44 protein-coding genes and 3 tRNA genes are annotated in these 52,291 nt (G+C 61.6%); 33 read left to right on the plus strand and 14 right to left on the minus strand.

Annotation, left to right across the window (positions count from 1 at the left end):
• Positions 1 to 16 precede the first annotated feature (16 nt).
• The 8 genes from ccoN to ccoS all read left to right on the plus strand — a co-directional run bounded on the left by ccoN (position 17) and on the right by ccoS (position 8,091).
• Positions 17 to 1,615 carry a cytochrome-c oxidase, cbb3-type subunit I gene (gene ccoN / locus BW967_RS14680; protein WP_076485844.1) on the plus strand — a complete coding sequence of 533 codons (1,599 nt, stop codon included), beginning with the start codon at positions 17 to 19 and terminating at the stop codon, positions 1,613 to 1,615.
• Between the two features lie 12 nt (positions 1,616 to 1,627).
• The gene (gene ccoO / locus BW967_RS14685) at positions 1,628 to 2,356 is read left to right on the plus strand and encodes a cytochrome-c oxidase, cbb3-type subunit II (protein ID WP_076485845.1); all 729 of its coding nucleotides are present in this window, start codon (positions 1,628 to 1,630) and stop codon (positions 2,354 to 2,356) included.
• 11 nt (positions 2,357 to 2,367) lie between these two features.
• A complete protein-coding gene (locus BW967_RS14690; RefSeq protein ID WP_076485846.1) occupies positions 2,368 to 2,577 on the plus strand; it encodes a cbb3-type cytochrome oxidase subunit 3 in 210 nt (69 codons plus the stop codon).
• Between the two features lie 12 nt (positions 2,578 to 2,589).
• A complete protein-coding gene (ccoP, locus tag BW967_RS14695; RefSeq protein ID WP_076485847.1) occupies positions 2,590 to 3,480 on the plus strand; it encodes a cytochrome-c oxidase, cbb3-type subunit III in 891 nt (296 codons plus the stop codon).
• A 296-nt stretch (positions 3,481 to 3,776) separates the two neighbouring features.
• Complete coding sequence (gene ccoG / locus BW967_RS14700; protein ID WP_076485848.1) at positions 3,777 to 5,231, plus strand: cytochrome c oxidase accessory protein CcoG; 1,455 nt, start codon at positions 3,777 to 3,779, stop codon at positions 5,229 to 5,231.
• A gap of 1 nt (position 5,232) precedes the next feature.
• The gene (locus BW967_RS14705) at positions 5,233 to 5,688 is read left to right on the plus strand and encodes a FixH family protein (RefSeq protein WP_076485849.1); all 456 of its coding nucleotides are present in this window, start codon (positions 5,233 to 5,235) and stop codon (positions 5,686 to 5,688) included.
• A 6-nt stretch (positions 5,689 to 5,694) separates the two neighbouring features.
• Entirely contained in the window at positions 5,695 to 7,920 is a 2,226-nt protein-coding gene (locus tag BW967_RS14710) for a cation-translocating P-type ATPase (protein WP_076485850.1), read from the plus strand.
• Between the two features lie 12 nt (positions 7,921 to 7,932).
• Positions 7,933 to 8,091: a cbb3-type cytochrome oxidase assembly protein CcoS gene (ccoS, locus tag BW967_RS14715; protein WP_076485851.1), complete on the plus strand. Its 159-nt coding sequence runs from the start codon at positions 7,933 to 7,935 to the stop codon at positions 8,089 to 8,091.
• Between the two features lie 73 nt (positions 8,092 to 8,164).
• Here ccoS and BW967_RS14720 read toward each other — a convergent pair whose 3' ends face one another.
• Complete coding sequence (locus BW967_RS14720; RefSeq protein WP_083952277.1) at positions 8,165 to 9,757, minus strand: D-alanyl-D-alanine carboxypeptidase family protein; 1,593 nt, start codon at positions 9,755 to 9,757, stop codon at positions 8,165 to 8,167.
• A 294-nt stretch (positions 9,758 to 10,051) separates the two neighbouring features.
• Complete coding sequence (locus tag BW967_RS14725) at positions 10,052 to 10,765, minus strand: HAD family hydrolase (RefSeq protein WP_076485853.1); 714 nt, start codon at positions 10,763 to 10,765, stop codon at positions 10,052 to 10,054.
• 133 nt (positions 10,766 to 10,898) lie between these two features.
• Between BW967_RS14725 and clpS the strand changes: the two genes are divergently transcribed.
• Genes clpS through BW967_RS14740 form a run of 3 tightly spaced genes read left to right on the plus strand, consistent with a single transcriptional unit; the run spans position 10,899 to position 13,202 of the window.
• Positions 10,899 to 11,246 carry an ATP-dependent Clp protease adapter ClpS gene (clpS, locus tag BW967_RS14730; protein ID WP_097081664.1) on the plus strand — a complete coding sequence of 116 codons (348 nt, stop codon included), beginning with the start codon at positions 10,899 to 10,901 and terminating at the stop codon, positions 11,244 to 11,246.
• Positions 11,247 to 11,270: 24 nt separating this feature from the next.
• A complete protein-coding gene (locus tag BW967_RS14735; RefSeq protein ID WP_076485854.1) occupies positions 11,271 to 12,347 on the plus strand; it encodes a class I SAM-dependent methyltransferase in 1,077 nt (358 codons plus the stop codon).
• Positions 12,348 to 12,386: 39 nt separating this feature from the next.
• Entirely contained in the window at positions 12,387 to 13,202 is an 816-nt protein-coding gene (locus BW967_RS14740) for an SDR family NAD(P)-dependent oxidoreductase (RefSeq protein WP_076485855.1), read from the plus strand.
• Here BW967_RS14740 and BW967_RS14745 read toward each other — a convergent pair whose 3' ends face one another.
• Positions 13,203 to 13,604 carry a hypothetical protein gene (locus tag BW967_RS14745; RefSeq protein ID WP_076485856.1) on the minus strand — a complete coding sequence of 134 codons (402 nt, stop codon included), beginning with the start codon at positions 13,602 to 13,604 and terminating at the stop codon, positions 13,203 to 13,205. It abuts the gene before it with no gap.
• 187 nt (positions 13,605 to 13,791) lie between these two features.
• Here BW967_RS14745 and BW967_RS14750 point away from each other — a divergent pair, with 187 nt between their 5' ends.
• Positions 13,792 to 15,780 carry a DEAD/DEAH box helicase gene (locus BW967_RS14750; protein WP_076485857.1) on the plus strand — a complete coding sequence of 663 codons (1,989 nt, stop codon included), beginning with the start codon at positions 13,792 to 13,794 and terminating at the stop codon, positions 15,778 to 15,780.
• Positions 15,781 to 15,837: 57 nt separating this feature from the next.
• Here the strand turns inward: BW967_RS14750 and hemE are convergent, their stop codons facing one another.
• Entirely contained in the window at positions 15,838 to 16,869 is a 1,032-nt protein-coding gene (gene hemE / locus BW967_RS14755) for a uroporphyrinogen decarboxylase (RefSeq protein ID WP_076485858.1), read from the minus strand.
• 118 nt (positions 16,870 to 16,987) lie between these two features.
• On the opposite strand from hemE, the gene hemC reads away from it, so the two are divergent.
• The 3 genes from hemC to BW967_RS14770 all read left to right on the plus strand — a co-directional run bounded on the left by hemC (position 16,988) and on the right by BW967_RS14770 (position 20,641).
• The gene (gene hemC, locus BW967_RS14760) at positions 16,988 to 17,935 is read left to right on the plus strand and encodes a hydroxymethylbilane synthase (RefSeq protein WP_076485859.1); all 948 of its coding nucleotides are present in this window, start codon (positions 16,988 to 16,990) and stop codon (positions 17,933 to 17,935) included.
• Positions 17,936 to 18,015: 80 nt separating this feature from the next.
• Positions 18,016 to 19,392: an FAD-binding oxidoreductase gene (locus BW967_RS14765; RefSeq protein WP_076485860.1), complete on the plus strand. Its 1,377-nt coding sequence runs from the start codon at positions 18,016 to 18,018 to the stop codon at positions 19,390 to 19,392.
• A gap of 43 nt (positions 19,393 to 19,435) precedes the next feature.
• Entirely contained in the window at positions 19,436 to 20,641 is a 1,206-nt protein-coding gene (locus BW967_RS14770) for an MFS transporter (protein ID WP_139327844.1), read from the plus strand.
• A 2-nt stretch (positions 20,642 to 20,643) separates the two neighbouring features.
• On the opposite strand, the gene BW967_RS14775 is transcribed toward BW967_RS14770, so the two are convergent.
• Entirely contained in the window at positions 20,644 to 21,291 is a 648-nt protein-coding gene (locus BW967_RS14775; protein WP_076485862.1) for an arylesterase, read from the minus strand.
• Positions 21,292 to 21,340: 49 nt separating this feature from the next.
• Here BW967_RS14775 and BW967_RS14780 point away from each other — a divergent pair, with 49 nt between their 5' ends.
• Both BW967_RS14780 and BW967_RS14785 read left to right on the plus strand, forming a co-directional pair.
• Positions 21,341 to 22,009 (plus strand): ABC transporter ATP-binding protein, encoded by a 669-nt coding sequence (locus BW967_RS14780; protein WP_076485899.1) that lies wholly within the window; start codon positions 21,341 to 21,343, stop codon positions 22,007 to 22,009.
• On the plus strand, positions 22,006 to 24,513 hold the full coding sequence (locus BW967_RS14785; RefSeq protein ID WP_076485863.1) for an ABC transporter permease: 2,508 nt from the start codon (positions 22,006 to 22,008) through the stop codon (positions 24,511 to 24,513). The genes BW967_RS14780 and BW967_RS14785 overlap by 4 nt, the downstream gene beginning before the upstream one ends.
• 33 nt (positions 24,514 to 24,546) lie before the next feature.
• Here the strand turns inward: BW967_RS14785 and BW967_RS14790 are convergent, their stop codons facing one another.
• The gene (locus BW967_RS14790; protein ID WP_083952279.1) at positions 24,547 to 25,023 is read right to left on the minus strand and encodes a lytic transglycosylase domain-containing protein; all 477 of its coding nucleotides are present in this window, start codon (positions 25,021 to 25,023) and stop codon (positions 24,547 to 24,549) included.
• Positions 25,024 to 25,142: 119 nt separating this feature from the next.
• A complete protein-coding gene (locus tag BW967_RS14795) occupies positions 25,143 to 27,575 on the minus strand; it encodes a heavy metal translocating P-type ATPase (RefSeq protein ID WP_076485864.1) in 2,433 nt (810 codons plus the stop codon).
• A 130-nt stretch (positions 27,576 to 27,705) separates the two neighbouring features.
• Between BW967_RS14795 and BW967_RS14800 the strand changes: the two genes are divergently transcribed.
• Positions 27,706 to 27,915 (plus strand): YgaP family membrane protein, encoded by a 210-nt coding sequence (locus tag BW967_RS14800; protein ID WP_076485865.1) that lies wholly within the window; start codon positions 27,706 to 27,708, stop codon positions 27,913 to 27,915.
• A gap of 77 nt (positions 27,916 to 27,992) precedes the next feature.
• Here BW967_RS14800 and BW967_RS14805 read toward each other — a convergent pair whose 3' ends face one another.
• Positions 27,993 to 28,499 (minus strand): DUF1269 domain-containing protein, encoded by a 507-nt coding sequence (locus BW967_RS14805; RefSeq protein ID WP_076485866.1) that lies wholly within the window; start codon positions 28,497 to 28,499, stop codon positions 27,993 to 27,995.
• 237 nt (positions 28,500 to 28,736) lie between these two features.
• Here BW967_RS14805 and BW967_RS14810 point away from each other — a divergent pair, with 237 nt between their 5' ends.
• Entirely contained in the window at positions 28,737 to 30,227 is a 1,491-nt protein-coding gene (locus BW967_RS14810) for a hypothetical protein (RefSeq protein WP_076485867.1), read from the plus strand.
• A 7-nt stretch (positions 30,228 to 30,234) separates the two neighbouring features.
• On the opposite strand, the gene BW967_RS14815 is transcribed toward BW967_RS14810, so the two are convergent.
• A complete protein-coding gene (locus BW967_RS14815) occupies positions 30,235 to 31,281 on the minus strand; it encodes a LacI family DNA-binding transcriptional regulator (RefSeq protein WP_076485868.1) in 1,047 nt (348 codons plus the stop codon).
• Between the two features lie 233 nt (positions 31,282 to 31,514).
• Between BW967_RS14815 and BW967_RS14820 the strand changes: the two genes are divergently transcribed.
• From BW967_RS14820 to BW967_RS14860, 9 genes are all read left to right on the plus strand, one after another.
• On the plus strand, positions 31,515 to 32,495 hold the full coding sequence (locus BW967_RS14820) for a substrate-binding domain-containing protein (protein ID WP_076485869.1): 981 nt from the start codon (positions 31,515 to 31,517) through the stop codon (positions 32,493 to 32,495).
• A gap of 78 nt (positions 32,496 to 32,573) precedes the next feature.
• Positions 32,574 to 34,070 (plus strand): sugar ABC transporter ATP-binding protein, encoded by a 1,497-nt coding sequence (locus tag BW967_RS14825; RefSeq protein ID WP_076485870.1) that lies wholly within the window; start codon positions 32,574 to 32,576, stop codon positions 34,068 to 34,070.
• Entirely contained in the window at positions 34,063 to 35,058 is a 996-nt protein-coding gene (locus BW967_RS14830; protein WP_076485871.1) for an ABC transporter permease, read from the plus strand. Before BW967_RS14825 ends, BW967_RS14830 begins: the two co-directional genes overlap by 8 nt.
• A complete protein-coding gene (locus tag BW967_RS14835) occupies positions 35,055 to 36,047 on the plus strand; it encodes an ABC transporter permease (RefSeq protein WP_076485872.1) in 993 nt (330 codons plus the stop codon). Before BW967_RS14830 ends, BW967_RS14835 begins: the two co-directional genes overlap by 4 nt.
• A 4-nt stretch (positions 36,048 to 36,051) precedes the next feature.
• On the plus strand, positions 36,052 to 36,900 hold the full coding sequence (locus tag BW967_RS14840) for a sugar phosphate isomerase/epimerase family protein (protein ID WP_076485873.1): 849 nt from the start codon (positions 36,052 to 36,054) through the stop codon (positions 36,898 to 36,900).
• Positions 36,900 to 37,535: a nucleoside/nucleotide kinase family protein gene (locus tag BW967_RS14845; protein WP_076485874.1), complete on the plus strand. Its 636-nt coding sequence runs from the start codon at positions 36,900 to 36,902 to the stop codon at positions 37,533 to 37,535. The genes BW967_RS14840 and BW967_RS14845 overlap by 1 nt, the downstream gene beginning before the upstream one ends.
• Before the next feature lie 99 nt (positions 37,536 to 37,634).
• The gene (locus BW967_RS14850; RefSeq protein ID WP_076485875.1) at positions 37,635 to 39,248 is read left to right on the plus strand and encodes an FGGY-family carbohydrate kinase; all 1,614 of its coding nucleotides are present in this window, start codon (positions 37,635 to 37,637) and stop codon (positions 39,246 to 39,248) included.
• Between the two features lie 57 nt (positions 39,249 to 39,305).
• Positions 39,306 to 39,764, plus strand: a complete 459-nt coding sequence (locus tag BW967_RS14855; protein WP_076485876.1) for a GNAT family N-acetyltransferase — start codon at positions 39,306 to 39,308, stop codon at positions 39,762 to 39,764.
• A 66-nt stretch (positions 39,765 to 39,830) separates the two neighbouring features.
• A tRNA-Arg gene (locus BW967_RS14860) sits at positions 39,831 to 39,907 on the plus strand.
• A gap of 289 nt (positions 39,908 to 40,196) precedes the next feature.
• Here the strand turns inward: BW967_RS14860 and crtA are convergent.
• Positions 40,197 to 40,928, minus strand: a complete 732-nt coding sequence (gene crtA / locus BW967_RS14865) for a spheroidene monooxygenase (RefSeq protein WP_076485877.1) — start codon at positions 40,926 to 40,928, stop codon at positions 40,197 to 40,199.
• A 259-nt stretch (positions 40,929 to 41,187) separates the two neighbouring features.
• On the opposite strand from crtA, the gene BW967_RS14870 reads away from it, so the two are divergent.
• The gene (locus BW967_RS14870; RefSeq protein WP_076485878.1) at positions 41,188 to 43,173 is read left to right on the plus strand and encodes a vWA domain-containing protein; all 1,986 of its coding nucleotides are present in this window, start codon (positions 41,188 to 41,190) and stop codon (positions 43,171 to 43,173) included.
• 140 nt (positions 43,174 to 43,313) lie between these two features.
• On the opposite strand, the gene BW967_RS14875 is transcribed toward BW967_RS14870, so the two are convergent.
• From BW967_RS14875 to BW967_RS14895, 4 genes are all read right to left on the minus strand, one after another.
• Positions 43,314 to 43,388, minus strand: a tRNA-Val gene (locus BW967_RS14875).
• A gap of 19 nt (positions 43,389 to 43,407) precedes the next feature.
• Positions 43,408 to 43,851, minus strand: coding sequence for an HU family DNA-binding protein (locus BW967_RS14880; protein WP_076485879.1), 444 nt, complete (start codon positions 43,849 to 43,851; stop codon positions 43,408 to 43,410).
• A gap of 138 nt (positions 43,852 to 43,989) precedes the next feature.
• Complete coding sequence (gene lon, locus BW967_RS14885) at positions 43,990 to 46,404, minus strand: endopeptidase La (RefSeq protein WP_076485880.1); 2,415 nt, start codon at positions 46,402 to 46,404, stop codon at positions 43,990 to 43,992.
• Between the two features lie 557 nt (positions 46,405 to 46,961).
• Complete coding sequence (locus tag BW967_RS14895) at positions 46,962 to 48,302, minus strand: ATP-binding protein (RefSeq protein ID WP_076485882.1); 1,341 nt, start codon at positions 48,300 to 48,302, stop codon at positions 46,962 to 46,964.
• A gap of 41 nt (positions 48,303 to 48,343) precedes the next feature.
• Between BW967_RS14895 and BW967_RS14900 the strand changes: the two genes are divergently transcribed.
• The 4 genes from BW967_RS14900 to BW967_RS14915 all read left to right on the plus strand — a co-directional run bounded on the left by BW967_RS14900 (position 48,344) and on the right by BW967_RS14915 (position 52,051).
• Positions 48,344 to 49,231, plus strand: coding sequence for an MBL fold metallo-hydrolase (locus BW967_RS14900; protein WP_108188638.1), 888 nt, complete (start codon positions 48,344 to 48,346; stop codon positions 49,229 to 49,231).
• Positions 49,232 to 49,290: 59 nt separating this feature from the next.
• A tRNA-Asn gene (locus tag BW967_RS14905) sits at positions 49,291 to 49,365 on the plus strand.
• Between the two features lie 89 nt (positions 49,366 to 49,454).
• Complete coding sequence (locus tag BW967_RS14910; protein ID WP_076485884.1) at positions 49,455 to 50,852, plus strand: tyrosine-type recombinase/integrase; 1,398 nt, start codon at positions 49,455 to 49,457, stop codon at positions 50,850 to 50,852.
• A gap of 323 nt (positions 50,853 to 51,175) precedes the next feature.
• Positions 51,176 to 52,051, plus strand: a complete 876-nt coding sequence (locus BW967_RS14915) for a ParB/RepB/Spo0J family partition protein (protein WP_108188645.1) — start codon at positions 51,176 to 51,178, stop codon at positions 52,049 to 52,051.
• The last annotated feature ends 240 nt before the right edge of the window (positions 52,052 to 52,291 follow it).

Genomic DNA, 52,291 nt, shown 5'->3' on the forward strand with positions numbered 1-52,291 from the left:
GAAGGGACGCAAAAATATGTGGGATTACATCAAGCTGATCGCGCTTGGTCTCGCGGCGGCGCTTGCTGCATACGCAGCGAGTCAGGCGCGGGACCTGCCGTATATGGTGAACATGATCGAGGCCATGCTGGCCGCGGTCATCGCGTTCATCTGGATACTGCGCACAATGGGGGACCCCAAACCCTCGAAAAACGAATATTGCGACGGCGTTATTCGCGCCGGCGTTATTGCAACCACCTTCTGGGGCGTGGTCGGCTTCCTTGTGGCCGTGATCATCGCTTTCCAGCTCGCCTTCCCGCAGCTCAACCTTGAGTTCGGCAATGGTATGCTCAACTTCGGGCGCCTGCGTCCGCTGCATACGTCGGCGGTTATTTTCGCTTTTGGTGGTAACGCGCTGATCGCTTCTGCCTTCTATGTTGTGCAACGCACCTCGGCGGCGCGCCTGTTTGGCGGCAATTCGCTCGGTTGGTTCGTGTTCTGGGGCTGGCAGCTGATCATCGTGATGGCCGCTTCGTCCTATTTGCTCGGCGGCTCGCAAGGCCGTGAATATGCCGAGATGAACTGGCATATCGACCTGTGGATCACCGTTGTTTGGGTGGCTTACCTGCTCGCCTTCCTCGGCACGATCTTCAAACGCAAAGAACCCCACATCTATGTGGCGAACTGGTTCTACCTGTCGTTCATCGTGACGATTGCGATGCTCCACCTCGTCAACAACCTCGCGATTCCGGTGTCGATCTTCGGTTCGAAATCGGTTCAGGTGATGTCGGGCGTGCAAGATGCCATGACGCAATGGTGGTATGGCCACAACGCCGTGGGCTTCTTCCTGACCGCCGGCTTCTTGGGCATGATGTACTACTTCGTGCCGAAACAAGCTGAACGTCCCGTCTATTCGTACAAACTCTCGATCGTCCACTTCTGGGCCCTGATCTTCCTGTACATCTGGGCTGGCCCGCACCACCTGCACTACACCGCGCTGCCCGACTGGGCCTCGACGCTCGGCATGGTGATGTCGGTAATCCTGTGGATGCCGTCCTGGGGTGGCATGATCAACGGTCTGATGACGCTTTCGGGCGCTTGGGACAAACTCCGCACCGATCCGGTTATTCGTATGATGGTTGTGTCCATCGGCTTCTACGGCATGTCGACCTTTGAAGGTCCGATGATGTCTATCAAAGCTGTGAACTCGCTCAGCCACTACACCGACTGGACCATTGGCCACGTGCACTCGGGTGCGCTCGGCTGGAACGGCATGATCACCTTCGGCATGCTCTACTTCCTGACGCCGCGCCTGTGGGGCCGTTCGGGTCTCTACTCGCTCAAACTGGTCAGCTGGCACTTCTGGCTCGCCACCATCGGGATCGTGCTCTACGCGTCCTCGATGTGGGTGACCGGCATCATGGAAGGCCTGATGTGGCGTGAAGTCGATGCGCAAGGCTTCCTTGTGAACGCTTTTGCCGACACCGTGGCTGCGAAAATGCCGATGTATGTCGTGCGTGGTTGCGGCGGGGTGCTCTATCTCACCGGCGGCATCATCATGGCCTACAACCTCTGGGCCACCGTGGCCAAACAACCGAAAACGGCCGAAGCTTCGGTCGCGGTCCCGGCGGAATAAGGAGAGACGCAGATGGCAATTCTGGACAAACACCACGTTCTTGAAAAGAACGCGACGCTGCTGCTTATCTTCTCTTTCCTCGTCGTGACCATCGGCGGGATCGTCGAGATCGCGCCGCTGTTCTACCTCGAAAACACGATCGAGAAAGTGGAAGGGGTTCGCCCCTACACGCCCCTCGAACTCACCGGGCGCGATATCTACATCCGCGAGGGCTGCTATGTTTGCCACTCGCAGATGATCCGCCCGATGCGTGACGAGGTGGAACGTTACGGCCACTATTCGCTTGCGGCCGAGTCGATGTACGACCACCCGTTCCAGTGGGGCTCCAAGCGGACGGGGCCTGACCTCGCCCGCGTTGGCGGCCGTTACTCGGATGCGTGGCATGTCGAACACCTGACGAACCCGCAATCGGTGGTGCCGGAGTCGGTGATGCCGAGCTACAGCTACCTGTCGCACGTGCCGCTCGACAGCACTTACATCGAGGAACGTCTGGAAACCGACGCCCTCGTTGGGGTGCCTTACACCTCGGAAATGATCGCAACGGCGAAAGCAGACTTCGTGTCTCAGGCGAACCCTGACGAAGACTACGACTCGCTGCTCGAGCATTACGGCGAAAAAGTGAACGTTCGGAACTTTGATGGCCAACCCGGCCTGACGGAGATGGACGCGCTGATCGCCTATCTGCAGGTGCTGGGGACGATGGTCGATTTCTCGACCTTCCAGCCCGTGGCTAGTCGCTGAGGAGAGCTGGGATGGACTATCATATCTTGCGTGAATTTGCCGATAGTTGGGCGGCGGCTGCGATGCTGCTGGTCTTCCTCGGTGCCGTGGTCTGGGCGTTCCGTCCGGGTTCGGCGAAGACTCACGCCGATACGGCGAACATCCCTTTCCGGCATGAAGACAAACCCGCCGATCCCGGCGCGGGCGACAGCCTGCGCTCGGACGACGGCGCCACGCGCTAAGGAGGCGTGGAAATGAGCAAAAAACCGACGAAAAAAGAGATCCAGACCACGGGCCATTCGTGGGATGGGATCGAAGAACTGAACACGCCGCTGCCGCGCTGGTGGCTGTGGACCTTCTATGCCTGCATCGTTTGGGGTGTGGCCTATTCGATCGCCATGCCGGCTTGGCCGATCTTTGCTTCGGGGGCGACCCCGGGTCTGCTCGGGTCCTCGACCCGCGCCGATGTGGACAAAGAAATCGCCAAATTCGCCGAAATGAACAAAGCGATTGAAGAGAAGCTGGTGGCAACGGAACTGACCGAGATCTCGAGCGATCCCGAGTTGGTCACCTATGTCAACAACGCTGGCGGCGCTGTGTTCCGGACTTGGTGCGCGCAGTGCCACGGTTCGGGCGCGGGCGGCAACAAAGGCTTCCCGAGCCTGATCGACAGCGACTGGCTCCATGGCGGTACGATCGACCAGATCTATCTGGACGTGCAGCATGGTATCCGCGATCCGCTTGATCCCGATACCAACGCGGCGGCGCAGATGCCGGCACACCTCGACGACGAGCTGCTGGAACCGGCGCAGATCGACGAAGTCGTTCAATATGTCCGCCAAATCTCGGGCCAAGATGCCGATGCCGAATTGGCGACGGCTGGCGCTGAGGTCTTTGCCGAATGGTGCGTCTCGTGCCACGGCGAAGATGCCAAGGGCATGCAAGAAATGGGTGCGCCCAACCTGACCGACGCGATCTGGCTCTATGGCGGTGACGTTGACACGCTCACCACCACGATCCGGCACGGCCGCGCTGGCGTGATGCCCTCGTGGAGCTACGGCACCACCGAAGGCACCTCGCGTCTGAGCGAAGTGCAGATCCGCGCTGTCTCCGCCTATGTGCACAGCCTCGGCGGCGGCGAATAAGCTTCAGTCAGATAGTCGGGGCGGTCTTCGGGCCGCCCCGATGAGCACCGACGCCCCGTCCTGTTCGCGCGTTTCCTGGGGCGTCGGTGTTTTTTGCGTTGTAAGTTGCGGTATTTTGTCCTTGCGACACTAAGTCCCATGGGGCAAGACGCACTCACCCATGACAGTCTCGGTCATATCGTGTATCGCAAATCTGTCTTTATATGCAGATATGATGATCTGCGCATCGAGGCATCCCCGTTCGGACCACGGGAAGGCGGCCCGGACGCAAGCGCATTGCCAACGGAGATGAACCCGTGAGCTCCACCGAACCCACTGACGACGCGCCGCTTTATGAGGCGCGCGAACCTATTTTTCCGAAACGTATTTCCGGCAAGTTCCGTTCACTGAAATGGATCCTGATGTCGGTCATGTTGGGGATTTATTACATCACCCCATGGATCCGCTGGAACCGCGGTCCGGCCCTGCCAGACCAAGCCGTGCTGCTCGATCTGGCGAATCGTCGCTTCTTCTTCTTCGGTCTCGAGATTTGGCCGCACGAGTTTTACTTCGTGGCGGGCTTGTTGATCATGGCCGGTCTGGGTCTTTTCCTGTTCACCTCGGCTTTGGGGCGTGTGTGGTGCGGCTATGCCTGCCCGCAAACGGTCTGGACGGACCTGTTCATTCTGGTTGAACGCTGGGTCGAAGGGGATCGGAACAACCGCATCCGCCTGCATCGCCAGCCGTGGAACGCAGAGAAAATCCGCAAGAGCCTGACGAAATGGACGTTGTGGCTGCTCATCGGTCTCGCGACCGGCGGGGCTTGGGTGTTCTATTTCACCGATGCGCCAACGCTTTTGGCGAACCTTTTCACCGGTGATGCCTCGCCAATCGCCTATACGACAATTGCCGTTGCCACCGCGACGACCTTTGCCTTTGGCGGGTTCGCGCGCGAACAGATGTGCATCTATGCCTGCCCGTGGCCGCGGATTCAGGCGGCGATGATGGACGAAGACACGATCACCATTGCCTACCGCGAATGGCGCGGCGAACCGCGCGGCAAGTTGCACAAGGGGCAGGTGGCCGAAGGGCAGGGCGATTGCATTGATTGTATGGCCTGCTTCAACGTCTGCCCGATGGGGATCGACATCCGCAACGGCCAGCAGCTTGAATGCATCACCTGCGGGCTGTGCATCGACGCTTGCAACGAGATCATGGACAAGATCGGCAAGCCGCGCGGCCTTGTGGGCTATATGGCGCTCAAAGACGAAGCGAGCGAGCGTGCGGGCAACAAGGTGGTCAACATCTGGAAACACGTGCTGCGTCCGCGCACGCTGGTGTACTTTACCCTGTGGTCTGGCTTCGGGATCGCGCTTGTCGTGGCGCTGTTCTTGCGCTCGCCGCTTGACTTCAACGTTACGCCGAACCGTGACCCGCTTTACGTGATGCAAGGCGATGGGACGATCCGCAACATCTACACGATGCGGATCCGCAACAAGCATGGTGAAGACGTGACCTACCGTATCAGCGCAACCACACCCGATGGTGAAGCTGATCCCACGCTGACCCTCTCGCTCGAGGGCCAAGAGGGTGATACGGTGACCGTACCGGCTGACCAGCTCTATAACCAGCGGCTCTATCTTGAAGCGGCGCCGCGGTCTGATCTGGCCACCACCAGCCGCACCGATATCGACATTTGGGTCGAACAGGTGGGCGGCGAAGTGCCGGTGAAGGACTCGGTTGGCACCGTGTTCAACGGGAAGGAGCAATGAGATGACGAAACCCCTCACCGGGCGCAAGGTGTTCGCAATGTTCGTGGCCTTCTTTGGCCTGATCATCGCAGTGAACGTGACGATGGCCTATAACGCCATCAAAACCTTCCCCGGTGTCGAGGAGGCCCATCCCTATAACGCATCGCAGACCTTTGATGCGGATCGGGAAGCGCAGGAGCGGCTCGGTTGGAGCGTGCGCCCTGCCTATGATGGGACGTCACTCATCATCGATATTCGCGACCGGGACGGAAATCCCGCCTCGGTCGCGGATTTGACTGTTTTGGTTGGCCGCAAGACCATGGCCGCCGAAGACCAAACCCCAGACATGACGCCATTGGGCGGGCTTTTCACTGCCCCGGTGGCCCTCGCCCCCGGCGATTGGCTGCTTCATATCAATGCGAAGTCGACTGACGGCACCGTCTTCCGCCAAAGGCTCGATTTCTTTGTCGACGGCTGATGCGTCATGACGGTTGCCCCCCTCGCGCCGGAACGCGCGCAAGAGTTTGACGAAGAGCATGTTTCTGCCTCGGCCTGCCCGGCCTGCCTTGCCGCCCCTTCGGCGGAACAGATGGCAAAATCGGGCGATATCAAGGGCGCGCGGATCATGCTGTCGCTGCCCACCGCGCATTGCGCTGTTTGTATCACCGATGTCGAACGCGAGATGGAAGCAACGCCGGGTGTGCGTTCGGCCCGCGTCAACCTCACGCTCAAGCGGGTTTCTGTTGATGCTGAGGCGGGGGTGGAAGCGGGCGATCTGATCGCGCGTCTGGACCGTATTGGCTATGAGGCGCATGAGCTTGACCCGGGTATGCTAAGCGCCACCGAGACCGACAAACGCGGGCGTGATTTGCTGATGCGGATCGGCGTGGCCGGCTTCGCGATGATGAACATCATGCTCTTGTCGATCGCGGTCTGGTCAGGGGCCGAAAGCGCGACGCGCGATATGTTCCACTGGATTTCGGCGGCGATTGCTCTGCCGACGGTGGTTTTTGCGGGCAAGCCGTTCTTCGTTTCGGCCTTTGGGGCGCTGCGCCATGCGCGGCTCAATATGGATGTGCCGATTTCGCTGGCGCTGGTGCTGGCCTCTGGCATTTCGATTTTTGAGACGATGCAGCACGGCCATCACGCCTATTTCGATGCGGCTGTGATGCTCGCCTTCTTCCTGTTGGTCGGGCGCTACCTTGATTACCGCACCCGTGCGGTGGCGCGCTCGGCGGCCGAAGAACTTGCCGCGCTTGAGGTGCCGCGCGCCACGCTGTTGCGCGAGGGGCTTGAAAGCATTGTTGCCGTGTCTGACCTGCAACCGGGCGATTTGATCCGCGTGCGCCCGGGGGGCCGCATCCCAGCCGATGGTGCGGTGACCGAAGGGACATCAGAGACCGATCGCTCGCTGCTGACTGGCGAGACGCTGCCGGTTTACGTCGGCCCGGGCACGATGCTCAGCGCGGGCGAGGTGAACCTCACCGGACCGCTCACTTTGCGGGTGACGGCGGCGGGCAAAGATAGCTCCCTCCACCGCATGGCCGATCTGGTGGCGATGGCCGAAAGCGCCAAGACCCGCTACACAACGCTCGCTGAGCGTGCTGCACGGGCCTATTCGCCGCTGGTGCATTTGCTCTCTTTCTCGGCCTTTGGCTTTTGGCTTTGGTGGACCGGGGGCGATCTGCGCTTTGCAATCAATATCGCCGCTTCGGTGCTGATCATCACCTGCCCCTGTGCGCTTGGGCTGGCCGTGCCTGCGGTTGTAACGGCGGCCAGCGGCAAGCTTTTCCGCAAGGGGCTATTGATCAAAGACGGCACCGCGCTCGAACGCTTGGCCGAGGTCGATACGGTTGTGTTTGATAAAACCGGCACGCTGACGCTCGGCACTCCCGTGCCCGAAAACCTTTATGACTTTGATGCCGAAACGCTTTCGATGGCCGCAGCCCTCGCTGCGGCTTCGGCGCATCCGCTCGCGAAATCCATCCACGCGGCCACGCTGGAACGGGGGCTACTGCCTACCCAATTGGATGATTTGCGCGAAGTGCCCGGCTTCGGGGTCGAGGGGCGGCTTGGCAAACGCAAACTGCGGCTCGGTCGGTCCGATTGGGTTGGGGCGGCAGCGGCAGACACAACCGCGACGCATCTGCGCATTGGCGATGCGCCGCCGCTCACCTTCCGCTTCTCGGACCATCTACGCCCCGGCGCGGCAGAGGCTGTGGCGCTTTTGCACGCTCAGGGTAAGCAGGTGCTACTGGTCTCGGGTGATGTGGAAAGCGCTGTAGCCACGCTCGCCGCGAAGCTTGAGATCAAAGATTGGCGCTCTGGCGCATTGCCTTCCGAAAAGGCGGCACTGGTCGCTGATCTGATGGGCCACGGCCATCGCGTGTTGATGGTGGGCGATGGGCTCAATGACACGGCAGCCCTTGCGGCGGCGCATGTCTCGATCTCGCCCGCAACCGCGCTTGATGCTGCCCGCACGGCTTCTGACATCGTGCTATTGGGCCAAGACCTTGCGCCCGTGGGCGATGCTTTGCGGATTGCCAAACAGGCCCGGGCGCGGATCAAACAGAACTTCGCGATCTCGGGGATCTACAACACCATTGCCGTGCCGCTTGCGCTGATTGGCCTTGCGACCCCACTTTGGGCGGCCTTGGCGATGTCGTCATCCTCGATTACGGTATCGCTCAACTCGCTGCGTTTGCGCTGAAGAGGTGCCCTGATGTCGGTCCTTACCTATCTCATCCCGATCTCGCTCTTTCTGGGCGGCTTTGGTCTTGTGGCTTTTGTTTGGTCGCTGAAAGACCGCCAATATGAAGACCCGAAAGGCGATGCCGAACGGATCTTGTCGGGCCAATATGACGATCACCCGAAGCAATAAGCGAACCGATTGTGCAAAGAAAAAGCCCGGGTGCCGCAAGGCCCCGGGCTTTTCTATCTTCTGTGGGGCGCGCTTACGGCCCGATGACTGTGCAGTCCACGGCACGGGCGCTTAGTCGCGCGCAGGCAAGGTCTGCATCAGCGCGGGTCAGCCCAACAAACAGTGCCTCATGCCCTGCGGGGCGGCTGGCCACTTTGCGCAGGCCTTCCCCAAGCGAAGTGCTTTCCATCAGCGCCGTTTTCAACAGCACCTGTTCGGCGGCATATTGCGAATTGTATTTGCCAAGGCTTACGCCCCATTGCCGCCCACCGGAGCTTGAGGCCCGCGCCACCACTTCGCGCCGCGCTTGCGGCATCGGGGCAGGGGGGGTGAGGGCGGCCAAAATCACCGTGTCATTGCGGCTTGCTTGGCTGCGCGACATCGCCAGCGTTTCCGGCTGAGCCGTTGCCGTCTGGATGAAGATCGGCGCGGTGGCATCGGTATCGCCTTGCGCAAGCACAGAGTCATCCGTTTCGAGCATCGCCAACGTTTCGGGCTGCGGCGCGGTCACTTCAACCAGACCTGCCGGTTCGTCCTCAGCCAAGGCCAATTGCACGGGAGCGGTGTGCGCGGGCTTCGGCGCGGGGCGCAGGGTATTGGGCTGGGCTTGCGCCACTTGAATGGTTGCGGCCACGGTTTCTTGCGGTTCGGCAGCTTGCACCGGCTCTGGTGCAGGTGCAGGCGTCGGTGCTGCGGCAGCCAGCGCGACAGCGGCAGCGATAGCGTCGGTGTCAATCGCGGCGGCGATTTCAGGTGACGCAGGTGCCGGGCGTTCCATTGGCCGTGGGCTGCGCTTCAGCGCAGGCGGGGCAGATGTGGGCGCAGCATCAGCCAGCAGCATCGGGGCGGGTTCAGGCGTGACCGTGCGCGCACGGTTCGGCGCACGAGCAAAGCCGAGATCCAGCAGTTCCGCCATTTTCGCGTTGCGGCTTGCGGTCGAGGTGCCGCCAAACACGGTCGCAATAATGCGTTTGTTGCCACGCTTGGCCGAGCCAACAAGGTTGAAGCCCGCAGCAACCGTATAGCCCGTCTTGATCCCATCCGCGCCTTCATAGGCATCCAGGAAGCGGCGGTTGGTGTTGTAAACGCGGGCAATCCCGGCATCTGCGCTACGGCGCGAGAACAGGTTGTAATACTGCGGGAAATCGAACAGAAGATGGCGGCCCAAAGTCGTCATGTCATGGGCGGTCGACAAATGCCCTTCGCGGGTCAGGCCGTTCGCGTTTTTGAACGTAGTCTTGGTCATGCCAAGCGCGCGGGCGGTGCGGGTCATGCGCGCGGCAAATTTTGCCTCATCACCGCCGATAAAATCACCAATTGCGGCGGCCGCATCGTTGGCAGATTTTACGGCCGCAGCGCGGATCAGATAGCGCAGTGCGATCTTCTGCCCGGCCTTGAGGCCAACGCGGGAGGGCGGTTGCCCCGCAGCATTGGCGGAAACCGTCACCATCGTATCAAGGCTCAGCCGCCCCGCTTCGATTTCTTGAAACGCGATGTAGAGCGTCATCATTTTGGTGAGCGAGGCCGGGTGCAGCCGCGTCTCGGCGTTTTTGGCGTAAAGCACCTCGCCCGAACGCGCGTCGATCACATATGCCGCAAACGGTGCCGCCCAAAGCGCCACCGGCATAAGAACAAGAAGTATTGCCACAAGCCCTGAACGGACCCAGCACGAAAGCCTGGTCACGGTACTGCCCTTACACTGCCTCTGAACGCCCCTATTTTTGGGCTTTCGCACAGCCTAGCACGGTCATATCGCGGTGAAAACCAAGAAGATTCAAAGGGTTTGAATGCGACCTTGATGCAACGAGGGCGGCACCTCTGCGCAATATACCGTAGGTTTATGGCGTCTGGGTGCTAGATGTTGTGTTTTTGATATGTGGCGAAATTGTGGCGATGTCGTTTTTGGGATCGGCGCGGGGCCTTACTCACTTTTGCGTGCGCGGCCTATACTTGTGACAAGCGCTTCAAGGCCGCTCAAATCGGGCAATTCCGCAAATCTTGGGTGCCCTAAGGGCGGGTCGGCATGTTCAAGTGCCCAAGTGAGCCCATGCGGGACGTAAACGCCCCAGCCGCCGGCCTCAATCATCGGTAAAACGTCCGATTTCAGGGAGTTGCCGACCATTAGCCCCTCTGTTGCGCCGGTGCCATGGCGCGCAAATACGGTTTGATAAGTCTCGGCGCGCTTGTCCGAGACAATCTCAATCGCGTCAAACAATTCCCCCAGCCCGGATTGCGCGAGTTTACGCTCTTGGTCGAGCAAATCGCCCTTGGTGACCAGAACCAACCGATACTGGCCAGAAAGCGCCTCCACCGTCGCGCGGGCATGGGGCAGTAATTCGATCGGATGGGCGAGCATTTCGCGCCCTGCCGCCATGATCTCTGCGATCACCGAAGCGGGAACCTGCGCCTCGCTCACCTCAATCGCGGTTTCGATCATCGACAGCGTGAAGCCCTTCACGCCAAAGCCGTAATGGCCCACGTTGCGCCGCTCCGCCGCTAATAGCCGTTCTTCCAAATGATCGGCGGGCGCATGATCGGCCAGCAGGTCATGAAAACGCGCCTGCGTGAGCCGAAAGAACCGCTCATTGTGCCAAAGCGTATCGTCGGCATCAAAGCCAATGGTGGTCAGCGTCATGGGCGCCTCCTTTGCCGCGCGACCCTGCCGCGCAACCTCCTGTTTGGCAACTGTTCCGCTTGGGCTTTTTTTCTGTCACCATCTTCCTATATTGACGCGCATGCTCAGCGATTCCCTATCCTTGGAGGACCACGTGCTTCAGCCTTTCCTTGCCAGCGCCGATGATGATGGCGATCGCGGGGGCGATGGCGATGCGGGTCTTGCCACCAAGACGCGGACGCGCACCAAGCGCCCGCCGATGTATAAGGTGATGCTGCTCAATGATGATTACACGCCGATGGAATTCGTCGTGCACATCCTGGAGCGGTTCTTTGGCATGACCCATGCACAAGCGTTTGAGATCATGTTGACAGTGCATAAGAAGGGGCTGGCGGTTGTCGGCGTTTATTCCTTCGAAGTGGCCGAGACGAAGGTGGGGCAGGTGATGGATTTCGCCCGGCGCCACCAGCATCCGCTGCAATGCACGATGGAAAAGGAGTGAGGGCAGGCGCCCTCTGAACCCGCCATGAGCCATACCCGTTTGTCACTGGCGCTTGATGCGCCCGAAGCTTTGCCCGTGGAAGGTCGTATCGCGGTGTTTCGCCCAACGGCGGAAAGCGATCTGTCGCTTTTGCCGAAAGAGCGGCTGCACCTGATCCAAGGCTTCCGCCCAGATTATGACGCGCTCACCGCGCGCGGCTACACCGTTTCGCCCGCGCCCGAGGGCAGCTATGCCGGGGCCGTGGTGTTTTTGCCCCGCGCGAAGGCCGAAGCGCGCGCGCTTTTGGCGGCGGCGTGTGAAGGTGTGGCCCCCGGTGGGGTGATCTGGGTCGATGGCATGAAAACCGATGGCATCGACTCGGTGATCAAAGATGTGCGCGCGCATCTCGAAATCTCGGACCCGATCGCCAAAGCGCATGGCAAGATTTTCTCCTTCTCCGCCACATCGGGCGCGCTGGCGGCTTGGGCGGCAAAGCCGATGCATCCTGCCGAAGGGTTTACCACGCTGCCCGGCGTCTTTTCTGCCGATGGGGTAGATCGGGGTTCGGCACTGTTGGCGGCGTGTTTGCCCGAGCATCTGCCGGCGAAAATGATCGACCTCGGCGCGGGTTGGGGCTGGCTGTCGGCACAGGTGCTGGCGCGCGAAGGCGTAGAAAGCCTTGATCTGGTCGAGGCAGAGCATTCCGCGCTCGAATGTTCGAAAATGAATATTTCGGACCCGCGTGCCCGCTTCATTTGGGGGGATGTTACCCATCTGAAGTTGGAAAATCGCCCTACGGGTGCGGTGATGAACCCGCCGTTTCACACCTCGCGCACGGCAGATCCGGCGCTTGGCGCGGCCTTTATTCGGTCTGCCGCGGGGCTTTTGTCGCTTTCGGGCACGCTTTGGATGGTGGCAAACCGCCACCTGCCCTATGAGGCGGTGCTGCGCGAAACCTTCCATGAGGTGCATGAGATCACGCCGCCCACGGGCCGTGATGGGGCCTTCCGCATCTTCCGGGCAGAGCGGCCCATTGCCCATGCCACAAAGTCGGGTGCCGCTGTGCAAAAGCCCGTGAGCGCGCCGCCCAAAGGCCGCCGCGTTGCTCGCACCCGTCGTTAAGATCGGTTAACCTCTCCCAAAACCGCTGAAGGAGCCGCTATGACGCTCGCGATTTCCGGCAAGACTGCCATTGTCACCGGGGCTGCCAACGGCATTGGCCTTGCGATTGCACGCCATTTTCTGGATCGCGGCGCGCAGGTGATTTGCGCCGATATCGACGAAGCGCGGCTGCAAGCAGAATGGGGCGCCGCCGCGCGCGAAGAAACCGGTCCGGTGCGGCTTTTCACGGGCGATTTGTGCGAAAAGCTGACGGCTGCGAACCTGCTTTCTGCCGCGATTGACGCCTTTGACCGGATTGACGTGCTGGTCAATGCCGCGCGCAGTTTTGCCCCGACGCTCGACCCGCTCGATTGTTCCGATAGCGGGCTGGAAGAGATGCTCGCGCAGAATATGAAATCCAGCCTGCGGTTGTCGCAGATGACGGCGAAGCGGATGATCGCGCTTGCTGAGAAAGAAGAACGCACCGAAGGCGAGATCGGCTCGATCATCAACGTCTCGACCTTGGCGGGGTGCCGGAACCAGCCGCAATTGCTCAACTATTCGATTGCTTGTGCCGCGCAAGATCAAGCAACGCGCGCGCTTGCCGTGGCGCTTGCCCCGCATCGCATTCGCGTCAATGGCGTGGCCTTCGCCTCACTCATGAGCGCATCGCTGCAAGCCGCGTTGAAGGAAAATAGCTCGTGGCGTGAGGCCATTACCGAGGGCACGCCGCTTGGCCGGATCGCGCCCGCTTCGGAATTGGTCGACACTGTGCAATATCTGGCGTCCCCCGGCGGTGGCTTTGTGACCGGGCAGATCATCACCGTGGATGGGGGGCGCAGCCTGCTCGACCCGGTTTGCGTGCCGGCTTACTGATCACGTTTCGGGGTAGGCTTCGCGGCAGGCGGCAACAGCGGCATTGGCGGCAGGGGTCAATTCCTTCACGCGTTTGCGCAGCCCGTCCCGTTTGCGGGTCTCGGCAGCCGGATCAATCGCCACTTTGCGGGTGCGGGTCACGGTGTAATCTTCAAGGCACATCTGAGGTTTTTCGATCACCGTGCCATCGGGGCGGGTGATCGTGGTGGCGCCGCAGACCTCCCACCGGGTCATTGGCACGTCGTAGTCTTCATAGGCGTAACCGCGCGCCAGATTGCCCTCTACCTCTGCCAAGAGATTCTGCACGCTGCGCAATTCGCGCGTTTCGCGGTTGATGCACCGTTCTTGCGGCGTGCCGCAGGCGGCAATGAGCAAAAGGGCGAGCAGCGAGAGTTTGCGCATGAGGGCCTCCGAGCTTTGTGGCATTCTTTCGTGCGCGCAAGCGCTTGGCAAGGGTGGGCCAGACGCACGCTTCCCGTTGCGCGACAGTTTGTGCGGATATTTTCACCCATTCTGCACAACAGGCTTTCTTTTTAAGGCAAAGGGGCGTAGAAGCCGCGCTTTCCGCTCTAGTGAAAGCCTTCCCCCCATGACCGAGTTCCCCCATCTTCCCGCCGCGCTGTCACAGGCGTTGGCTGCGAAGGGCTATGAAGCCCTCACGCCGGTGCAGGAGGCGGTGACGAAGCCCGAGATCGCCGGGCGCGATCTGTTGGTCTCGGCGCAGACGGGCTCGGGCAAAACCGTGGCTTTTGGTCTGGCGATGGCGGGCGAATTGATGGGCGAGGCGGGGATTTCGCCTTATCCAGATCTGCCGCGTGCGCTGGTGGTGGCCCCGACGCGCGAATTGGCGATGCAGGTGAGCCGGGAGTTGAGCTGGCTTTACGCGGGAGCCGGTGCCGTGATCGCGGGGGCCGTTGGCGGCATGGATGCCCGGTCGGAACGCCGTGCGCTTGAACGCGGCGCGCATATCGTTGTCGGCACCCCGGGCCGGATTTGCGACCACATCCGCCGTGGCGCGCTGGATCTGGCGGCGCTTTCGGTTGTTGTGCTCGACGAAGCCGATGAAATGCTCGACATGGGCTTTCGTGAAGACCTTGAATTCATTCTCGAAGCTGCGCCGGAAAGCCGCCGCACGCTGATGTTCTCGGCCACCGTGCCGCGCGAGATTGAGCGGATGGCAGGCACCTTCCAGCGCGAGGCGGAGCGAATCTCCACCATCGCTGCGCGCGAAAGCCATGCCGATATTGATTATCGCGCCTTCTTGGTCGACCGCTCGGATCGGGAAAACGCCATCGTCAACCTGCTGCGCTTCCATGAAGCGGAGCGTGCGATTGTGTTTTGCTCGACCCGCGCCGCCGTGGCGCACCTGACGGGGCGGCTTTTGAACCGGGGATTCTCGGTCGTCGCCTTGTCTGGGGAACTGACGCAAGACGAACGCTCCCGCGCGCTGCAAATGATGCGCGATGGCCGGGCGCGGGTCTGTATTGCGACCGATGTGGCCGCGCGCGGGATCGACCTGCCGGGCTTGGAATTGGTGATTCACGCTGATCTGCCGATGAACCGCGAAGGGCTTTTGCACCGGTCTGGCCGCACCGGGCGTGCTGGTCGCAAAGGGCTTTCGGCCATCGTCGTGCCCGCGAATATTCGCGCCAAGGCAGAACGGCTGATCCGCGAAGCGGGCGTGGCCGTGAACTGGGACACCGCGCCGACGCCGGAGGCCATCTTGGCGCGCGATGAAGAGCGCATGCTGCAAGAGCCGGGTCTGGTGGCGCCGGTCACCGCCGAAGAATTTGACGCGGTCGAGCGCCTTGTCTCGGCCTTCCCGCCCAAGCAATTGGCGGCGGCGGTGCTGCGCCATTTCCGGGCTGCGCGCACCGCGCCCGAAGACATCGTGCCGATGACGGTGGGCGAAGGCCCGAAACCGCGTGCACGCGAAGAATTTGGTGCGGCGCGGTTCTATCGTCTGTCGATGGGCCACGATCAATGGGTCGATCCGAAATGGCTTTTGCCGATGCTGTGCCGCGCGGGTGATCTGACGCGCCGCGACATTGGCATGATCCGGGTGATGGAAGATCATACCTTCGTGCAAATCCATGAATCGGCGGCGGCCAAGTTCGAAGCCGGGCTCGCGCCGTCGATGGTCATGGAAGACAAATGCACCGTCGAGCCGCTGGCCGAAGCACCTGCCGGGCTGGATCGGCCCGGTCCGAAGCCTGCCCGCTGGGCCGGTAAGGGCGGGGATCGTGGCGACCGCGGCGACCGCAAACCCTATGGCGGCAAAAGCTTTGGCGACAAGCCGCGTAGCCCGAAACCGCATCGCAAAGGCCCGCCGCGCGAAGACCGCAGCGAAGGTGGCGAGCGCCAGGAGCGCGCAGAACGCCCGGCCCGCAAATTCGGCGAAGGCGCGCCCGCGAAAGGCCGCAAGGCCGCCCCTTGGGCGCGCGAAGGTGGCCATGGCGGTGCCGCCGCAAAAGAGGGCAAGCCGAAGGCAAAATACGGCGCGAAACCCGCAGGAAAGCCGGGTGGCAAACCTGCAGGCGCAGGCAAGCCGGGGCCCAAGAAACCGCGCAAAGCGTAAGGAAATAAAAAAGGGGGCCGCTTGGCCCCCTTTCGCTTTGGTCTCCCCGACCGCAGCTTAACCGTTGCGGATGGTTTCCATCAGCAGCGTGACGTTTTCCGGATCGGCTTCGGGCGTGATGCCGTGGCCGAGGTTGAAGATATGCGGGCCGTTTTTGAACGCGGCGACAACATCTTTCGTGGCCTGCACCAGCGCATCGCCGCCGGTGATCATGTAGGACGGATCAAGGTTGCCCTGCACACAGCCGTCTTTTTGCACATTGGCGGCTGCCCATTCGGGCGAGACGGAGTTGTCAATCGCCACACAATCGGCCCCGGTTTTCTTGGCAAAGCCGATGTAGCCGTCACCCGCTTCACGCGGGAAGGCGATGACCGGAAGGCCCGGGAAGCGAGCTTTGAGTTCCGAGGTAATGCGTTTCGCCGGTTCCACCGCGAAATCGTCAAAATCCTGGCCCTTCAGGCTGCCCGCCCAGCTGTCAAACAGCTTGACGACTTCACAGCCCGCTTCGACCTGTTTCGACAGATATTCGATCGTCGCATCGGTCACTTTATCAAGCAGCGCGACAAAGGCGGCCCGGTCGGTGTCTTTGAGTTTGTGCGCGGCGGCTTGGTCTTTGGAGCCACGGCCGGCAATCATATAGGTCGCCACGGTCCAGGGCATGCCGGCGAAACCGATGAAGGTGGTTTCTTTGGGCAGTTCACGCGACAGGATTTTGCAGGTCTCGTAGACCGGGGCGAGCTTGTCGTGGATGTCGTCTTTGCCTTTGAGCGCATTCACACCAGCCATATCGGTGGTGGTGGACATGCGCGGGCCTTCGCCCGTTTCAAACCAAAGGTCCGCACCCAAGGCTTGCGGCAACAGCAAGATGTCGGCAAACAGGATCGCCGCATCAAAGCCAAAGCGGCGGATCGGCTGCAGCGTCACTTCGGCGGCCAGATCGGGCGTGTAGCACAGGCTGAGGAAGTCGCCTGCCTGCGCGCGGGTCGCACGGTATTCGGGCAGGTAGCGGCCCGCCTGCCGCATCAGCCACACCGGCGGCGTGGGAAGTACTTCGCCCTTCAGGGCGCGCAGGATCGTCTTGTCGGTCATGGGGGCCTCCTTCACTTACTCCCTTTCATCGCCCCCTGCGGCTGAATGTCAAGTCTTGTTGACAGTTGTAAAGCTTGCGCGGGCAATCTGACGCGGATATGCCAAGTGTATGGAACAGATGCCCTCGCCCAACGCCCCGCTGAAGATCGGCACCCGCGGCAGCCCTCTGGCGCTCGCGCAAGCCTACGAGACCCGTTCGCGGCTCATGGCCGCGCATGATTTGCCTGAAGAGGCGTTTGAGATCGTGGTCATTAAGACCTCGGGCGACAATGCCTCTTTGATTGCAGCGGACAAACCGCTGAAAGAGGTGGGAGGCAAAGGCCTTTTCACCAAAGAAATCGAAGAGGCGATGGTCGATGGTGGCATCGATATTGCCGTCCATTCGATGAAAGATATGCCGACGGTGCAGCCCGAAGGCCTGATCCTCAACTGCTATTTGCCGCGTGAAGATACCCGCGACGCTTTCGTTTCGCTCAAATACGACTCGCTTGACGCGCTGCCCGAAGGCGCTGTTGTCGGAACCTCGTCGCTGCGCCGCCGTGCGCAGCTTGCCTATCGTCGCCCGGACCTGAAAATGGTGGAGTTCCGGGGCAATGTGCAAACCCGGATGAAAAAGCTCGAAGACGGCGTGGCCGATGCCACCTTCTTGGCGCGGGCCGGTTTGAACCGCCTTGGCATGTCCGATGTGGCGAAATCTTCGATTGAGCCGGAAGACATGCTGCCCGCCGTGGCGCAGGGCTGCATCGGGATCGAACGCCGCATCGCCGATGAGCGTTGCGCTGAGCTGCTGCTGCCGCTGATGGATGGCCCGTCGGGGTTGCGCCTTGCCTGTGAGCGCGCCTTCCTGCGCACACTGGATGGGTCGTGCGAGACGCCGATTGCGGGTCTGTCGATCCTTGAAGGCGATCAAATCTGGCTGCGTGGCGAGATTTTGCGTCCCGATGGCTCGGAAGCGATTGCCGATGCCATTCGTGGTCCGGCGACCGATGGCGAAGCGCTTGGCGAAGAGCTTGCGCGCCGGATGCTGGCCTCGGCCCCGGCTGATTTCTTTAGCTGGCGCTGCTAAGCCCACGACGATAAACCCTTTCGGGCCGGAGGTTTGCCGCAGGGCAGCCTCCGGCCCGCTGCATTTCAAGGACACCCGCCATGGATCTGATCGCCCGCCTTGCTGAGATTGTCGGCCCCACCCATGTGCTGACCGGGGCCGAGGCGGCGGGCTTTGGCCGCGAATGGACGTGCCATTATACTTGGACCCCCATGGCCGTGGTGCGCCCCGGCACAACGGCAGAGGTTTCGGCGCTTTTGCAATTGGCGCATGAAACCGGCACCAAGGTTGTCCCCGTGGGCGGAAATACCGGGCTAAATGGCGGCACCTTTGCCGAAGGCGCGCTGATGATCTCGCTTTCACGCCTGAACCGGGTGCGCGAGATCAACCCCGCCGCGCGGGTGGTGGTGGCCGAGGCGGGCGTGGTGCTGGAAACCCTGCATGATCTGGCCGCGCAGCACGATCTGGCGTTCCCGCTGACCTTTGGGGCCAAAGGCTCGGCGATGGTGGGGGGCTTTTTGTCCACCAATGCGGGCGGGTCGAATGTGGTGCGCTATGGCTCGGCGCGTGCGCTCTGTTTGGGGCTAGAGGTCGTGCTGGCCGATGGCCGGATTTGGAACGGGCTCACTGGGCTGCACAAAGACAACACGGGTTACGACCTGCGCGATTTGATGATTGGCGCGGAAGGCACGCTTGGCATCATCACCGCCGCGGTGCTCAAACTCACGCCTGCGCCCACGGCCTATGCGACGGCGCTGATCGGCCTGCCCAGTTTGGACGATGCGCTCACGATTTTGAATGCCGTGCAAAAGGGCAGCGGCGGCGCGGTTGAGGCGTTTGAATATATGCCCGACACCTATATGGAGCGGCTTGCAAAGGCCAAACCTGCGCTGGCCTGCCCGTTCCCGCCGCAACCCGTCAATGTGCTGATCGAAACCGCGACCACCGTGCCCGGGGCTGATCCGGTGGCGCAACTTGAGGCCACGCTTTTTGAGGCGATGGAGCAGGGCCGCGTGACCGAGGCCGTGGTGGCCCATTCCACCGCGCAGCGCCGCAAGCTTTGGGAGATGCGCGAAACGGCGGCCGAGATCACCTTCACCACCCCCGATATTGTGGATTGCGACATTGCTCTGCCGCTTGATCTGTTGCAGTCCTTCCTTGACCGCATGACCCCGCGCCTGATGGCGTTGGACCCGCAGGCCGGGGAATTGGTGATTGGCCATCTGGGCGATGGCAACCTGCATTACACCGCCTATCCCAGCCGCTCGGATGCCGCTTTGGGAAAAGCGATCCGCGCGGCGGTGAATGAAGAGGCGATGGCGCTGAACGGCAGTTTCTCTGCCGAACATGGGGTGGGGATCTCCAAACGCGCCACGATGGCCGCGCATAAAGACCCGGTTGCGGTGCAGATGATGGCGGCGATCAAGGCCGCGCTCGACCCGAAGGGGATTTTGAACCCCGGCAAGGTTTTGCCATAGGCTCTTGAAACTGGGCGCGTCAGGGGGCATGGATCGCGCGATCATGAGCCTATCCGCCCCGTTCCGCCCTATCTTCCGCGTGCCCGCACTGCGCCTTGCCGCGGCGCTGATTGCGCTGTTTGGCGCGCATATCGCCACGCTTGTGCCCTATGTTTCAATGCTGGCAGTGACCCGCTTTGGGATGAGCGATCACGCCTTTTCGGTGCTGTTGGTGGTGGCGTCCTTCGTGGGGGTGGCGGCCTCGGTTTCCTTTGGCATCCGCGCCGATCAACGCGCGAACCGCCGCCGTATCGCGCTAATCGTGAGCGGGGCGCTCACGCTTGGCACGGCCTTGGTGACGTTTTTCCCCATCGCGCCCGTTTTCATTCTGGCCCATGCGCTGATCCTGCCCGTGTCCGGTGCAATCTTTGGGCAGGTCTTTGCCCTCGCGCGGCTCGCGGCCTCCACCTGCCCAGAGGCGGAGCGCCCGGCGGTGCTTTCCACCCTGCGTGCGCTCTTTGCCCTGCCGTGGATCATCGTCTTGCCGATCTGGTCGGTCGTGTTTCGCGGCGACACGCCGCTGACCGTGATTTACCCGGTCTGCCTTGCCTTTGCGGTGCTGATCTTGGGGCTGACTTGGGCGTTTTGGCCGCGTGATGGGGCCACGGCTTGGTCGGATGCGCCTTCGGGCCTTAGTTTCCGCGCGTCGCTGCGTGAAATTGCGCATCCCAAGGTGCTGGTCCGGGTTCTGGCCCTTGGCACAATCAACGGCGCGGTGATGCTGTACATGGTGGTTGTGGGGCTCGTCTTCGCGGGCATTCCCTATCGTGGCGCGTCTGATACCGCGCTTTATGCCGGGATCATGGCGGGGCTAGAGGTGCCCTTCATGCTGGCATTGCCCTTCATGATTGGGCGCATTCGCCAGACATGGTTCATCTTCATCGGCACGGTGCTTTACGCGATCCACCTTGCGGGGATTCCGATTTTGGCGGAAAGCCCCGCCGTTTGGGTGCTGACGATCTCCGGCGCGATTGGTGGGGCGATCGTGCTCACCCAACCAATGGCCTATCTGCAAGACCTGATGGGGGATCGCCCCGGTGCGGGGGCCTCGCTTATGGCGTTGCAAAAGCTCGCCGGCGATGGTTTCTCTGCGGCTTCGTTTGCGCTGGGGACCACCTTGGCCGTGGGCTACGGGCTTGCGGCCTTCATTGGCGCGGGGCTGGCCCTGACCGGTGCGACGCTGCTGATTGTGCTCGACCGGCGGCGCTGATCTCAGCTGTCGGGCGTTACCCGATCAAGCAGTTCCAACACCTTCGGCCCCAAGGCCTCGACGACCAGCACCACCCCTTTGGCGGAGGGGTGAATACCATCGGCCTGCATCAAGCCTTGGGCCGCGCGCTCTTCGGGGCTTTGCGCGGCAATCGGGCCGAGCAGGTTATCCACCACCACAGCACCGTATTGCGCGCCAAGCTCTGGCCAGATCGCATTGAACGCCTCCTGATAGGCGGCCCCGTAATTGCCCGGCGCCTGCAACCCCACCAGCGCGGCGGGCAGGCCCTTGGCCGTGACCTCGGCCAGCATCGCATCAAGGTTTTCGCGTGCCTTGGCGGGAGGCTGGCCGCGCAGCATATCATTGCCGCCAAGGGCGATCATCACCGCATCCACCTCGGGTGTGAGCGACCAGCCAAGCCGCGCCCGCCCGCCCGATGTGGTGTCGCCAGAGACGCCCGCATTGATCACGTTCACGTCAGCGCCACGCGCTTGCAACCAGCCTTGCAATTGCGGCACCAACCCCTCGCCGGGGTTTAACCCATAGCCTTGGGTGAGGCTATCGCCCACCGCAAGCAGCGTGATGGGCTCTGCCGCCGCCGTTGACGCAAGGGAAGCGCTGACCAATCCGGCTGCCAAAGCCTTGCCCATGCCGCTGCGGACCCCATATGCCCTTGAAAGCAATGACAGGCAGGTTTTCATGACCGACACGGTTCTCTCCCTTGATGATGCGCGGCTGACTTTGGCCGGAAACGCAGGCCCCGTAGAGATTTTGCGCGGGATCACGCTTTCGGTCGCTAAGGGGGAAAGCGTGGGGCTGGTGGGGCCGTCTGGCTCGGGCAAGTCGTCGCTCCTGATGTTGATGGGCGGGCTGGAACGCGCCACCGGGGGCAAGGTCACCGCTTTGGGGCAGGATCTGACCGCGATGGGCGAAGATGATCTGGCCCGCTTCCGCAGAGGGAATATGGGGATTGTGTTTCAATCTTTCCACCTTGTCCCCACAATGACCGCACTCGAAAACGTTGCCCTGCCTTTGGAAATTGCGGGCCAGCCCGATGCGCAGGCCCGCGCGATGGCGGAATTGGATCGGGTGGGTTTGGGGCATCGCCACCACCATTACCCCTCTGAAATGTCGGGCGGCGAACAGCAGCGCGTGGCTTTGGCGCGTGCCGTTGCTCCGCGCCCCGCGATCCTGCTCGCCGATGAGCCAACGGGGAATTTGGACGCCAAGAACGGCGCCGCGATCATTGAGTTGTTATTTGATCTGCAAGCGCAAACTGGGGCCACGCTTGTGCTGGTGACCCATGCTGCCGATCTGGCCGAGCGTTGCGGGCGGTTGGTGCGGCTTGCCGATGGGGTGCTCGAATGAGCCTCGCTGTTCGGATTGCGCGTGCCGAATTGCGCGGGGGGCTGCGCGGCTTTCGCATTTTTCTTTTGTGTCTGATGCTGGGCGTTGCCGCGATCACCGCCGTGGGTGAGGTGCGCGAGGCGATTAAAGCAGGCTTGGCCGCCGAAGGCTCCACTATGCTTGGTGGTCAGGCAGAGATGGAATTCACCTATCGCCGCGCTACGCCTGAAGAACGCGATTGGATCGTGGCCAATGCGCGCGCCTTTTCCGAAGTGGTCGAAATGCGCTCCATGGCGGCGCTGGAAGACGGCTCTGAAACCGCGCTGACGCAGTTGAAAGCGGTGGATGGCGCGTGGCCGCTTTTGGGGCAGGCGCAGCTTGACCCGCCCGTGGGCGTCGCGGCTTTGGCGGGGCAGGGCGGTGTGCCCGGTGCCTTCCTCGACCCGGTTTTGGCAGACCGTTTGGGGTTGCAACCGGGGGATACGTTCAAAATCGGCGGTGAAACCTTCGTATTGATGGCGCGACTGGTCCGCGAGCCCGATGCCGCGAGCGCCGGTATGGCCTTTGGGGCGCGCTCGGTTGTGGCGCTTTCGGCGCTGGAAGGCACGCCGCTTTTGGCCCCCGGCACGCTTTATGAAACGAAATACCGGGTGCTTTTACCCGAAGGCACGAGCCTAAATGCCCTTAGCCGGGCAGCGGAAGAGCGCTTTGCGGGCGCGGGCATGAAATGGGCCGATGAGACCCGCGCGGCCCCTTCGATTGAGCGGTTCACCGACAGGCTCAGTTCGTTCTTAGTGCTTGTGGGGCTGGCAGGGCTGGCTGTCGGCGGTGTGGGTATTTCGGCCACTGTGCAGGCATGGATTGCGCGCAAGGCTGCGACCATCGCCACTTTGCGCGCACTTGGCGCCTCGGGCACGACGATCCGGGGCGCTTTCCTGATACAGCTTGCGGTGCTCACCACCGTGGGTGTGGCGGCGGGGCTTGCCTTGGGCGGCGGCGCCGTTTTCGTCGCGCGCGGGCTGATTGCCGATGCAATGCCGGTGCCGGTGGAGGTTAGCCTTTCGGCTCGCCCGCTCTATGAGGCGGCGATCTATGGCGCGCTCACGGCGGCGATCTTTGCGCTGTGGCCCCTAGCGCGGCTCTCTGAATTGCGCGCAGCCACGCTCTACCGCGAGGCAGAGAAACCGCGCCGGGGCCTGCCGCCGCTAGGGTTCTTGGCGATCATTGCCGGGCTGACGGCGGCTTTGGTTTTGGCGGCGGTGCTGTTTTCGGGCCTGCCCACGCTAACGCTTGTGACCCTTGGCGGGGTGGCGGGCGCGTTGGTGCTGCTGGCGCTTGCCGCGATGGGCATTCGCGCGCTGGCGCGCCGCTTTGCCTCGCGCACCTCGCGCCGCCCGGCGCTTCATGCGGCGCTCGCCGCGATTGGCGCGCCAAGGTCAGAGGCGACCGCGGTGATTTTGGCGCTTGGGCTGGGGCTCACGGTGCTTTCCGCCGTGGCGCAGGTGCAAAGCGGGCTGCGTGGGGCGATTGCGCAAGAACTGCCGCAACAGGCCCCTGCCTTCTTCCTGCTCGACATCCCGCCGCCCGAGCGTGCGGCGCTGGTGGACCGGCTGATGGCGCAAGAGGGCGTGAGCCGGATTGATACCGTGCCGATGCTGCGCGGCATCGTGACCGAGATCAACGGGCAAAACGCACGCGAGGTGGCGGGCGAACATTGGGTGCTGCGCGGTGACCGGGGCGTGACCTTTGCCGAAACCCCGCGTGAAGAGCTGACCGCAGGCGAATGGTGGCCCGAGGGCTATACCGGCCCGCCGCTGGTGTCTGTCTCGCAAGAAGAGGCGACGGAACTCGGCTTAAAGCTGGGCGATAAGCTGACGGTGAACATTTTGGGCCGCGATATCGTCGCTGAGATTACCTCGTTCCGGAACGTAGATTTCTCGACCATGGGGATTGGCTTCGTGCTGACCTTTGATGCGGCCACGCTTTCAAGCGCGCCGCACACCGACCTTGCCACCGTCTATGCGCCGCCGGAAACGGAGGCGGGGCTGTTGCGGTTGATGGCGCAAGAATTTCCGACCGTGACCGCCGTGCCGGTGCGCGAGGCGCTGAGCCGGGTGAGCGAGGCTTTGGGCTCGATTGCGACCGCTGTGGGCTTGGCGGCCTCCGTCACGCTGGTGACGGGCTTTGCGGTGCTTCTAGGCGCGGCGGCTTCGGGCGAAGAGGCGCGCGCGCGCGAAGCGGCGCTTCTTAAAACGCTTGGCGCAACGCGCGGGCTGATTTTGCGCTCATTCGCTTTGCGGGCGGCGCTGATGGGCGCGGCGGCGGGGATCATCGCTGTGGGTGTGGGCGCGCTGGCTGGTTGGGCGGTGCTGGTGTTGGTGATGGAGAGCAGCTTCCGCTTTGATGCGCTGGCAGCGCTTTTGGTCATTGCGGGCGGTATGGCTGCGGTGTTGCTGGCGGGCACCCTTTTCGCCCTGCGTCCGCTTGCAGCGCGGCCGGCGCGGGTGTTGCGTGCGCAGGAATAAGGGGTGGGGGGCGTATCGCGCGCCCCCACTTACTCAGGTGCGTAGCCCGGTTTCGTACAAGATCCCGCGCCGCTTAGCCTCATAATAATAGCCGCGCGCGTACCACATGACGGCGGTTTGCTCGTCGCCATCGGCACACATCCACGCCCCGCGCAGATATTTCACACCGTATTTCAGGTTGGTATCCGCATCGAGAAGCGCCATCGCCTCGCCCTCAAACCCCATCCCGCGTGCGGTTTGCGGCAGGATCTGCATCAGCCCGTAATAGGGGCCATTGCGCGCCGCGGTGTTATAATCGCTTTCACGCTGGACGACGCGGTGCACGAGCGAGCGCGGCACGCCATAATGATCCGCCCAATGGTTGATCTTGGCGCGCAGCGCGGGCGTTTCGCCGGGATAAAGATTGAGAAGGTCAGCGCGCGGAGATTTGGTGGATTCCCGTCCCGCACCACAGGCGGAAAGGGCGCCAAGGGCGGTCATCCCAAGAAGAAGCGAGCGGCGCGTTACCATGAAGCCTCCAAAATCGTGACGCATGATCACGTGATCATTTCAATCGTGATACGCGCGTGAAGGCTTTCGGGCGAGCAAAAATCAAGGCCGGGGCGTGGCGATGCGCGGAGCTTTGCCGATCAACTGGCGGCGCGGCGCAATCGCAGCGCGTTGGTGACCACGAAAACGGAGGACAAAGACATCGCCCCCGCAGCCAGCATGGGGGACAGCCCCGGCCCGCCAAAAGGCACCAAAACGCCCATCGCCACAGGGATTAGCGCGGTGTTATAGGCAAACGCCCAGAACAGGTTTTGCTTGATGTTGCGCATCACCGCGCGTGAAAGCGTAACCGCACGCGCCGCGCCGCGCGGATCTGCCCCCGTGATCACCACCTCTGCGGCCTCAATCGCGACATCGGTGCCAGAGCCAAGCGCAAGCCCGACATCGGCGGCGGCGAGCGCGGGGGCATCATTGATGCCATCGCCCACAAAAGCGACTGCGCCTTGGGTTTTGAGGGCCGTGACGGCGTCCACCTTGCCCGCAGGCAGCACTTCGGCGGTGACGCGATCAATGCCGAGATCGCGCGCGACCGCTTGCGCTGTGGCCTGCGCATCCCCCGAGATCATCGCCACTTGGAGGTTTTGCGCCTTGAGCGTGCTCACCGCCTCGGCGGCGTGATCTTTGGGCGGGTCAGACAGGGCGAGTACCCCGATAGGTTGGCCATCAAGTGCCACCAAAACCGGGGTTTTGCCCGCGCTGGCAAAGTTTTCTGCGGCGAGGGAAAGGGGGGCCGTTTCAACGCCTGCCTCGGTCAGTGCCGCGCGGTTGCCGAGCAAAATTTGCTGCCCGTCGACTTCTGCAGAGAGCCCACGCCCCGGTGTCGCGGTGACTTTGCGCGCACGGGCGGGGGCGAGGCCGCGGGCTTTGGCGGCCTCCACAATCGCATGGGCGAGCGGGTGTTCCGAGCGCGCCTCGGCCCCAGCCGCAAGGCGGAGCAGATCATCTTCGCTCATATCGGTGGCCAGATGGAGCCCTGTGAGTTCGGGCCGCCCTTCGGTCAGCGTGCCTGTTTTGTCAAAGGCGACCGTCTTCACTTCGGCCAAGCGTTGCAGCGCATCGCCACGCCGGAATAAAAGCCCAAGCTCCGCGCCGCGCCCGGTGCCAACCAAGATCGAGACCGGGGTGGCGAGCCCCATCGCGCAGGGGCAGGCGATGATCATCACCGAAATCGCAGCGACGAGCGATGCCGCAAAGCTTTGGCCTGCGGCGAACCAAATCAGGAAGGTGAGGGTGGAAAGCGCCATCACCACAGGCACGAAGACGCGGGTGACTTTATCGACCAGTGCCTGCACGGGGAGCTTTTGCCCCTGCGCCTCTTCGACCAAGGCGATGATGCGCGACAGCACCGTATCGCCCCTCGTCGCGGTAACGCGGAAAGAAAGCGCCGCCGTGCCATTGACCGTGCCGCCCGTGACGGGGCTGCCCGGCACTTTTTCAACCGGCACGGGTTCGCCCGTCAGCATGCTTTCATCAATAAAGCCGGTGCCTTCGGTCACGATGCCATCCACGGCGATGCGTTCGCCCGGCGCCAAAAGCACAATATCGCCGGGGGCAAGTTCCTCGACCGGGAGCGAGATCGTGGTGCCCTCCCGCTCCACCCGCGCCGAACTGGGTCGCAGCGCGACCAGCCGCGAAATCGCTGCCCCGGCTTGGCCTTTGGCGCGCGCCTCAAGCCAGCGGCCAAGCAAGATGAGCGTAACGATCACCGCTGCCGCTTCAAAATACACATCCAGCGTGCCGGGGGGCAAAAGCCCCGGCACCAGCACGACGACGGCAGAATAAAGATAGGCGGCCAGCGCCCCCAGCGCGACAAGCGAGTTCATCTCGGGCGCAAGGCGCAGCAGCGCGGGGAGGCCAAGGCGCAAAAACACACGGCCCGGGAAGGCCAGCACCAGCGTGGTGAAAAGGAATTGGATATTTTGCATCCAATCCTCGCCCATCGCGCGGGCCAAAATGTGGTGCAGCGGCGGGTAGAGATGCGGCCCCATCGCCAAAAAGAAGACCGGCGCGGTGAGGATGGCGGAGAGGAGGAATTGGCTCTTTAGCTTGGCGGCTTCCTGCGCCTGACGTTCTGCCATCGGCGCGGCGGGCATGGCTTCGGTGATGGTGCGGGCTGGGTAGCCCGCTTCTGTTACCACTTGCGCTAGTTCCGATGGTGCAATCGCGCCTTGGGCATAGGTCACCGTCGCGGTTTGCGTGGCCAAGTTGACGGCGGCAGATAAAACGCCGGGGGTTTCGGCCAATGCACGTTCCACCCGGCTCGCGCAACTTGCGCAACTCATGCCCTCAATAGCCAATTTCGTTTCAGCCTCAGCCACCGGGTAGCCAGCTTTTGCCAAGGCTTGCGTCAGCCCGGCAGCAGTGGCGGGTGTATCAAACTCCACCCGCACCGAGCGCGCGACAAGGTTTGCTGCGGCGCTTTGCACGCCCGGTTCTGCGGCAAGCGCGCGCTCCACCCGGCCCGTGCAGGCGCCGCAATGCATCCCCTCAACGATGAATTTCGTGCTGGCCATACCGATCCCCTTTGCCTTTCACTTGCCGCAGGGCCCGTAGAGGTCAAGCAGTGAATACATTCTGCAACTTGAATTTGAGTATGGTGAATGCTAGCTGAAGGTAAGCATTCATTCCAACCGGAGCCTTCCCATGACCCTTGATCGTGCCGTTCTTGTCTTCGCCGGCATCATGGTTCTTGTCAGCGTGATCCTGACTTGGACCGTGTCCACCTACTTCCTGTGGTTCACCGTTTTCATCGGTGTGAACCTGATCCAATCCGCCTTCACCGGCTTTTGTCCCGCCGCGATGGTGCTGGGCAAGCTCGGCTTCAAAACCGGCTGTGCGTTTGAGGCGAAATAATCTGCCTTTTCGGACTCAGTCGCAGACAAAGGAAAGGGCGGGAAGATCCCGCCCTTTCATTTTTGATGTGAGGTGGATCAGGCGGCGTGATCAAGCTTTTGGGCTTGCACGAAAATCTCACGCAGTTTGGCTTCATCGGTCGAACTCAGATTGGTGCGCAGCACCGTGCCGCCAAAATCGGCCAGATGGGTGATCACCCGGTCAGAGGTCAGATTGCGCGCCATCATGAAAAGCGCGGCCCGGCCCGGGGCGAGCGTGGCGGCGATGTCTTTCATGAAATCATCGCGGATCCCGTAGTCGGTGAGCGCCCCGGCCGCAGCCCCAGCCGCCCCGCCAATCACGATCCCAAAGAGCGGGTTGAGGAAGATCGCGCCGATCAACAGTCCCCAAAAAGAGCCTGACATCGCGCCAAGCGCCCAAGGGTTCACCATCTGGCGCAGATGCACTTTGCCGTTTTCATCAGCCACGGCAATCACGGCATCGCCCACATCGGCGTAATAGTCGTTTGACAGTTCAAAGAGTTTTTTGCGGGCGGCTTCGGCGGTGTCTACATCGTCATAGCCGATCACGATCAGTTCGGACATCTCTGTCTCCTTTGCGTCTGGCGTTTCGCTCGCGCCCGCCCCGGGCCCCTTGGCATGCGACCCGAGGCGGGTTTGAAAGAGAAACGATGCACATCTGCAAAGGTTCCTGTGGCCGCTATCACAGTGGCGTGTGAGGGGCACCGTGACGCGAGTGGGGCCGCGCCAGTTTGCGCGATGGACAGGATTTCACGCCTGAGCGACAAGAGTCGCAACGCGTTTCAGGGAGGAGTTTTCGGGATGTATGGCAAATATTTGCTGGGCGGCACCGCTCTGGTCGGTGTGGTGGCTTGGGGCGTTTGGTGGGCGCAAACCCCGCATGCGAGCGGCCCCGGTGCACAAGCATTGCAAACGCAGATTCAAGCCGCCCTTGGCCCGGCAGGCCCTGCGGTGGTGGTGACCCCGGCTTTTGACCACTACGTTTTGAAAATTGATCTGGCGCGGGTTCTGCCCGCCAAAACTGACGCAGCACCGGCCCCCTTTGCGATGTCTGCCTATGAGCTTGATCTAATGCCGCTGGGCGAGGGGCAATGGCAGGTCTCCAGCGCGCCGCAAGATGTGACGATGCAGACGAACATGGTGATCCCGGGGCAGCGTGAAGGGGCTGTGACGGATTATGTCTTCAAAGGGGTCACGTTCAACGGCACCTATGATGAAACGCTGCGCTTCATGCGCGGCTGGCAGACGGCCTATGCCAGCGTCAACATGCGTCAAGTGCAGACGCTCGTCAGCCCGCGTGGGCAAACAAACAAAATGGAAGTGACGGCGGTTCTTTCAGATTATCGCGCGCAAACGCAGGTGAGCGAGGGGGCGAATGGGCTTGATCTGACTGGTCAGGCGCGCGTTGGCTCGTTGTCTGAGAGCTTTGCAATGCCATCGAGGCCCTTCGGAGAGCCGGTTCCCGTCGTTCTGGAAATGGCGCGGATGAGCGGCACGACCCATATTGAAGGGCTGCGCTGGAACACGCTTTTGCCGGTGTTGAACAAGTTGCAGGCGCTTTATGCCGAAGGCAAAGACCTTGAGAGCGAACAGCAAGCGCTGGCGGCGCTGATGTTGCCAGCCCTTCCGGTGCTGGATCAGGCCGCCACGAAGGCTGATTTCTCGACGCTTTCCTTGAAGGTTCAAGATACCAGCGTCAAAGCTGATGCCGGGACGTTTGAGGTCGAGTTCTCCACCGCCGGGGAGGGGCTACGCGAAGCGTTTGAGGTGACGGGGGTGAGCGTGCCCGCAGGCGTGGTGCCGGACTGGGCCACCGCTTTGATGCCGCAAACGGTGCGGCTCGATTTCGGCTTAGAAGGCTTTGACCTTATCGGGGCGGCGAAGCTTGCCTTGGAAGATTTGGCCGCTGGCGGCACGGGCGACGTGCCTAATCCGCAAATGGGAGCGGCGATGCTGCCAGATGGGACCATGACCTTGCGGCTTAACCCGAGCCACGTCACGGGCGCAGATTATGCTTTGAATGCCAATGTCATGGCGCAGGTTGATGTGGAAAAGAATGCTCCGCAGGCTTTGGAGGCGGTGATTTCGCTTTCGGGCATGGATGCCATTCTGACCGCGCTGCAACAAGGCCCCGCCGATGTGCAGCAAGGCGCGATGGGCTTGATGGCGATGCGCGGCTTGGCCAAGGGCGCGCCCGACGGCAGCCTGAAATGGGAGATTGGTCTTGGTCCCGATGGCGTGCCGACCGTGAATGGCATGTCGATGGGGGCTTTGGGGGGGATGATGCCGTAAAGCGCCCCTAGCCCTCGGGGGGAAGCCTGCGAGGGCGGGCCAAACACAATTCGGGCGGGACCGTCACCAGATCGGTGCTGCCCGGCTTGTCGAGCAATTCCCAAGCGGTGCGAACCAGTTCAAGGTGGCGCTGGCGCACCATATGCACGGGCAGTCGCAACAGCGCGCCATAAGGTTCGTAATCGAAGCACCCCAAGCTGAACGCACCCAATTCGATCTCTGGGCGTTGCGACAAGAACCGCAAAACCTCTTCAAAGACATTGATCGAATTGGCAAAAAGCCCCGCAGGCAGGCCGCCAAGGCGCGCGTAAAGTGCTTGTATTTCGGTTTGCGCGACCTCGGGCTCATAGCCGCAGGCAATCACCTGATCCGCGTCACATTTGCCAAAATGCGCGGTGATCGCCGATTGGAACCCGGCAATTCGGCGCGAGGAGGCATGTAAACGCGCATCGCCACCCAGCAGATAAACCTTCTCGCGGCCTGTGCCCTCAAGCGCAGGGGAGTGGGGGGCGAGCGTGTCGATGATCGCTTCGGTCAACTGCCGCGCGCCAGTTTCATTGTCGGTGATCACCGAGGGCGCGCCGGGGCAGGGCTGGTCAATGAACACATGGGGCAATTGCGCGGCGCGGCAGATATCTGAGATTTGGCTCGGATCGGCAGCGCCTGCCACAAAAAGCGCATCAATTGAATAGCCCATCAGGTCGCGCACGGTGGAAAGCTCTTCTTCCGGTTTGCGCGCAGTGGCGATGATCACCGGGCATTGGCTGCGGGCGCGTGCCTCCACGGTGAAGCTTTGCGAGAGATCCGAAAAGAAGCGGTTGCTGTGTTCGGGCAAGATCAGCCCCACCAACCCAGAGCGTGCTGTGCGCAGCCCCCGCGCCTGCAAATTCACCGAATAGCCCATCTCGCGTGCAAGCGCGATGATGCGCTGCGCGGTCTCTTCTTTGATGCGGCGGGCTTTCCATGTACCATTCAGCGCGGCGCTCACGGTGGAGGCCGAAGTGCCGATGCGCATAGCGATGTCATGAATGGTATGTTTTTGGGTTGGTTTCATTGCTGGGTCCGGGACTGTCGCCTTGACAGGATGAGACCGAATCGACTTAATATGCAACAACGATTGTGCAGGCGTTGGATGTGACGCTTCGTAAAGTCAATTACGCCCGTGAGCTGGTTTGGAGGCTGGCCTAGGGCGTTTTTTCGGAGCCTTTGCGCAATCGTTTGCACAGCGACCGAGCCCCGCGGTTCGGGGAAGTCAGAGTCGGGTGGATGAGCCCGAGGGAGGAACAGATGAAGAAGCTTCTCGCCTGCGCCAGCGCAGTGGCGTTTACGGCAGTATTTGCCACCGCAGCCAGCGCCACCGAAATTGGTGTGGTGGTGAAGATCGGCGGTATTCCGTGGTTCAACGCGATGGAAGATGGCATCAAACGCCAAGCCGAAGCTTTGGGCGTGGACGCCGAAATGATTGGTCCGACCTCGGCGGATCCGGCGCTGCAAGTGCAAGCCATTGAAGACCTGATCGCCAAAGGCGTTGACGTGATCGGTGTTGTGCCGAACGACGAAAAAGCGCTTGAGCCGGTGCTGAAAAAAGCCCGCGACGCTGGCATCATCGTCATCGCGCATGAAGGTCCCGGCCTTGAAAACGTTGATTGGGATTTTGAACTCGCTTCGGCGCAAGGCTTTGGCGAGGCCCATGCCAAACTTCTGTCTGAAAAAATCGAAGGCCCCGGCAAATATGCGGTTTACGTGGGTTCGCTCACCGTGCCGCTGCACAACGCGTGGGCGGATGCCGCCGTGGCTTGGTTGACCGAAAATCGCCCCGATCTGGAGCCGGTGGGGGACCGCTACGGCGTGGCTGAAAACGTCGATGAAAGCCGCAAAACCGCGCTCGACCTGATGGCCGCAAACCCGGATCTGAAAGGCTTCTTGGGCTTTGGTTCGCAAGGGCCGATCGGCGCGGGCCGCGCGATTGATGAGCGGAAGATGTCTGGCAAAGTCTTCGTCGTGGGGCCGTTCTCGCCGGGTCAAGGCGCGCGGATGGTGCACCAAGGTGTGCTGACCGGCGGCTATATGTGGAACCCGGCGCAAGCGGGTGAGGTCTTCGTGACGCTTGGCAAAATGCTGGCCGATGGCGAAGAAATCACCGATGGCATGGATATTCCGGGCCTTGGTGTGGTGCATCCCGATTTTGAAGGGCGTGACATCATCACCGATAACCTGCTGGAACTGAACGACAGCTCTGTCGACGATCTTGCGGACAAGGGGCTCTAAGCTCGGGCTTAGCCAATCATCCAGGAAAGCCGCGGGCGTGCAAAGCTGCGCCCGCGGCCTCATGGCGGGACGAAAACAATGACAAGCGGCAGTGACGGCTTCGCACTTCGGCTCAAGGGCATCACCAAGATCTTCGGCGGGGTAAAGGCCCTTGATGCGGTCGATTTTGAGGTGCGCGCGGGCGAGGTGCATTGCCTTGCGGGCGAAAACGGATGCGGGAAATCCACCCTGATCAAGGTGGTGACCGGCGTCTATACACCCGAAAGCGCAGAGGAAATCAGTCTTTTCGGCGAGGCTGTGAGCACCATTACCCCGGTCAAGGCGCGTGCCAAGGGCGTGTCGGTGATCTGGCAGGATTTGGCGCTCTTTCCCAATATGTCGGTGGCGGAAAACATCGCCTTCGACACGCTTGTCGGTGCGCGCCCGCGCGGCGTGCCATTTGCAAAAATGAAGGCCGCCGCCGCAGAGGTGTTGGCGCGGTTGGGCGTGACGCTCGATTTGGATGCGCCGCTCGAAACCCTGCCGATTGCGCAGAGGCAGGTGGTCGCGATTGCGCGCGCGCTTTTGAACGATGCGCGGCTGATTTTCATGGACGAGCCCACCGCCTCGCTGACGCAGTCGGAAACCGACCGTCTGCTAGAGATCGTGCGCAAGCTTTCTGCCGATGGCGTGGCCGTGGTCTTTGTGAGCCACCGTCTGGCAGAGGTGCTGGATATTTCCTCCCGCGTGACCGTGCTGCGCGATGGCAAGCTTGTGGGCGTTTACCCGACCGAGGGAATGACCCAAGCCCGCTTGGGCGAGTTGATGACGGGGCATTTGCTGGAAAGCAATGTCTCGGCGCGCGATGTCTCTGGCCCGGTGGTGTTTGAGGCCAAGGGTCTAAGCGTGCCCGGCCAGTTTGAAAACATTGATCTGACGATCCGCGCAGGCGAGGTAGTCGGCCTGACTGGCCTCATCGGGGCGGGGCGCACCGAACTCGCCCATGCGATGATTGGCATGACCCGCGCGCAAGGCACAATGCGCCTGATGGGTAAGCCCTATATCCCCGGCTCGTTGCGCGATGCGATTGCGCAGGGGTTGGCCTATGTGTCGGAAGACCGGCTGTCGCTTGGGCTTTTGCAAAAGCAGTCGATTGCCGACAATGCGGCGATTTCGGTGCTGCCGAAGCTGCTTGATCAGTTTGGCCTGATTTCGCCCGCCAAGAAGCAAGCACTGATCCTCGATTGGGTCAAACGGCTGGGGATCAAGATCGGCGCACCGGAAAACCCGATTGCGACGCTTTCGGGCGGCAACCAGCAAAAAGTCGTGCTGGCCAAATGGCTCGCCACCGAACCGAAACTTCTGATCCTTGATAGCCCCACGGTGGGCGTGGATGTGGGCGCGCGCGCGGGCATTTTCCGCATTGTGCGCGACTTGGCCGATCAGGGGCTAGCGATCTTGCTGATCTCGGATGAAGCCTCTGAGGTGCTTTATAACGCGGACCGCGTTTTGCACATGGCCGAGGGGCGCATTCGCGAAAGCTTCGATCCGCGTCAGACCACCATTCAAGCGCTGGAGGCGGCAATCTATGCGTAAGCTCATGAAAAACCGCCAGATCGAGACGCGCATCTTCATCGCGCTCGCAGCGATCTGTATCTTCCTTAGCCTTGCAACGGATACGTTTCTGACCTCGGCCAACCTGACCTCGCTGTTGAACAACTCCTCGGTCAACTTGATCTGGGCGGTGGGGCTTTTGGTGGTGCTGATCGCGGGCGGGATCGACATTTCCTTCGCGGTGGCCACCTCGGTGGTGCAATATATCGCCGCTAAAATCCTGATTGGGATGGGCGGCGGCAATTGGGTGCTGGGCTTCATCGTTTGCGGCGGTGTGGGGATCATGCTGGGCCTGATCAACGCTGCGTTGATCCACGGGTTTCGGATCATCTCAATCGTTGTCACCATTGCCACCTTCAACGCCTTCTTTGGGCTGTTGATGTTCTTCACCCGGGGTCGGTCGATCTACAATCTGCCCGATTGGTGGATTGAGCGCATTCCGCTTTATGAACACCAAGCCGCCGATGGCACGTGGTCTCAGTTGATGATGCCCGTTGCGGTGATGGTCGTTTGTGTCATTGCCACATGGTTCCTCATTCAACGCACCAACCTTGGCCGCCAAATCTACGCCTTCGGCGACAACCCAGAGGGGGCGCGGCGCGCCGGTGTGAACTTGGCGCTGATGCAGGGGCTTGCCTTTGGCTGGTGCGGAATGATGGCCGGGATCGCCGCCTTGATGCAGGTGAATATCGTGCAAGAGGTGGTGCCGAACGCGCTTTATGGCCGCGAACTTGACGTGCTGGCCGCCACCGTTTTGGGCGGCGCGCGGCTTGGCGGAGGCAAGGGCACGGTTCTGGGCGCGGTGCTCGGCGTGATGTTTGTGGCTGTGACGCAAAACGGGCTCAACTTGCTCGGTATCTCGCCCTTCGCCTTCAAGATGATCATCGGCGCCGCGATCTTGATCGCGATCTCCACCTCCAACATGAACCTTGGCGGCTTGTTCGCCACCCGCAAGGAGGGCGCGAAATGAGCGCGTTCATCACCCGTTTGCGCAATGCCTTAGGGCGCGAGACCTTTGGCTTGCTGATCTTGCTCGCGGTTATGGTCACGGCCTTCAGCCTTGCCTCGCCCAAGTTCCTGACCGCTGCCAACTTTGGCTCGATGGGCTATCAGGCCCCGCTGCTGGGCCTTCTAACACTGGCAATGCTGGGGCCGATGATCTCTGGCGGGATCAATTTGGCTATCATCTTTCTGGCCAATATCTCGGGCCTGACCTTTGCATGGGTCATGCTGCAATTTGGCGGCGCAGATGCGGGGTTGCCAGCGATCCTTTTGGGGGCCTTGGCGGCGATGGCCGTTGGCGCAGCGGCGGGCGCACTTGAAGGCGCGGTCATTGCCTTTGTCGGCGCGCACCCGATCCTTGTGTCGCTTGCGATGATGATCTTCCTGCGCGGCTTGGGCGAGTTTCTGACCAAGGGCGGCGATATCTCGGGCTTTCCCGATGTCGTCGGCGCGCTCGGGCATGGGGCGATTTTCGGCTTCCCGCTGCCGCTGCTTTTGTTCTTGGTGGTGGCGTTCGTTTGGCATGTGCTCTTCTCGCGCTCGCGCCACGGTTTTGCGACCTATATGGTCGGCTCCAACATCCGCGCGGCGGAATATTCGGGCCTGCCGACCAAGCGCACGCTCATTACCATCTATGCGCTCTCTGGCCTTGTTTGCGCGATTGCCGGGATTTTGATGCTCGCCCGCTTCAACTCGGTCCGTGTGGGCCACGGCGAAGCGATGCTTCTAGTCACGGTTTTGGCGATTTTCCTTGGCGGCATTGACCCCTTTGGCGGGCATGGCCGCGTGGCTCCGGTGATCTTGTCGATCTTGATCCTGCAGATACTGTCCTCGGGTCTGAACCTGATCGGGGCCAACCAACATCTTGCGACCGCGGTTTGGGGGCTGTTCCTCATCGCCGTGATGATCCTGCGTTCGGGCAGGCTGGCCGCCCTCATACCCTTCAGAAAGGACTGACACCATGGAAGGATTCGGTGTTCACACCAGCATGTGGACGATGAACTGGGACCACGACGGCGCCGAGCGCGCCGTGGCCGGGGCGCTGAAATACGGCGTCGATTTCATCGAAATCCCGATGCTGCAACCCGCCACGATTGATACGGCGCATACCGCTGGCCTTTTGGAAAAATCGGGCCTGCGCGCGGTGTGCTCGCTTGGTTTGCCCGAAGAATGCTGGGCCTCGAACCACCCGGAAAAGGCGATTGATTACCTGCAACTCGCGCTGGATAAAACCAAGGCCTGCGGGGCAGAGGCGCTTTCGGGGGTGACCTATGGCGGCATTGGTCAACGCACCGGCCTGCCCGGCACGGCGGAAGAATATGACAATGTCGCCCGCGTGCTGGAAGCGGGTGCGGCTTATGCCAAGAAAATTGGCCTTTTGTTCGGGATCGAGCCGGTCAACCGCTACGAAAACCACCTGATCAACACGGGGTGGCAAGCGCGTGACATGATCCACAAAGTGGGCGCGGATAACATCTTCATCCACCTCGATACCTATCACATGAACATCGAGGAAAAGGGCGCGGGCAACGGCATTTTGGATGCGCGCGAGTTCCTGAAATACATCCACCTGTCGGAAAGCGACCGTGGCACGCCGGGCGAAGGCACCTGCGATTGGGATGAGATTTACGCAACGCTTGCCGCGATTGGCTTCAAAGGCGGTTTGGCGATGGAAAGCTTCATCAACATGCCGCCCGAAGTGGGCTATGGCCTGTCGGTCTGGCGTCCGGTGGCGGAAAGCCATGATGAGGTGATGTCGAAAGGCCTGCCGTTCCTGAAGAACAAAGCCAAACAATATCGGCTGATCTGATGGGCGCGCGGGTCGATATGCTCGGTCTTGTGGCGGTGGCGCGCGAGATGCTTGCGCGCCCCGACCGGCAGGTGCTGGCCATTTCCGGCGCGCCGGGCTCTGGCAAATCCACGCTGGTAGAAGCGCTCGCGCAGGTGATTGAGGCCGAAAGCCCCGGTGCGTGCGCGATCTTGCCGATGGATGGTTTCCACTACGACGATGCGGTGCTTCATGCCCGTGGCCGTCGCCCGTGGAAAGGCGCGCCCGATACGTTTGATGTGGGCGGGCTGCGTTCCACCTTGGGGCGGCTGCGCGACCCGGCAGAAGGCGCGGTAGCGGTGCCGGTCTTCGACCGCGATCTGGAAATCTCGCGCGGGTCTGCGCGGATCATTGAGCCCACGGCAAAGCTGATCTTGGCGGAGGGGAATTATCTTCTCTTGCAAGATGATCCTTGGGCCACGCTACATCCGCTCTTTGACCGGACCGTGATGATTGAGGTCGCCGAAGACGAGCTGCGCCGCCGCTTGCGGGGGCGTTGGGTCGGCTATGGGCTGACCGAGGCCGAAATCGACCACAAGCTTGACGGCAATGACATTCCAAACGGCCACACGGTGCGGGATCGCTCCATTGCGGCTGATTTGGTTTTCGTCCCGTAACCGGGGCGAATGCGGCCGCGTTTTGCGCGGCTTGACGGCAGCGTCGCGGGTCTTCACCCTCCCCTTGACCCGCGACGCCTGTCGCATTGGGAGGATAATATGCGCTATTTCATCGGCATTGACGTTGGCACCGGCAGCGCGCGCGCAGGTGTATTTGACGGTGCGGGCCAGCTTTTGGGCAGCGCGAGCGCCGAGATCACCACCTTCCGCCCCGCGCCGGATTTCGCCCAACAAAGCTCGGTTGAGATTTGGGGCGCGGTTTGCACGGCGACCCGCGCCGCCTTGGCGCAATCTGGTGTGGCAGGTGATGCTGTTGCCGGGATCGGTTTTGATGCCACCTGTTCTTTGGTGGTGAGCGGGGCAGGGGGCGCGCCGGTTTCAGTCGACCCAGCAGGCGCGCCGGATCAAGATGTGATTTTGTGGATGGATCACCGCGCGCTTGCCGATGCGGCACAGATCAACGCCATCGGGGGCGCGCCGCTTGCCCATGTGGGGGGGCGCATCTCGCCCGAGATGGAACTGCCAAAACTGCGCTGGCTTAAACGCGAGGCGCCCACAGCGTGGGCGCAGGCGCAAGCCTTTTGGGATTTACCCGATTGGCTCGTGCATCGCGCCACCGGGGCGGCGGTGCGCTCGCTGTGCTCGACCGTGTGCAAATGGACCTATCTTGGCCATCGCGGTGAGGCGGGGGAGGGCTGGGATGATGACTTTCTGGCCGCTATTGGGTTGGCCGAACTCTCTGAGGCCGGGCATGCGGCCATTGGCGCGCAACTCGCCCCGCCCGGTCGTTTGGCAGGGTGCTTGACCGATCAGGCCGCCGCGGAAATGGGGCTTGCGCCCGGCATTGCGGTTTCCACCTCGATGATTGATGCCCATGCGGGCGCTTTGGGCACTTTGGGTGTAGGCGGCGCGGGCTGGGAGGGGCGGCTTGCGGTGATTGCGGGCACCTCAAGCTGCCATATCGCGCTTGACCCCGATCCGCGCTTTGTGCCGGGAGTTTGGGGCCCTTATTTTGGCGCGGTGCTGCCCGGTGTTTGGGCGCTTGAAGGCGGTCAATCTGCGGCGGGCGCGCTGATGGATGCGGTGATCGCGCGCCATGCCGCCGCTGTTCCTTTGGCCGAGCGCGCGAAGGCCGAGGGCAAACGCGTGGCGGCGCTGATTGAAGAGCATCTGGCGAGCATGGCGGAAGAAACCGCAACCCTCACCGCCACGCGCCATGTGCAGCCCGATTTCCACGGCAACCGCTCCCCCTTAGCCGAACCGTGGCGCAAGGGCGCTGTGGTTGGGCTGGGGCTGAGTTGTGATCTGGATGATCTTGCGCTGGATTACCTCGCCACGGTGCAGGCGCTCGCCTATGGCACGCGCCAGATCATCGAGGCGATGCGGGCCAAGGGCGCGCAAATCGACACTTTGGTGATGAGTGGCGGGCTTGCCAATAACGCGCTTTTCGTGCGGGAAAACGCCGATGCCACGGGCTGCGCTGTGCTGGTGCCCGAAACCGCCGAGCCGGTGCTTTTGGGCTGTGCGATGCTCGCCGCCGTTGCCGCAGGCACGCAACCGGATTTGGCTTCTGCGATGGCGGCAATGGCGGGTAGTGGGCAGGTGGTGGCCCCGCGCGGCGGCGCCATTGCGCAGTTTCACGCCCGCAAATACCAAGTCTTTGAGCGGATGCAGCAAGACTATGCCGCCTATCGCGACATGATGAAAGGCTGAGGGGATCGCCCCTTTCTTTCCCTTAGGCGCAGGGTCATAAACGTGGCCGGAGGCTCTATGATTATGATCACGCTTGAACATCCGGTGCAGGAGGATTTGGCCCTTTTGCATGCGCGCCACACCGAGGCGATGCATGCCGATACCCCGCCAGAATCGATCCATATGTTGCCCGCCTCCGCTTTGGCGGCAGAAGGCATCTGGTTTTATGTGCTGCGCGAAACGGGCACGCCTTTGGCGATGGGGGCGCTTAAGCGCATTGACGCGGGACATGCGGAGATCAAATCAATGCATGTGTTGCACGAGGCGCGGGGCAGGGGGCTTGCCCGCGCGATGCTCGACCATCTGTTGACAGAGGCGAGGCGCTTGGGTTTTGCACGACTGAGCCTAGAGACTGGTGCACAGGAAAGTTTCGCCCCGGCCCGCGCGCTTTACCTTGCCGCTGGTTTCACGGAATGCCCCCCCTTTGAAGGCTACGGCCCCGACCCGATGTCAGTCTTTCTGACCCGCGCGCTTTAGTGCACCCCGCAAGGCTTGCACCAAGGCTTGCACCGCGCGCGCGCTTGACGCAAAAGGGGGCGGTGCGGCCCCTTAGCTCAGCTGGATAGAGCATCCGCCTTCTAAGCGGACGGCCGAGGGTTCGAATCCTTCAGGGGCCGCCAAAGTCTAGAATATTCCGCGTTATCTCAATTCATTACGGAATTTTATGGTGCGCTTTGGCGATCTGTTCGCCACGTTGTCTTTCGGTTTCGTTCCGCTGATAAACTCGATTCCCCGCAGCCATCCGGTCGCGGATCGACGCCTATCTATGCTCTGGCACGTCCGAAGGGGGCTTCTACCTGGTGACCACACCAACAACATGCGCCTCCGCCCCAGCCTGCGCCAGTAATTCACGGCCGATGCGGTTGCGGTATCGCGGGCGGATTACGGCCTCGCTTCCATGCCAAACTCTCAAGCCGCTTTGGCCACGCCTTCAAAGATCAGCCCTTCCAGCGGATCGGCGCCATTCCACGTGCCTTCCGAACCCGTCACCCGCAGCCGGGCATACATATCTTCGGTAAACCATTTGTCGTCATAGGCGGAGCGGATCGCTTGGCCATGCGGGGTTTCTCCGCGTGCGAAAGCGTCCATCGTGGCGCGGTTTGGCCAGATCGAAAATGTCATTTGGAAGAACAGCGGAAATTCCCCAAGGCCCAGCTTGAAGCGCACATTCGGATCGGCGCCGATCATGGTTTGAATCTTCGGCACGCGGCTCCAAAACGCGACCGCCGAGCCCGGGCGCACTTGCGCACGGGTCAGCGCGACAACCGGGCCATCGGGGGTCATCGCATCATCGGGCACCGGGCGCAGGCGTTCCGCGCCGCCCCATTTGCCGCGCGCGCGGGTGGGTTCCATGAACACCGTCCAGCTTTCCGCCGCGCGGCGACGATAGGCGTTGAAAAACGGATGCGTCATCACCTGTTTGCGGGCGGTTTCTTCATCGGGCCAAACGGTCAAAATGCCCCAAACGGCGGTGTTGGGAATGGGGGTGAAGCCCTCTTGCGTGCCTGAGCCCATCAGCCGGTAGAATTCGAGCCCCTTCATCCGCGACAATGACCAATGCCCCAAGGCCATTTGCCCCACCGCCCAAAGGCGATCCATCACTTTTGGGAAACGAAACACGGTCAAGCAAACAACTTGCATCAAACACCCCCTGCTGATGATTTGCCCCACCCTGTCAACTTCGCCCCCTGAAAGAAAGCGCCGCCCCCGTGATCTGGGCGCGGCATATTGCCGTGTCACCATGTGACAAAGCTCATAGATGGGGCGCGTTTGCGGATTTGGTTCGGCGGAGATGACGCAGCGTGGCGAGGCGCAGAAACCTTGATCGCACGGTTAAATCGCGCGACCCTGCGCCCAATCATTCTCTTGCTCTTTTCGATGCTACCCATTCGGAGGTTTCATGCTGCGCTTTCTTGCCTTGCTGCTTTGTTTGTCACCCAGCGCGCTTTGGGCTCAGGCACAACCATCGGGCCCCGATGCTCCGCCCGCCACGATTTTGGTGCTCGATGGCTCTGGCTCGATGTGGGGGCAAATTGACGGCGTGGCAAAAATCGAGATCGCGCGCAATGTGATGGCGGATTTGGTCACCAGCCTGCCCGCCAATCAGGCGCTGGGGCTGATGTCTTACGGGCATCGGCGCAAAGGCGATTGTTCGGATATTGAACTGATCTTGCCGCCCGGAACGGATCGCGCGGCGATTTTGTCCTCGGTGAATGCCATCACGCCGAAGGGCAAAACCCCGCTGTCGGATGCGGTGATCGCGGCGGCGGAGGCGCTGCGCTATACCGAAGAAACCGCCTCGGTGATTTTGGTCTCTGATGGGATCGAAACCTGCGACCGCGACCCTTGTGCGGTGGGCCGCGCGCTTGAGGCCGCAGGCGTGGGCTTCACCGCGCATGTGATCGGCTTTGATGTGGCCTCAGACCCCGCCGCACAGGCGCAGTTGCGCTGCTTGGCCGAAGAAACCGGCGGCCTTTACCGCGATGCGGGCAATGCCGCAGAACTTGGCCAAGCGCTCGAAGAGGTCGTGGTGGTGGCAGAGCCGCCCAAAGCGGTGGAAGCGCGGCTCAGTTTCCGCGCGATTGAGGGGTCAAATGGCCCGGTCATTCGCGAGGGCATCGCTTGGACCGTCACGACCGAGGCGGGTGGCACGCTGCTTTCTGGCTACCCGACGCCGGAACCGACCCTAACGCTGACCGAAACCACCGGCAAAGCCACGGTCATTCGGATGGCGGATGAGGCTGTGGCAGAGGCGAGCTTTGCCGTGCCCTTTGCCGGGGGGCCGCAAACGGTCACGCTTGTCTTGCCCGAATTCCTGCCGCCTGCGAGTGTCTCAGGCCCACAAACCGCGCCGGCTGGTAGCCGCATCATGGTCGATTGGACTGGGCCGAATGCGCCGCAAGACAAGGTGATGATCGTTGCCGTGGGGGAGACCTCTGATCCGCATACCGATCAGGCTTTCACCGCGAAAGGTAGCCCGGTGGAATTGCGCATTGCTACAACGCCCGGGCAATATGAGTTGCGCTATGTCATGAATGCGCGCGGCAAAATTCTGGCCCGTCAGCCGATCACGGTGACCGCCGTAGAGGCCGCACTCAATGCGCCCGACACAGCACCTGCGGGCAGCGATTTGGAAGTTGGCTGGACCGGGCCGAATGCGGACCGTGATTATATCGCCTTGGTCCCCGCCGGGGAGGATTACCGCGCGCGTGTTGTCTATGCCTATACCGGCAATGGCAACCCGGCGCGCTTCCGCGCCCCGCCCAAGCCGGGAGCCTATGAACTGGTCTATGTCCTCAATGACAATGGCGCCCGCGAATTGGCGCGCCGCCCGATCACCTTGGTCAACGTTGGGGCCACGCTCAGCGCGCCCGCCACAGCCGCAGCAGGCGAAAAAATCCAAGTTGGTTTCACGGCGACGGGGGATAATCTTGACCGGATCATTCTCGTGCCCGCCGACACCCCGAACGCGAAAGAGGAAGATACCGCCTATCCGCGCACGGGCAGCCCTGTCGATCTGACCATGCCGCTCACCCCCGGTGCCTATGAAATCCGCTATATGCTGGGCGGGCTCAACGGTGAGGTCATCGCGAAAGCGCCGATCACCGTTACCCTGCCGACGGCGAGCCTCGTTGCACCCACGGCGCCCGTCGCGGCGGGTAGCCGCTTTGAGATCGCCTTTTCCGGCCCCGCTTTTGCCAATGACCGGATCGCGATTGTGCCTGCTGGCGCAGAAGCCAAGGCAGAGGTGGAAAACACCCGCGCCAACCGCTCAAACCCGGCCAAGCTGACCGCACCGAAAACGCCGGGCAACTATGAGGTGGTTTATGCTTTGGGCGGGAAATACGGCCCCGTGCTGGCGCGTGTGCTACTGACCGTGGAGTGAGGTGAGCGCGGAGTGAAGCGCCAAATCAGCGCGCGGGCACATGCCCGCGCTTTGATGTGCGAAATGCGCAAAATCCGCAAAACAGAGAGACGACCCAAAACGCAAGAAGCGCCGCCTTGTGGGCGACGCTTCCGCTATGATGGTGGGCGATAACGGATTTGAACCGCTGACATCTTCGATGTGAACGAAGCGCTCTACCGCTGAGCTAATCGCCCGGTAGCGGGGCTTTTAGACTCAGTCTTCGCCCTCTGCAAGGGGGTCTTCACCGGAAATTTCATCCTTTTTGTCCGCCGCGCCCGAACCGGGGCGTTTCAGCTTCAGATGAAGCACATCCGCGCCGCCGCGTTCGGCTTGCCGCTGCACCGTGAGTTTGCCCAAAGGCGGCAAAACCAACGTTTCACCTGCGGCAAGCGCCTCGGCCAAAACCGCCAGAACCGCATCGGTCATGTCACGCGCCACAGCCTTTTTCGCGCCCGAACGCAGGGCGACACGTTCAACAATCTCACGTTTCTTGACTTGCAGGCTCAGCGTGACGGGCGCGGCCTCATCCGCCGGGGGGGCAACGGGCAAAACCGCCAGCGCCTCAGATAGGTTTTCGGAAGGGATAGGTTGATCTGTCACCACCGCCAGTTTGACGGGGGATTTGGATTTTGTGCTCGATTTCTTGGATTTGGCCATGTTTGCCCCATCGGTTCAGTTTCTGGCTCAACCTACGGCCCCAGCGCCCAACAATCCATAAACATCCAAAGGAGCGGCCAAAAAACAAAAGGCGCGCCCGGGTGAGGGCGCGCCGTGATTGCGTTCTTGTGCAAAGGCTCAATGCGCGGTTGCGCCTGCGCCCTCAGCTTTGCTCGCTGCGGCCGCTGCGGCCGCCGCTTCTTCGGCGGCTTCGTCCCATTCGACCGCCTCGGGCATCCGCACCAGAGCGCGTTGCAACACTTCGCGCACATGGGTGACGGGAATGATTTCCAGCCCTTCCTTCACATTGTCCGGAATATCGGCCAGATCTTTCTCGTTTTCCTCCGGGATCAGCACGGTTTTGATCCCGCCCCGCAGCGCGGCGAGCAGTTTTTCTTTCAGCCCACCGATCGGCATCGCATTGCCGCGCAAGGAGACCTCGCCCGTCATGGCGATGTCTTTGCGCACCGGGATGCCGGTCAGCACCGAGACGATCGAGGTGACCATCGCCAAGCCCGCGCTCGGCCCATCTTTGGGCGTTGCGCCATCGGGCACGTGGACGTGGATATCGACCTTTTCGAACTTCGGCGGCTTCACCCCGATTTCGGGCGCGATGGAGCGCACGTAAGACGAGGCAGCCTCGATCGATTCCTTCATCACATCGCCCAGCTTGCCGGTCGTCTTCATCCGCCCTTTGCCGGGCAGTTTCAGCGCTTCGATATGCAGCAAATCGCCGCCGACCGAGGTCCAGGCAAGGCCCGTGACCACGCCCACCTGATCTTCCGCCTCGGCCAAGCCATAGCGGTGACGTTTTACGCCAAGGTACTCGCCCACCTTTGCCGCATCGACGGTGATCGACTTCACCTCGCCCTTGGCCTTGATGATCTCGGTCACCGCCTTTCGGGCGAGTTTCGCGATCTCACGCTCAAGGTTCCGCACGCCCGCCTCGCGAGTGTAGTAGCGGATGATGTCGTTCAGCCCTTCATCGGTGAGGGTGAATTCGCCCTTTTTCAGCCCATGCGCCTTGACCTGTTTCGGGATCAAATGCTGCTTGGCGATTTCGCGTTTTTCATCCTCGGTGTAGCCCGCAAGGCTGATGATCTCCATCCGATCCAGAAGCGGGCCGGGCATGTTGTAGCTGTTGGCCGTGGTCAGGAACATCACGTTCGAGAGGTCATATTCCACCTCAAGATAGTGATCGACGAAGGTCGAGTTTTGTTCCGGGTCCAACACCTCCAGCATCGCCGAGGCCGGGTCGCCCCGGAAATCCTGCCCCATCTTGTCGATTTCATCGAGCAAGATCAGCGGGTTCGTGGTTTTCGCCTTTTTCAGCGCCTGAATGATCTTGCCGGGCATCGAACCGATATAGGTGCGGCGGTGGCCACGGATTTCGCTTTCATCGCGCACGCCGCCAAGCGAAATGCGGATGAACTCGCGCCCCGTTGCCCGCGCAACCGAGCGGCCAAGCGAGGTTTTCCCAACGCCGGGCGGGCCGACAAGGCACAGGATCGGGCCTTTGAGCTTGGTCGAACGCGCTTGCACAGCAAGGTATTCGACGATCCGTTCTTTTACCTTTTCAAGACCATAGTGATCGGTGTCGAGCACTTTCTCAGCGCCGATCAGGTCTTTCTTCACCCGGCTTTTCACGCCCCAAGGCAGCGCCAAGATCCAATCAAGGTAGTTGCGCACCACCGTGGCCTCGGCCGACATCGGGCTCATGGAACGCAGCTTTTTCAGCTCGCCTTCAACCTTGTCGCGCGCCTCTTTCGACAGTTTGGTGGCGGCGATCTTTTCTTCGAGTTCGTTGATCTCGTTTTGACCGTCTTCGCCGTCGCCCAACTCGCGCTGGATCGCCTTCATCTGTTCGTTGAGATAATATTCGCGCTGGGTCTTCTCCATCTGGCTCTTGACCCGGCTCTTGATCTTTTTCTCGACCTGAAGAACCGAAACCTCGCCCTGCATCAGCCCATAGACTTTTTCCAGCCGAGCGCTGACGTCGAGCGTTTCCAAAAGCTCCTGCTTTTGCGCCACATCCAGACCAAGATGGCCCGAGACAAGATCGGCCAGCTTGTCAGCCGCAGCCGTTTCGGCCACCGCAGCCATCGCCTCTTCGGGGATGTTCTTCTTGATCTTGGCGTAACGCTCAAATTCTTCTGCGACCGAGCGCGACAGCGCCCGGATCGTTTCGACATCGCCTTCGGTTTCTTCGAGGGCTTCCGCCGTCGCCTCAAAGAAGGCGTCATTGTCGATGAATTCGGTGATCTTCACCCGCGTCTTGCCCTCAACGAGCACTTTTACCGTGCCATCGGGCAGTTTGAGCAGTTGCAGCACATTGGCCAGAACGCCAGTGCGGAAGATGCCATCGGTGGTGGGCTCGTCCACGGAAGGGTCGATTTGTGCCGCCAGCAGGATTTGGCGATCCTCGGCCATCACCTCTTCCAGCGCACGCACCGACTTCTCGCGGCCCACAAACAGCGGCACGATCATGTGCGGAAACACAACGATATCGCGCAGCGGCAGGACCGGATGAGAAATGGAATGGGTATCGGTCATTTGAGTTCCTCTGTAGCGAAAGGTCCGGCCCCGTTCTTGGCAGCCCGCACCTCCCCTTTGCCCATATCTAGGGGGGGGCGGAGCGCAGTTCAATGCCAGCAACCCCGCGAGACCGCCTCGCCTTCATCGAAACGTTACACTGCGGCACAAACGCCCAGCCCACAAGCGCCGCATCGCTCGAATGCTATGGATGGGTGCAAACTGCGGACCAAGGCGTTCCGTGAGGCTCTCGCGAAGAGATCTCTTGCGGAGCAATGCAATTCTCAACGGTTCCTTAAAACTTTGGTGTCAATGCTAACGACTGTGTTTTGAGGTATGGTTGTGAGCAGCCGAGTGGGGAAGATAAAATGATGCACGTCGCACTGGTTCCGGACATTTCCCAACCTTTGCACCTTTGCCCCGCTTGTCGCGCGCAGCCAGCGGACGGTTTTCAAAAGCGTGGAGTTGCCGTGAGCGACCCCCTTTACATGAGACTGCCTCCGGGCTGGTGGATTTTGTTCGCCTTGGCCTTTGGTGCGGCCTTCTGGACCGGTCTCTTGATGCTGCTGCTCTAAAGCCTAAAGCGGCAAGATCAATTCCGCGGCGAGCCCCCCCAGTCGCGTACTTTCGCCCAGTTGCAGGCTGCCGCCATGGCCGCGGGCAATATCTGCCGAGATCGCAAGCCCCAAGCCGACGCCTTGACCGCGATCTTGGTTGCGCGCGGGATCTAGCCTTGTAAAGGGACGCAGTGCCTCTTCGCGGCGATCCGGGGGAATGCCGGGACCATTATCTTCCACCACAATCCACAAACTGCGCGCCCTTGGTGCCAGCGTGACCTCCGCCAAGCTGCCATAGCGTACGGCATTGCCGATCAGGTTTTCCAACGCCCGCCGCAGCGCATCGGGGCGTACCGTCACCTCAACCGGTTCTCCGGGCGCATCGACTAAAGAGACCTTATGGCCAGCGCGCTGCGAATCCCCGATCACTTGCGTCACCAAGGGGCCGATGTCGATCCGCTCGGCCTCGCCAGAAACCGCTTCTTCCCGCGAAAAGCTCAAGAACGCATCAATCAGCTTGCCCATATCCGTGACGTCGCGTTCCATCGCGCGCACCTCGTCACGGGTTTCTTCGTCCTCGGGCAGCATCGAAAGCCCCAGTCGCAAGCGGGTGAGCGGGGTGCGCAGGTCATGGCTGATCCCCGACAGCATCATCCGGCGTTGTTCAATCTGCCGCTCAATCCGGTCACGCATTTCGATGAAGGCGCGCCCTGCCGCGCGCACTTCCAAGGCTCCCGTCGGCCGATAAGAAAGGATCTGCCCCTTACCAAAGGCCTCCGCCGCGCGCGCAAGCCGTTGGATCGGGCGTAACTGGTTGCGCAAAAACAGATAGGCGATCACCGTCATCAACACCGAGACGAAGACCATCAGCACCAGCAACTGATGCGGGTTAGACGCCGAGACCCAGCCACGTGGAAAACGAATAGAGAGCCAGCCGTTTTGCGTCACGGTCCAAAGCTGCACACTGCCGCCATTGGTCAGATCAATGGCGCGCAATTCTGGCAACCCCTCGCGGAGCGTCTTCATCACAGTGACGCCCGTAAAATCAGCAAATTTACGCGCGTCGCCCGTGGGCACTGGCCCCGGCGCAGGCAGGTCGAGCCTCAGATCCAACGCCTCTTCCAGCGCCCCCATCTGCTTTTGTGCAGAGGCAAGGTCAGGGGCGCTATCGGCACGCTCAATCACCAACACAATTTCGCGCAGCATTGAGCCTGTCATCTGCTCGGTAACGCGTTCGAAATGTCGTTGGATGAAAACAACCGAGACGACAAGTTGGATCGTGATGACGGGCAGCACGAGGATCAACGCGGCACGCCCATAAAGCCCGCGTGGCAGGATGTGTTTGAGCCAGACGAAATTCATGGCACAAAGCCTATCGGGGCATGCGACGGAGGGGAAGCGAAATGGCACTGGAACGGTTGGCGCAAGGTATCCGGCGGATCGTGGCGCCCAATCCTTCACCACTCACCTTCCGTGGCACCAATACCTATATTCTCGGCACTGGCCGTGTCGCGGTGTTGGACCCGGGGCCGGCTATTCCGGAACATCTTGAGGCGATCCTTGCGGGGCTAGAGGTCGAGGAAAGCGTGGCAGCGATTCTGGTCACCCATGCCCATCTTGACCATTCCGAAGGCGCACGCCCCTTGGCACAGAAGACAGGCGCCCCGATCTTTGCCTTTGGTGGGCCGAAGGCGGGGCGGTCGGAGGTTATGCAACAGCTCGCGGCAGGCGGTTTGGCGGGCGGTGGCGAGGGGGTAGATGCCACGTTCGCGCCCGATCACCTGCTGGGCCACGGCACGCGGCTTTCGATTGCGGACTGGGCGGTGACCGCACTTTTTACGCCCGGGCATTTTTGTAACCACCTGAGCTTCCGCATGGGGCAGGCGATCTTTACCGGAGATGTGGTGATGGGCTGGTCCAGCACGCTTATCTCCCCGCCGGATGGCGATTTGGGGGATTATTACGAATCGCTCGATGTGTTGGCGGCCGAAAACGCCGAAATGTTCTACCCCGGCCATGGCGACCCAATTGCTGCTCCCGCTACGCGGCTCGCAGAATTGCGTGCGCATCGGCAAGGGCGCACCGAACAAATTCTCGCCGCGCTCGCGCAAGGCCCGGCCTCGGCTTTCGATCTGACCGCCATGATCTACACGGAAACGCCCGCCCCGTTACAGGCGGCCGCGGCACGCAACGTCTTCGCACATTTGGTGGAATTGGAAAAATCAGGCCAAGTCATCGCCGCCCCCGCGCTTGGTGCAGAGGCAATTTTCACCCTGCGCAAAGAAGGCTAAAAAAATCGCATCACCCCCCTTGCGCAGCCCAAAGACCCTAGCTATACCCCGCCTCGTGTTCCGGCGTAGCTCAGCGGTAGAGCAGTTGACTGTTAATCAATTGGTCGTAGGTTCGATCCCTACCGCCGGAGCCAATTCACCTTGATAAGGTGCAGAAAATCAACGAAAACATGAGCTTGCCAACCTGTTCGGTCCACAATCGGGTCCACAGGGGGTACACTCAATGGGGTTTTTGTTGTCCTTGAAATACATCACCGAGCTTGCCCCAGGGCGGTATGAGTACCGTCGCAGAGTGCCGAAGGCGGCGAGGGCGCGAGTCGGAAAGACCGAGTTCAAGCGGGTCTTCCAAGCGTCTAGCCCGACCGCCGTTGCAAGGGCGCACGCGCGCATCACTTCAGAGTTCGACGAAACGGTGGACGCCGCGATGCGACCTCGGGGAAGGATTTTCCCGCCGACCCCGCGAGAACTTGCAGAAGAGCAACAGCGCCGAGCTGACGAACTACTTGCGGGCGTTTACGGGCCAGAGATCGAGAGCGAAAAGCGTGATCTTCTTGCTGACCTGCTCGCAGACCAAGGAGCCGATTCTGGCCTCTACCGGGCGGTCATCATGCCCAATGCTCCCCTTCCGCAACATACGCTCGAAGATGCGAGAAAGCTGTACATCAACGAGAAGCTAAACGGTGGGGTTGGTGACGAACACAAGGACGCCGCAGACGCCGTGGCGCGCGTGTTCGCGAGGGTTCAGGAGGCGCTCGGGGAACGCGCATCTACCTGCCCACTGGCAGAGCTGAAACGCGAGGACGCCCGCAAGGTCCGCGACCACCTGCAAAACCGTGAGAAGAAGGGGGGTGGCAAGCTTTCGCCATCATCTGTGCGGCGCGAACTCAACACGCTTTCGGCGGTTGTGAATCATGGCATTCGCGAACTGGACCTGAAAGGCAAAGTCTCAAATCCCTTTGAGGGGCTGGAAATCAAGGGAGAGAAGGACGGTGGCGCGGAGACCGAAGAAGAGAAACGCCTACCGCTCCCGTTGTCGGTCATGCCTGCCATGCGGTCGAGCCTAAAGGGCGAAACAGCCTTGATCTGGCGCCTGCTTGAAATGAGCGGTTGTCGGCTATCGGAAGTTGTAGGCTTGCGGGTCAAGGACTTGAACTTGTCCGGCCCTATCCCATTCATGCGGGTTGTTTGGCACGAAGAGCGGCGCGTCAAAACGAGGGCGAGCATTCGCGTTGTGCCTCTGATCGGGGACGCAGTAGAAGCCGCCAGAGAAGCCCTAAAGCTGCCCCGTGAAGGCAACTTGGTCTTTGAACGCTACAGGGGAAGGCGTGGCCCCGATGCGGCCTCTTCCGCGATGATGAAACACCTGCGCAAGTTTACGGAAGACCCCCGGCACGTCATCAATTCACTACGGCACAACATGAAAGATGACCTCAAGCTTGGGGGTGCGGAGAAGGTTGTTCAGGATTTGGTGCTGGGCCACACTTCCGACTCGGTAGGTGAACGCTACGGCGGCGAAGATGCGCGCCTTGAGGTGGCCAGAAGGGCACTGAAAGCGGCATTTGATGTGCGCGACGAGGCGGCCAGCAAACGGCCCCACGCTTCAACGATTGACGCGGCCTAGCACTGACGCAGGGTGTCCAAATAAGACACGTCAGGCTGGACAGACGGGGCCGCTTTCGGTTCCCGTAGCGGTGCCTGGTGGCTTTAACAGATTGCCCGTCCCCTCGAAGACAATCAGCCAAAGACTTTGCCCTAGGACCAGCACAGCGCACCGTAGCGCCACTGGGTCTGCTGACCTCGCAGGCGGCGGCCCGCCGACAACAGGCCTACAGTCCACCTTGTCGGGCGGCATCGGGCCGACTTTGCCAGATCGAAGATGACCTTCGCCTCTCGCCTTTTCGACGTGGGTCTGGTTTCTAGGCGTTGCCATCAAGGAAATAACCCATGACTTCCCAAGCATTTATGCCCGCTGTCGCCGCCGCCCTCGAAGGCGCAGAACTCCCGGAGCGTTTTGTCCTGCCGCAGGATATCACGGTCGACGAGACTTTTTGCCTGCGCGACCTCCGCAGCAATCAGACCCATCTGCGCTCCCTGGTCCAGTTGCTGCGCACCCTTGGCGATCTTGACCCGATATTGCTGTGGCAAGAGATTGACGCCGGGGGCAAGGCCACGGGCCGCTTGGTCCTCCTCGACGGGCACCATCGGCTGGACGCCTACGCCAGCGTGAAGGGCCGCCGCGCGCTGATACCAGCCAAAATCCTGAATGGGGACCGTAGCGATGCCCTCCTGGCGGCGATAGCGGCCAACAGTCGGGAGAACCTGCCGCTGACCAAAGACGAGCGGATGAACGCGGCCTGGCAGTTGGTGCGGCTCCCTGGCAAGCGGCTGTCGGTGCCGAAAGTGTCGAAGGCGGCGGGCGTCGGCACAGCCAGCGTTGACCGGATGCGCAAGCGGTGGCGGGTCATGCAGATCGAGGGCAAGACCCCAAGCGGCGTTTGGTGGAAAGACCGCCGAGATAATGCGCCCGACATCGACGACCGCCCCGAGTTGACCGATGCCGAGCGCCTGGCCGAGATCGAACGGCTGTCCAAGGCGATATCGGAGGCGCTCGAACGGATGCCTTGGAAGGATGAGGCGTTGGCCGCTCAGGCCCTGCAACGCGCCATTGGAAGCCATAAGCTGCGCTCGATGATGGAATACCTGTATGGTGAAGTCGACGAGTTCAGCGAAGATGCTGACGAGATGGAAAAGGTGATGGACGCCCTCGGCGGCTCTGTCACAACGGCAGATGAACACCAAGCCGACGACGTCGGGTTCTGAGACCCCGCAATCACATCAGCTATAGATCACGTCAATGACGTGGTTTGGTCGCGCTGGTGGCCTCTGCTGCCTAGGCCTCATTCATGTCATCGGCCAGCCCTTCGCCGCCATAGCATCGCCACAGGTAGCCCTAGCTGCGAGCTATGGACCACTGATCAGCCCCGCTAGAGCAGCTTGGCCTGTCTGCCTGTGCCGCTCCTGGGTCAGCCTATGCGCGCTGATGGAGCGTTGCTGACGCCC

This window comes from Rhodobacter aestuarii (assembly GCF_900156655.1).
Lineage (GTDB): Bacteria > Pseudomonadota > Alphaproteobacteria > Rhodobacterales > Rhodobacteraceae > Rhodobacter > Rhodobacter aestuarii.

Bases quoted from the DNA above. Each gene is read 5' to 3' on its own strand.
- BW967_RS14770 (WP_139327844.1), top strand. From the start codon at position 19,436: ATGAGCCTATCCGCCCCGTTCCGCCCTATCTTCCGCGTGCCCGCACTG.
- BW967_RS14910 (WP_076485884.1), top strand. From the start codon at position 49,455: ATGGGGTTTTTGTTGTCCTTGAAATACATCACCGAGCTTGCCCCAGGG.
- BW967_RS14880 (WP_076485879.1), bottom strand. From the start codon at position 43,851: ATGGCCAAATCCAAGAAATCGAGCACAAAATCCAAATCCCCCGTCAAA.
- BW967_RS14900 (WP_108188638.1), top strand. From the start codon at position 48,344: ATGGCACTGGAACGGTTGGCGCAAGGTATCCGGCGGATCGTGGCGCCC.
- BW967_RS14805 (WP_076485866.1), bottom strand. From the start codon at position 28,499: ATGTCCGAACTGATCGTGATCGGCTATGACGATGTAGACACCGCCGAA.
- BW967_RS14840 (WP_076485873.1), top strand. From the start codon at position 36,052: ATGGAAGGATTCGGTGTTCACACCAGCATGTGGACGATGAACTGGGAC.
- BW967_RS14705 (WP_076485849.1), top strand. From the start codon at position 5,233: ATGACGAAACCCCTCACCGGGCGCAAGGTGTTCGCAATGTTCGTGGCC.
- BW967_RS14710 (WP_076485850.1), top strand. From the start codon at position 5,695: ATGACGGTTGCCCCCCTCGCGCCGGAACGCGCGCAAGAGTTTGACGAA.
- lon (WP_076485880.1), bottom strand. From the start codon at position 46,404: ATGACCGATACCCATTCCATTTCTCATCCGGTCCTGCCGCTGCGCGAT.
- BW967_RS14790 (WP_083952279.1), bottom strand. From the start codon at position 25,023: ATGGTAACGCGCCGCTCGCTTCTTCTTGGGATGACCGCCCTTGGCGCC.
- BW967_RS14720 (WP_083952277.1), bottom strand. From the start codon at position 9,757: ATGCCGGTGGCGCTTTGGGCGGCACCGTTTGCGGCATATGTGATCGAC.
- BW967_RS14820 (WP_076485869.1), top strand. From the start codon at position 31,515: ATGAAGAAGCTTCTCGCCTGCGCCAGCGCAGTGGCGTTTACGGCAGTA.
- BW967_RS14740 (WP_076485855.1), top strand. From the start codon at position 12,387: ATGACGCTCGCGATTTCCGGCAAGACTGCCATTGTCACCGGGGCTGCC.
- BW967_RS14835 (WP_076485872.1), top strand. From the start codon at position 35,055: ATGAGCGCGTTCATCACCCGTTTGCGCAATGCCTTAGGGCGCGAGACC.
- BW967_RS14845 (WP_076485874.1), top strand. From the start codon at position 36,900: ATGGGCGCGCGGGTCGATATGCTCGGTCTTGTGGCGGTGGCGCGCGAG.
- BW967_RS14915 (WP_108188645.1), top strand. From the start codon at position 51,176: ATGACTTCCCAAGCATTTATGCCCGCTGTCGCCGCCGCCCTCGAAGGC.
- BW967_RS14830 (WP_076485871.1), top strand. From the start codon at position 34,063: ATGCGTAAGCTCATGAAAAACCGCCAGATCGAGACGCGCATCTTCATC.
- crtA (WP_076485877.1), bottom strand. From the start codon at position 40,928: ATGCAAGTTGTTTGCTTGACCGTGTTTCGTTTCCCAAAAGTGATGGAT.
- BW967_RS14870 (WP_076485878.1), top strand. From the start codon at position 41,188: ATGCTGCGCTTTCTTGCCTTGCTGCTTTGTTTGTCACCCAGCGCGCTT.
- BW967_RS14775 (WP_076485862.1), bottom strand. From the start codon at position 21,291: ATGGGCAAGGCTTTGGCAGCCGGATTGGTCAGCGCTTCCCTTGCGTCA.
- BW967_RS14750 (WP_076485857.1), top strand. From the start codon at position 13,792: ATGACCGAGTTCCCCCATCTTCCCGCCGCGCTGTCACAGGCGTTGGCT.
- BW967_RS14690 (WP_076485846.1), top strand. From the start codon at position 2,368: ATGGACTATCATATCTTGCGTGAATTTGCCGATAGTTGGGCGGCGGCT.
- ccoP (WP_076485847.1), top strand. From the start codon at position 2,590: ATGAGCAAAAAACCGACGAAAAAAGAGATCCAGACCACGGGCCATTCG.
- ccoO (WP_076485845.1), top strand. From the start codon at position 1,628: ATGGCAATTCTGGACAAACACCACGTTCTTGAAAAGAACGCGACGCTG.
- BW967_RS14795 (WP_076485864.1), bottom strand. From the start codon at position 27,575: ATGGCCAGCACGAAATTCATCGTTGAGGGGATGCATTGCGGCGCCTGC.
- BW967_RS14810 (WP_076485867.1), top strand. From the start codon at position 28,737: ATGTATGGCAAATATTTGCTGGGCGGCACCGCTCTGGTCGGTGTGGTG.
- hemC (WP_076485859.1), top strand. From the start codon at position 16,988: ATGCCCTCGCCCAACGCCCCGCTGAAGATCGGCACCCGCGGCAGCCCT.
- BW967_RS14785 (WP_076485863.1), top strand. From the start codon at position 22,006: ATGAGCCTCGCTGTTCGGATTGCGCGTGCCGAATTGCGCGGGGGGCTG.
- BW967_RS14745 (WP_076485856.1), bottom strand. From the start codon at position 13,604: ATGCGCAAACTCTCGCTGCTCGCCCTTTTGCTCATTGCCGCCTGCGGC.
- BW967_RS14855 (WP_076485876.1), top strand. From the start codon at position 39,306: ATGATTATGATCACGCTTGAACATCCGGTGCAGGAGGATTTGGCCCTT.
- BW967_RS14725 (WP_076485853.1), bottom strand. From the start codon at position 10,765: ATGACGCTGACCACCATTGGCTTTGATGCCGACGATACGCTTTGGCAC.
- BW967_RS14765 (WP_076485860.1), top strand. From the start codon at position 18,016: ATGGATCTGATCGCCCGCCTTGCTGAGATTGTCGGCCCCACCCATGTG.
- BW967_RS14780 (WP_076485899.1), top strand. From the start codon at position 21,341: ATGACCGACACGGTTCTCTCCCTTGATGATGCGCGGCTGACTTTGGCC.
- hemE (WP_076485858.1), bottom strand. From the start codon at position 16,869: ATGACCGACAAGACGATCCTGCGCGCCCTGAAGGGCGAAGTACTTCCC.
- BW967_RS14895 (WP_076485882.1), bottom strand. From the start codon at position 48,302: ATGAATTTCGTCTGGCTCAAACACATCCTGCCACGCGGGCTTTATGGG.
- ccoS (WP_076485851.1), top strand. From the start codon at position 7,933: ATGTCGGTCCTTACCTATCTCATCCCGATCTCGCTCTTTCTGGGCGGC.
- ccoN (WP_076485844.1), top strand. From the start codon at position 17: ATGTGGGATTACATCAAGCTGATCGCGCTTGGTCTCGCGGCGGCGCTT.
- BW967_RS14735 (WP_076485854.1), top strand. From the start codon at position 11,271: ATGAGCCATACCCGTTTGTCACTGGCGCTTGATGCGCCCGAAGCTTTG.
- BW967_RS14800 (WP_076485865.1), top strand. From the start codon at position 27,706: ATGACCCTTGATCGTGCCGTTCTTGTCTTCGCCGGCATCATGGTTCTT.
- BW967_RS14825 (WP_076485870.1), top strand. From the start codon at position 32,574: ATGACAAGCGGCAGTGACGGCTTCGCACTTCGGCTCAAGGGCATCACC.
- BW967_RS14850 (WP_076485875.1), top strand. From the start codon at position 37,635: ATGCGCTATTTCATCGGCATTGACGTTGGCACCGGCAGCGCGCGCGCA.
- BW967_RS14815 (WP_076485868.1), bottom strand. From the start codon at position 31,281: ATGAAACCAACCCAAAAACATACCATTCATGACATCGCTATGCGCATC.